This is a genomic window from Pseudomonas sp. ICBG1301 (genome assembly GCF_016918385.1).
Taxonomy (GTDB): Bacteria; Pseudomonadota; Gammaproteobacteria; order Pseudomonadales; family Pseudomonadaceae; genus Aquipseudomonas; species Aquipseudomonas palleroniana.
In genome coordinates this window covers 345,282-402,076 of sequence record NZ_JAEKGB010000006.1, presented here as the reverse complement: position 1 = coordinate 402,076, position 56,795 = coordinate 345,282, and the positions used below count along the sequence as shown (strand labels likewise).

56 protein-coding genes (2 of these 56 cut by a window edge) are annotated in these 56,795 nt (G+C 60.7%); 31 read left to right on the top strand and 25 right to left on the bottom strand.

Translation table 11 applies throughout. The features are described from left to right. A protein-coding gene (gene fadD2 / locus JBE38_RS17170) for a long-chain-fatty-acid--CoA ligase (RefSeq protein WP_205344723.1) crosses the window boundary here: on the bottom strand, positions 1–1,372 show its 5' portion. It extends 317 nt beyond the left edge of the window; 1,372 of the gene's 1,689 nt are visible here — the first part of the coding sequence; the start codon lies at positions 1,370–1,372; the stop codon falls past the left edge of the window. 234 nt (positions 1,373–1,606) lie between these two features. Here fadD2 and JBE38_RS17165 point away from each other — a divergent pair, with 234 nt between their 5' ends. Together JBE38_RS17165 and JBE38_RS17160 are read left to right on the top strand one after the other, a co-directional pair. Further along, positions 1,607–2,551 (top strand): alpha/beta hydrolase, encoded by a 945-nt coding sequence (locus JBE38_RS17165; protein WP_205344722.1) that lies wholly within the window; start codon positions 1,607–1,609, stop codon positions 2,549–2,551. 65 nt (positions 2,552–2,616) lie between these two features. Next, positions 2,617–3,087, top strand: coding sequence for a MaoC family dehydratase (locus JBE38_RS17160; protein ID WP_060754119.1), 471 nt, complete (start codon positions 2,617–2,619; stop codon positions 3,085–3,087). A gap of 101 nt (positions 3,088–3,188) precedes the next feature. On the opposite strand, the gene JBE38_RS17155 is transcribed toward JBE38_RS17160, so the two are convergent. Continuing rightward, positions 3,189–3,656 (bottom strand): ferritin-like domain-containing protein, encoded by a 468-nt coding sequence (locus JBE38_RS17155; protein WP_060754120.1) that lies wholly within the window; start codon positions 3,654–3,656, stop codon positions 3,189–3,191. Between the two features lie 218 nt (positions 3,657–3,874). On the opposite strand from JBE38_RS17155, the gene JBE38_RS17150 reads away from it, so the two are divergent. After that, positions 3,875–4,111 (top strand): DUF3820 family protein, encoded by a 237-nt coding sequence (locus JBE38_RS17150; RefSeq protein ID WP_060754121.1) that lies wholly within the window; start codon positions 3,875–3,877, stop codon positions 4,109–4,111. Between the two features lie 9 nt (positions 4,112–4,120). Further along, positions 4,121–5,296, top strand: a complete 1,176-nt coding sequence (locus JBE38_RS17145; protein WP_205344721.1) for an aminotransferase class V-fold PLP-dependent enzyme — start codon at positions 4,121–4,123, stop codon at positions 5,294–5,296. A 109-nt stretch (positions 5,297–5,405) separates the two neighbouring features. Here the strand turns inward: JBE38_RS17145 and JBE38_RS17140 are convergent, their stop codons facing one another. Genes JBE38_RS17140 through zwf form a run of 3 tightly spaced genes read right to left on the bottom strand, consistent with a single transcriptional unit; the run spans position 5,406 to position 8,255 of the window. Next, positions 5,406–6,071: a bifunctional 4-hydroxy-2-oxoglutarate aldolase/2-dehydro-3-deoxy-phosphogluconate aldolase gene (locus tag JBE38_RS17140; protein ID WP_060754123.1), complete on the bottom strand. Its 666-nt coding sequence runs from the start codon at positions 6,069–6,071 to the stop codon at positions 5,406–5,408. Positions 6,072–6,088: 17 nt separating this feature from the next. Beyond that, positions 6,089–6,802 (bottom strand): 6-phosphogluconolactonase, encoded by a 714-nt coding sequence (pgl, locus tag JBE38_RS17135; protein WP_205344720.1) that lies wholly within the window; start codon positions 6,800–6,802, stop codon positions 6,089–6,091. Next, entirely contained in the window at positions 6,789–8,255 is a 1,467-nt protein-coding gene (gene zwf, locus JBE38_RS17130) for a glucose-6-phosphate dehydrogenase (protein ID WP_161549357.1), read from the bottom strand. Before zwf ends, pgl begins: the two co-directional genes overlap by 14 nt. 221 nt (positions 8,256–8,476) lie before the next feature. On the opposite strand from zwf, the gene JBE38_RS17125 reads away from it, so the two are divergent. Next, complete coding sequence (locus tag JBE38_RS17125; RefSeq protein ID WP_174554056.1) at positions 8,477–9,337, top strand: MurR/RpiR family transcriptional regulator; 861 nt, start codon at positions 8,477–8,479, stop codon at positions 9,335–9,337. Positions 9,338–9,724: 387 nt separating this feature from the next. Here JBE38_RS17125 and JBE38_RS17120 read toward each other — a convergent pair whose 3' ends face one another. The 10 genes from JBE38_RS17120 to JBE38_RS17075 form a co-directional block, all read right to left on the bottom strand. Beyond that, complete coding sequence (locus JBE38_RS17120; protein WP_060754127.1) at positions 9,725–10,570, bottom strand: D-hexose-6-phosphate mutarotase; 846 nt, start codon at positions 10,568–10,570, stop codon at positions 9,725–9,727. 102 nt (positions 10,571–10,672) lie between these two features. After that, on the bottom strand, positions 10,673–12,019 hold the full coding sequence (locus JBE38_RS17115) for a carbohydrate porin (RefSeq protein ID WP_090368943.1): 1,347 nt from the start codon (positions 12,017–12,019) through the stop codon (positions 10,673–10,675). An 84-nt stretch (positions 12,020–12,103) separates the two neighbouring features. Continuing rightward, positions 12,104–13,264, bottom strand: coding sequence for an ABC transporter ATP-binding protein (locus tag JBE38_RS17110; RefSeq protein ID WP_090368940.1), 1,161 nt, complete (start codon positions 13,262–13,264; stop codon positions 12,104–12,106). 2 nt (positions 13,265–13,266) lie between these two features. Beyond that, on the bottom strand, positions 13,267–14,112 hold the full coding sequence (locus JBE38_RS17105) for a carbohydrate ABC transporter permease (RefSeq protein WP_205344719.1): 846 nt from the start codon (positions 14,110–14,112) through the stop codon (positions 13,267–13,269). Continuing rightward, positions 14,105–15,013 (bottom strand): carbohydrate ABC transporter permease, encoded by a 909-nt coding sequence (locus tag JBE38_RS17100; RefSeq protein ID WP_060754131.1) that lies wholly within the window; start codon positions 15,011–15,013, stop codon positions 14,105–14,107. The genes JBE38_RS17105 and JBE38_RS17100 overlap by 8 nt, the downstream gene beginning before the upstream one ends. 92 nt (positions 15,014–15,105) lie before the next feature. Beyond that, complete coding sequence (locus tag JBE38_RS17095; RefSeq protein WP_090368938.1) at positions 15,106–16,392, bottom strand: ABC transporter substrate-binding protein; 1,287 nt, start codon at positions 16,390–16,392, stop codon at positions 15,106–15,108. 104 nt (positions 16,393–16,496) lie between these two features. Then, positions 16,497–17,756: a D-mannose isomerase gene (locus JBE38_RS17090; RefSeq protein WP_090368936.1), complete on the bottom strand. Its 1,260-nt coding sequence runs from the start codon at positions 17,754–17,756 to the stop codon at positions 16,497–16,499. Positions 17,757–17,868: 112 nt separating this feature from the next. Continuing rightward, positions 17,869–18,693, bottom strand: coding sequence for an ATPase (locus JBE38_RS17085; RefSeq protein WP_090368934.1), 825 nt, complete (start codon positions 18,691–18,693; stop codon positions 17,869–17,871). 127 nt (positions 18,694–18,820) lie between these two features. Next, complete coding sequence (locus JBE38_RS17080; protein ID WP_090368932.1) at positions 18,821–19,819, bottom strand: NAD-dependent epimerase/dehydratase family protein; 999 nt, start codon at positions 19,817–19,819, stop codon at positions 18,821–18,823. 96 nt (positions 19,820–19,915) lie between these two features. Then, entirely contained in the window at positions 19,916–20,812 is an 897-nt protein-coding gene (locus JBE38_RS17075) for a LysR family transcriptional regulator ArgP (protein WP_205344718.1), read from the bottom strand. A gap of 116 nt (positions 20,813–20,928) precedes the next feature. Here JBE38_RS17075 and JBE38_RS17070 point away from each other — a divergent pair, with 116 nt between their 5' ends. The 7 genes from JBE38_RS17070 to JBE38_RS17040 all read left to right on the top strand — a co-directional run bounded on the left by JBE38_RS17070 (position 20,929) and on the right by JBE38_RS17040 (position 28,355). Then, entirely contained in the window at positions 20,929–21,330 is a 402-nt protein-coding gene (locus JBE38_RS17070; RefSeq protein ID WP_090368929.1) for an ACT domain-containing protein, read from the top strand. A 5-nt stretch (positions 21,331–21,335) separates the two neighbouring features. Continuing rightward, positions 21,336–21,935, top strand: coding sequence for a LysE/ArgO family amino acid transporter (locus JBE38_RS17065; protein WP_060754138.1), 600 nt, complete (start codon positions 21,336–21,338; stop codon positions 21,933–21,935). Between the two features lie 178 nt (positions 21,936–22,113). Beyond that, on the top strand, positions 22,114–22,710 hold the full coding sequence (locus JBE38_RS17060) for a superoxide dismutase (protein ID WP_003212997.1): 597 nt from the start codon (positions 22,114–22,116) through the stop codon (positions 22,708–22,710). 128 nt (positions 22,711–22,838) lie between these two features. Next, on the top strand, positions 22,839–23,042 hold the full coding sequence (locus JBE38_RS17055) for a hypothetical protein (protein ID WP_198760669.1): 204 nt from the start codon (positions 22,839–22,841) through the stop codon (positions 23,040–23,042). Between the two features lie 159 nt (positions 23,043–23,201). Further along, the gene (locus tag JBE38_RS17050) at positions 23,202–25,253 is read left to right on the top strand and encodes a putative bifunctional diguanylate cyclase/phosphodiesterase (protein WP_205344717.1); all 2,052 of its coding nucleotides are present in this window, start codon (positions 23,202–23,204) and stop codon (positions 25,251–25,253) included. A gap of 126 nt (positions 25,254–25,379) precedes the next feature. Next, complete coding sequence (locus tag JBE38_RS17045) at positions 25,380–26,717, top strand: imelysin family protein (protein WP_060754141.1); 1,338 nt, start codon at positions 25,380–25,382, stop codon at positions 26,715–26,717. Between the two features lie 183 nt (positions 26,718–26,900). After that, positions 26,901–28,355, top strand: coding sequence for a TrkH family potassium uptake protein (locus JBE38_RS17040; RefSeq protein ID WP_060754142.1), 1,455 nt, complete (start codon positions 26,901–26,903; stop codon positions 28,353–28,355). Here JBE38_RS17040 and JBE38_RS17035 read toward each other — a convergent pair. Beyond that, positions 28,312–29,370 (bottom strand): AraC family transcriptional regulator, encoded by a 1,059-nt coding sequence (locus JBE38_RS17035; RefSeq protein ID WP_205344716.1) that lies wholly within the window; start codon positions 29,368–29,370, stop codon positions 28,312–28,314. The two genes, JBE38_RS17040 and JBE38_RS17035, sit on opposite strands and share 44 nt — an antisense overlap. 161 nt (positions 29,371–29,531) lie before the next feature. On the opposite strand from JBE38_RS17035, the gene JBE38_RS17030 reads away from it, so the two are divergent. The 3 genes from JBE38_RS17030 (at position 29,532) to JBE38_RS17020 (ending at position 31,676) form a co-directional block, all read left to right on the top strand. Beyond that, positions 29,532–29,843 carry a DUF962 domain-containing protein gene (locus JBE38_RS17030; protein ID WP_060754144.1) on the top strand — a complete coding sequence of 104 codons (312 nt, stop codon included), beginning with the start codon at positions 29,532–29,534 and terminating at the stop codon, positions 29,841–29,843. A 349-nt stretch (positions 29,844–30,192) separates the two neighbouring features. After that, the gene (locus JBE38_RS17025) at positions 30,193–30,375 is read left to right on the top strand and encodes a hypothetical protein (protein ID WP_090368921.1); all 183 of its coding nucleotides are present in this window, start codon (positions 30,193–30,195) and stop codon (positions 30,373–30,375) included. 104 nt (positions 30,376–30,479) lie between these two features. Continuing rightward, positions 30,480–31,676, top strand: a complete 1,197-nt coding sequence (locus JBE38_RS17020; RefSeq protein ID WP_060754146.1) for an MFS transporter — start codon at positions 30,480–30,482, stop codon at positions 31,674–31,676. Here JBE38_RS17020 and arfB read toward each other — a convergent pair. After that, positions 31,673–32,086, bottom strand: coding sequence for an alternative ribosome rescue aminoacyl-tRNA hydrolase ArfB (arfB, locus tag JBE38_RS17015; protein ID WP_205344715.1), 414 nt, complete (start codon positions 32,084–32,086; stop codon positions 31,673–31,675). The genes JBE38_RS17020 and arfB overlap by 4 nt on opposite strands. Positions 32,087–32,352: 266 nt before the next feature. Between arfB and JBE38_RS17010 the strand changes: the two genes are divergently transcribed. Beyond that, positions 32,353–32,892: a GNAT family N-acetyltransferase gene (locus tag JBE38_RS17010; protein WP_205344714.1), complete on the top strand. Its 540-nt coding sequence runs from the start codon at positions 32,353–32,355 to the stop codon at positions 32,890–32,892. A gap of 74 nt (positions 32,893–32,966) precedes the next feature. On the opposite strand, the gene JBE38_RS17005 is transcribed toward JBE38_RS17010, so the two are convergent. Further along, the gene (locus JBE38_RS17005; RefSeq protein WP_060754149.1) at positions 32,967–34,394 is read right to left on the bottom strand and encodes an amino acid permease; all 1,428 of its coding nucleotides are present in this window, start codon (positions 34,392–34,394) and stop codon (positions 32,967–32,969) included. Positions 34,395–35,041: 647 nt separating this feature from the next. Between JBE38_RS17005 and JBE38_RS17000 the strand changes: the two genes are divergently transcribed. Together JBE38_RS17000 and JBE38_RS16995 are read left to right on the top strand one after the other, a co-directional pair. Next, positions 35,042–35,179 (top strand): hypothetical protein, encoded by a 138-nt coding sequence (locus JBE38_RS17000; protein ID WP_003175756.1) that lies wholly within the window; start codon positions 35,042–35,044, stop codon positions 35,177–35,179. 74 nt (positions 35,180–35,253) lie between these two features. Further along, positions 35,254–36,213 (top strand): hypothetical protein, encoded by a 960-nt coding sequence (locus JBE38_RS16995; RefSeq protein WP_060754150.1) that lies wholly within the window; start codon positions 35,254–35,256, stop codon positions 36,211–36,213. Positions 36,214–36,767: 554 nt separating this feature from the next. On the opposite strand, the gene rluB is transcribed toward JBE38_RS16995, so the two are convergent. From rluB to JBE38_RS16970, 5 genes are all read right to left on the bottom strand, one after another. Continuing rightward, the gene (rluB, locus tag JBE38_RS16990; RefSeq protein WP_060754151.1) at positions 36,768–37,979 is read right to left on the bottom strand and encodes a 23S rRNA pseudouridine(2605) synthase RluB; all 1,212 of its coding nucleotides are present in this window, start codon (positions 37,977–37,979) and stop codon (positions 36,768–36,770) included. Between the two features lie 276 nt (positions 37,980–38,255). Beyond that, the gene (gene scpB / locus JBE38_RS16985; protein WP_060754152.1) at positions 38,256–39,164 is read right to left on the bottom strand and encodes an SMC-Scp complex subunit ScpB; all 909 of its coding nucleotides are present in this window, start codon (positions 39,162–39,164) and stop codon (positions 38,256–38,258) included. A 12-nt stretch (positions 39,165–39,176) separates the two neighbouring features. After that, positions 39,177–39,875 carry a segregation and condensation protein A gene (locus tag JBE38_RS16980; RefSeq protein WP_174554055.1) on the bottom strand — a complete coding sequence of 233 codons (699 nt, stop codon included), beginning with the start codon at positions 39,873–39,875 and terminating at the stop codon, positions 39,177–39,179. 120 nt (positions 39,876–39,995) lie between these two features. Then, entirely contained in the window at positions 39,996–40,625 is a 630-nt protein-coding gene (locus JBE38_RS16975) for an L-threonylcarbamoyladenylate synthase (RefSeq protein ID WP_060754154.1), read from the bottom strand. 13 nt (positions 40,626–40,638) lie between these two features. Beyond that, positions 40,639–41,502 carry a PHP domain-containing protein gene (locus JBE38_RS16970; protein ID WP_060754155.1) on the bottom strand — a complete coding sequence of 288 codons (864 nt, stop codon included), beginning with the start codon at positions 41,500–41,502 and terminating at the stop codon, positions 40,639–40,641. An 87-nt stretch (positions 41,503–41,589) separates the two neighbouring features. On the opposite strand from JBE38_RS16970, the gene JBE38_RS16965 reads away from it, so the two are divergent. The 7 genes from JBE38_RS16965 (at position 41,590) to JBE38_RS16935 (ending at position 47,108) form a co-directional block, all read left to right on the top strand. Next, positions 41,590–42,186 carry a septation protein A gene (locus JBE38_RS16965; RefSeq protein ID WP_198760663.1) on the top strand — a complete coding sequence of 199 codons (597 nt, stop codon included), beginning with the start codon at positions 41,590–41,592 and terminating at the stop codon, positions 42,184–42,186. Position 42,187: 1 nt separating this feature from the next. Then, positions 42,188–42,487, top strand: a complete 300-nt coding sequence (locus tag JBE38_RS16960; RefSeq protein ID WP_090368912.1) for a YciI family protein — start codon at positions 42,188–42,190, stop codon at positions 42,485–42,487. 106 nt (positions 42,488–42,593) lie between these two features. Continuing rightward, complete coding sequence (locus JBE38_RS16955) at positions 42,594–43,001, top strand: hypothetical protein (protein WP_060754158.1); 408 nt, start codon at positions 42,594–42,596, stop codon at positions 42,999–43,001. Between the two features lie 7 nt (positions 43,002–43,008). Next, positions 43,009–43,686: a response regulator transcription factor gene (locus JBE38_RS16950; protein ID WP_090368910.1), complete on the top strand. Its 678-nt coding sequence runs from the start codon at positions 43,009–43,011 to the stop codon at positions 43,684–43,686. Between the two features lie 150 nt (positions 43,687–43,836). Then, positions 43,837–44,307, top strand: a complete 471-nt coding sequence (locus tag JBE38_RS16945) for an LTXXQ domain protein (protein ID WP_060754160.1) — start codon at positions 43,837–43,839, stop codon at positions 44,305–44,307. 67 nt (positions 44,308–44,374) lie between these two features. After that, a complete protein-coding gene (locus tag JBE38_RS16940; RefSeq protein ID WP_104994674.1) occupies positions 44,375–45,718 on the top strand; it encodes a sensor histidine kinase in 1,344 nt (447 codons plus the stop codon). A gap of 40 nt (positions 45,719–45,758) precedes the next feature. Then, positions 45,759–47,108 carry a CoA transferase gene (locus JBE38_RS16935; protein WP_205344713.1) on the top strand — a complete coding sequence of 450 codons (1,350 nt, stop codon included), beginning with the start codon at positions 45,759–45,761 and terminating at the stop codon, positions 47,106–47,108. 102 nt (positions 47,109–47,210) lie between these two features. Here the strand turns inward: JBE38_RS16935 and JBE38_RS16930 are convergent, their stop codons facing one another. Together JBE38_RS16930 and arcD (JBE38_RS16925) are read right to left on the bottom strand one after the other, a co-directional pair. Next, the gene (locus tag JBE38_RS16930; protein ID WP_205344712.1) at positions 47,211–48,074 is read right to left on the bottom strand and encodes a DNA-3-methyladenine glycosylase 2 family protein; all 864 of its coding nucleotides are present in this window, start codon (positions 48,072–48,074) and stop codon (positions 47,211–47,213) included. Next, positions 48,071–49,498: an arginine-ornithine antiporter gene (gene arcD, locus JBE38_RS16925; RefSeq protein ID WP_205344711.1), complete on the bottom strand. Its 1,428-nt coding sequence runs from the start codon at positions 49,496–49,498 to the stop codon at positions 48,071–48,073. The genes JBE38_RS16930 and arcD (JBE38_RS16925) overlap by 4 nt, the downstream gene beginning before the upstream one ends. Positions 49,499–49,930: 432 nt before the next feature. Between arcD (JBE38_RS16925) and arcD (JBE38_RS16920) the strand changes: the two genes are divergently transcribed. The 6 genes from arcD (JBE38_RS16920) to JBE38_RS16895 all read left to right on the top strand — a co-directional run. Further along, positions 49,931–51,358, top strand: coding sequence for an arginine-ornithine antiporter (gene arcD / locus JBE38_RS16920; RefSeq protein WP_090368897.1), 1,428 nt, complete (start codon positions 49,931–49,933; stop codon positions 51,356–51,358). 40 nt (positions 51,359–51,398) lie between these two features. Continuing rightward, positions 51,399–52,655 (top strand): arginine deiminase, encoded by a 1,257-nt coding sequence (arcA, locus tag JBE38_RS16915; RefSeq protein ID WP_060754166.1) that lies wholly within the window; start codon positions 51,399–51,401, stop codon positions 52,653–52,655. 69 nt (positions 52,656–52,724) lie between these two features. After that, entirely contained in the window at positions 52,725–53,735 is a 1,011-nt protein-coding gene (locus JBE38_RS16910) for an ornithine carbamoyltransferase (protein WP_060754167.1), read from the top strand. A 152-nt stretch (positions 53,736–53,887) separates the two neighbouring features. Next, positions 53,888–54,817, top strand: coding sequence for a carbamate kinase (arcC, locus tag JBE38_RS16905; RefSeq protein WP_090368895.1), 930 nt, complete (start codon positions 53,888–53,890; stop codon positions 54,815–54,817). An 18-nt stretch (positions 54,818–54,835) separates the two neighbouring features. After that, on the top strand, positions 54,836–55,198 hold the full coding sequence (locus JBE38_RS16900; RefSeq protein WP_060754169.1) for a DUF5064 family protein: 363 nt from the start codon (positions 54,836–54,838) through the stop codon (positions 55,196–55,198). 229 nt (positions 55,199–55,427) lie between these two features. Beyond that, positions 55,428–56,795, top strand: the 5' portion of a protein-coding gene (locus JBE38_RS16895; RefSeq protein WP_060754170.1) for a sigma-54-dependent transcriptional regulator. The gene runs 141 nt beyond the window's last position; 1,368 of the gene's 1,509 nt are visible here — the first part of the coding sequence; the start codon lies at positions 55,428–55,430; its stop codon lies beyond the right edge, outside the window.

The window sequence follows — 56,795 nt, the reverse complement described above, 5'->3', positions numbered from 1 at the left end:
TGACGAAACCATCGGTGTCGATCACCGCAATGTCGCCGGTCTTGAGCCAGCCCTCGGCGTCCAGGGTCTCGGCGGTAGCTACCGGCTGTTGCCAGTAGCCTTTCATGACCTGCGGGCCCTTGATGCACAACTCGCCCCGCTCGCCCAATGGCAACTCATGGCCGTCATCGTCTATGACCTTCATGGCGGTGCCCGGCACCGGGATCCCCACGGTGCCCAGCCGCGAAAGGCTGCCGTAAGGGTTGGTGCTCGCCACGGGTGAGGTTTCGGTCAGGCCGTAACCTTCGCCGATGGAGCACCCGGTGAGCGCCTTCCAGCGCTCGGCCGTGGCCTTGACCAGGGCGGTGCCGCCGGAGTTGGTGATCTTCAGGTGGGAGAAGTCCAGGGTCTTGAAATCCGGGTGGTCCATCAACGCGACAAACAGCGTGTTGAGCCCCAGCAGGCAGGAGAATCGCCATTTCTTCAATTCTTTGATGAAGCCGCCGATATCCCGCGGGTTGGTGATCAACACGTTGTGGTTGCCGGTCACCATCATGCACATGCAGTTCGCCGTGAAGGCATAGATATGGTAGAGCGGCAGCGGCGCGATCATCACTTCCTGCCCTTCCTTCACCAGCGGCTGCCCGTCATCGGTGACCTGGGACATGCAGGCCCGCACCTGTTGCATGTTCGCCACCAGGTTGCCGTGGGTGAGCATCGCGCCCTTGGCCAGGCCGGTGGTGCCGCCGGTGTATTGCAGCACCGCGATATCATCCAGGCTCACCGGGTGGCGCGTCACGCCCAGGCCCGCGCCCATGCGCAAAGCGCGCTTGAAGGACACGGCCCGAGGCAGGTTGTAGGCCGGGACCATCTTCTTGACCTTATCGACCACGGTATTGACCAGCCAGCCTTTGGCGGCGGACATGAAGTCGCCCATTTTGGCTTCAATCAGGTAATCGATCTCGGTGTCGCTGCACACCTCCTGCACGCGCGAGCCGAACAGGTTGAGGTAGACCAGCGCACGCACGCCGGCATCCTTGAACTGGTGGCGCATCTCGCGTGGGGTGTACAACGGGTTGGTGTTGACCACGATCAGCCCGGCGCGCAATGCACCGAACACAGCGATGGGGTAATGCAGCACGTTGGGCATCTGCACCGCGATGCGCTCGCCCGGCTTGAGGTCGGTATGCTGCTGCAGGTAACCGGCGAACGCCGCGCTCTGGCGCTCAAGCTCGGCGTAGGTCAGGGTAATGCCCATGTTGCTGAACGCCGGACGGTCGGCAAAGGCCTTGCAGGAACGCTCGAAGACTTCGATCACCGACTTGTAGCTGGTGAGGTCGATGCCAGTGGGAACGCCCGCCGCGCGTTTGTCATTCCAGAAATCAGGTTGCATTATTCTTGTCCCCTTACCTGAGTATGTCCGGCCGCTGTAGCGATCACTGCAGTGATGAAAAAGCAGGCTGCTATAAAAAGCGGAGCTTTGGGGACGTTAGCAGCTATGGCCAACCAGGCAAATACGCCAAACCGTTTCATTGATTGTATGAATCTTGTCTCTGAGGCGTAGGCAGATGTCCGGCCCTCGGCGAATGAGCTATACATTGCATCGACCCCGAGCAAAGGAAGCGCCATGAACCACAGCACCTTCTGGCTGACCGCGAATGACCACAGCCGCCTGTACGTCAATCAATGGCTGCCGGACGGCCCTGCCCGGGCCATCATCATGCTGTCCCATGGCATGGCCGAGCACAGTGGTCGCTACGCACGCCTGGCCCAGGCCCTGTGCGCAGCCGGTTACGGGGTGTATGCGCCGGACCAGCGCGGCCATGGCCGTACGGCGGATGAAGGCACCCTGGGGTTGTACGCCGAGCATGACGGCTGGAACAAAGTCGTCGGCGATCTGGCCAGCCTCAACCAGCACATCGCCCTTCAAGAGCCGGGGCTGCCGATCATTCTGCTGGGTCACAGCATGGGCAGCTATATCGCCCAGGCCTACCTGTTGCACCACAGCGCCAGCCTGGATGGGGCGATTCTCAGCGGGTCGAATTTCCAGCCCGTGGCGTTGTACCGTGCCGCCAGGGTGATCGCACGCATCGAGCGCGCGCGCCAGGGTTTGCGCGGGCGCAGCGCACTGATCGACTTTTTATCGTTCGGCTCATTCAACAAGGCATTCAAGCCCAACCGTACGGCGTTTGACTGGCTCAGCCGTGATCCGGATGAAGTGGACAAGTACGTCAACGACCCGCTGTGCGGTTTCCGTTGCACCAACCAATTGTGGGTCGACCTGCTGGGCGGCTTGCAGCAAATCAGCAAAGCGTCCAATCTCGCCCAGATCGATCCGGGCCTGCCGATTCTGGTAATAGGTGGCGAATGTGATCCGGTGAGCGAGGGCAAGCGTCTCAAAAGCCTGGCCCATGCCCTGCGTGAGGCCGGCTGCCAGCACCTGCAATTGAATATCTACCCGCAGGCGCGTCACGAAGTATTCAATGAAACCAACCGCGATGAAGTCACTGCGGATGTGCTGACGTGGCTCGAACAGGCGCTGACTTTACGCCGGCCGACCCGCTGCGAGTAACTTCTTGATAAGTCGTTTAAAATCAGCCAATTAATTTACCGATTAGCCACAGGATGCACCCCTAGATGACCCAGGTTACCAACACCCCGTACGAAGCCCTCGAAGTCGGCCAGACCGCCAGCTACAGCAAGACCGTCGAAGAGCGGGATATCCAGTTGTTCGCCGCGATGTCCGGCGATCACAACCCGGTGCACCTGGATGCCGAGTACGCCAAGGCCACCATGTTCAAGGAGCGCATTGCCCACGGCATGTTCAGCGGCGCCCTGATCAGCGCGGCGGTGGCCTGTGAGTTGCCTGGGCCGGGCACCATCTATATCGGCCAGCAGATGAGCTTCCAGAAACCGGTGAAAATCGGCGATACCCTGACCGTGCGCCTGGAAATCCTCGAGAAACTGCCGAAATTTCGTGTACGTATCGCCACCCGCGTGTTCAACCAGAACGATGAGTTGGTAGTGGACGGCGAGGCGGAAATTCTTGCACCGCGCAAGCAACAGGTCGTGACCCTGACAGCGCTGCCGCCGATCAGCATCGGCTGACAAGCCCGCCCTTACACAGGCTTGCTCCCAATAAAAAAGGGTCAGTCACCCGATAAAGTGACTGACCCTCTTTTATTGGGGGAGCAAGCCCCCAGCAGCACTTACGACTGGGCGCGAGCCTGGTTACGCAGGGCTTTTACCTGGTCGTGGTTGCGCTGTACGCCGTGGTACTGACGCTCAACCAGATCACGAATACCCAGCAGGTTGTGCTTGTTGATCTTCTCGATCGCTTCCCGGTAAGCCTTGAGGGCATGGTCTTCACCGCGCTCGGCTTCATTGAGGACCGCTTCCTCATCTTTACCGGTCACCATCGACTTCACGTCGACCCAACCACGGTGCAGTGCACCGGCTACGCTGCCGGAGTTTTCCGGATCGCCGCCCAGCGCACGTACGGCGGTTTTCAGTTCTTCAGCGGCTGTACCGCAATCGACGGAACGCTTGGCGAACAGGGCCTTGAGTTCTGGGTGCTTGATGTCTTCAGCGCACTCCTTGAAACCTTTTTGACCGTCGATGCTGGTTTCGATCAGGTCATTGAGTACGGAGATCGATTCTTTATTGATGTCAGTCATTTTTCAATTCCTTGGGCAGGTTTAAAGAAGCTTGTTTAAAGCTTGCATGAGGTATTGCAGCGCCCGTGCCAAGTTTTTCAATAAAAAATTCTTTTTAATTTTCAGTTAGTTACGAAATATTGAACCATCTGTATGGACGTTATTTGCATGATCTGTCATTTGGCCTTCATGCAAAATACCTGTATTTTTCAGGCTCTGCCCTCAATCGCTTGATGCTCATGAACCCGGAAAAACTCGAACTGCTGATCACCCGCGAAATGCCTTTTGGCAAATACAAGGGACGGATCATTGCCGACCTGCCGGGGCCCTACCTCAACTGGTTCGCCCGCGAAGGTTTCCCCCATGGCGAGCTGGGTGGCTTACTGGCATTGATGCAGGAAATCGACCACAACGGTCTGTCCGACCTACTCGAACCGCTACGCGTGAAACACGGTAAACCCGCCCCTCGCCATTAGAGCCTCGCCATGCCACGGAATGCACAGAACGAACACCACTGGCACACCATCGCCCAGCGCTATGAGCTGGAACCCGGTCCGATCAATCTGGAAAACGGTTACTTCGGGCGCATGAGCCGTGCGGTGCGTACGCAATACCTGGAGCACGTGGCCTTTATCAATCGCAGTAACTCGGTGCACGTACGCCAGCAGTTCGAACAAGGCGAAAACGTCGAGATACGCCGCCAACTGGCCGGGCTGATCGATGCCGAACCTGAATACATCGCCTTCACGCGCAACGCCACCGAGGCCTTGCAGTCGCTGATCCGCAACTACAATCGCCTGCAGCCGGGCGATCAGGTGCTGATCAGCGACCTGGAGTACGACACGGTCAAGGGGGCCATGCGGTGGTTGGCAGGTTATCGCGGCGTGGACGTGATCGAGGTGTCCCACACCCACCCGGCCAGTTTCGACAGCCTGCTACAGACCTATCGCGAGACCTTCAGCCGGTACCCGCGTTTAAAGCTGATGGCGCTGACCCACGTTACCCACCGCACCGGCCTGGTCATGCCCGTTGCGGCGATCGCCAAGGCTGCACGCGAGCAGGGCATCGACGTGATCCTCGACGGGGCCCACGCCCTGGGCCAGATCGAGTTCAACCTGGCCGAGCTGGGCATCCAGTTCGCCGGCTTCAACCTGCACAAATGGATCGGCGCACCGCTGACGCTGGGTTTTCTCTACATCGCTCCCGAGCGCCTGGCGGATATCGACCCGGACATGGGCGAATTCCACTACCCCAGCACGGATGTACGCGCACGCACGCCCTACAGCACGCCGAACTTTCCGGCACTGATGACGCTGCCGCTGGTGCTTGAAGAACATCGCGACGTGGGTGGCGCCGCGGCCAAAGGTGCGCGGGTGAATTACCTGCGGGATCTGTGGGTGAGCCTGGTGCGGCCACTGCCGGGGATTGAGGTACTCACGCCGGATGATCCTCGGCTGTATTGCGGGATCACGGCATTCAAGTTCATAGGGCGGGACCAGCAGGTGATGGCGGAGCGCTTGCTCAAGGATTACGGCCTGTTCACCACGACCCGCGTCGGCGCTGCGTTTGGCACCTGCATACGCGTGACGCCCGGCCTGGCTACCTCGGCGGCGGACATCGATGCCCTGGTCGGCGCCATTACCGAACTGAGCACAGATTAAAAACATGCAGTTGGCAGCAGGTTTTTTCAGGCAAAAAAAAGCGGTACACCGACCAAGTGCACCGCAAAAATGCCGTTAAGCACAGCAACAACGATTCAGTAAAAGCGGATCAATCCAGCAGCGCCAGCGCTTGCGCGGTAACTTCCTGGATGCGGGCCCAGTCGCCGTTCTTGACCCACTCAGGGTCCAGCATCCAGCTACCGCCCACGCACATCACGTTTTTCAACGCCATGTAGTTTTTGATATTGGCCGGGCCAACACCGCCGGTCGGGCAGAATTTCACTTCGCCGAACGGGCCACCGAGGGCCTTGATCGCGGCAACGCCACCGCTGACTTCGGCGGGGAACAGCTTGAAGCGACGATAGCCCAGGCCATAGCCTTCCATGATGCCGGAGGCGTTGCTGATGCCTGGCAGCAGCGGGATCGGGCTGTGCACCGAGGCTTCCAGCAGGTCACGGGTAATGCCGGGGGTGACGATAAATTGCGAACCGGCCACCTCGGCCGCTTCGAGCATATGACGGTCGAGCACGGTGCCGGCACCGGTGCACAGTTCCGGGCGTTGCTCGCGCAAGACCTGAATGGCCTTGAGGCCGAACTCGGAGCGCAAGGTCACTTCCAATGCGGTCAAACCACCGGCTGCCAGGGCATCGGCCAGCGGCAGGATGTCCTGTTCGCGGGCGATGGTGATCACCGGCAGAATCCGCGCCTTGGCGCAGAGGCTGTCGATCAGGGCAACTTTATCCGCCATGGATACGGTCGGTTGAGGGCTGTTCATAGCGGCTGATCCTTGGCTCATGGGCACCAGTAAATCTCTAGAGAAGGTTGCAAAAACGCGCGAATCGGCATGGCAGCAATGTCATCACTGGCCAGCGCGGCGCTCAAGGTGGTCAATTTCGAACTGCCGGCAATCGACAGTACGGTGTAGTTCGCCGTGGACAGCAAGGCGCGACTCATGGTCAGGCGCTGGTGCGGCACGGTCGGCGCCAACATCGGCCAGCAACGGCGGGTACCGTTGGGTTGCAGGGCGTCGCTCAGGTTCGGGCTGTTGGGAAACAGCGACGCGGTGTGGCCGTCATCGCCCATGCCCAGCACCAGCACATCAATGGCTGGCAACTCGCCCAGCAAGCGATCGGCCTGCAAGGCTGCGTCTTCAAGATTGGCCGCGGCGCTGTACAGGCTCAGGAACCTGGCCTTGGCCGCCGGGCCTTGCAGCAAGTGCTGCTTCAACAGGCCGGCGTTGCTGTCGGCATGCTCCACCGGCACCCAGCGCTCATCGGCCAGGGTGACGGTGACCTTCGACCAGTCCAGGCCCTGCTTGGCCAGGCTCTGGAAGAACGCCACGGGGCTGCGGCCGCCGGACACGACCAGGGTCGCATCACCACGGGCACTGATGGCCGCGCGCAGCTGTTCGGCCACGTCGTTGGCCAGGCCATCCGCCAGCAAGGCGGCTGTGCGGTACTCATGGGCCGTCACGCCCTGAGGCAGTTTCAGTTCAGATATCGCCATACCACGACCTCCCATCCCGCGTGATCAGTGCAATCGAGCTCATCGGCCCCCAGGACCCCGCCGCATACGGCTTGGGCGCATCACCGGACTTCTTCCACCCGGCGATCAACTGGTCACACCACTTCCACGCGGCTTCGATTTCATCTTTGCGGACAAACAGGTTCTGATTGCCGCGCATCACTTCCAGCAACAACCGCTCGTAGGCATCGGGAATGCGTGCGCTGCGATAGGTGTCGGAAAAATTCAATTGCAGCGGGCCACTGCGCAGTTGCATGCCCTTGTCCAGGCCCTGCTCCTTGGTCATCACACGCAAGGAAATACCTTCGTCCGGCTGCAGGCGGATGATCAGTTTGTTGCTGATCTGAAGGCGCTGCTCGGGAGCGAAGATGTAGTGCGACGGTTCCTTGAAGTGGATGACGATCTGCGACAGCTTTTGCGGCATGCGCTTGCCGGTACGCAGGTAGAACGGCACGCCGGCCCAACGCCAGTTACGGATATCGGCCCGCAGGGCGACGAAGGTCTCGGTGTCGCTCTGGGTGTTGGAATTCTCTTCTTCCAGGTAACCCGGCACCGGCTTGCCGGCGCTGTAGCCGGCGATGTACTGGCCGCGCACCACTTGGGTGGTCAAGCCATCCGGGCTGATCGGTGCCAGCGCCTTGAGCACCTTGACCTTCTCGTCTCGAATACTGTCGGCGGACAGGTCGGCCGGTGGGTCCATGGCGATCAGGCAAAGCAGCTGCAGCAAGTGATTCTGAATCATGTCCCGCAGTTGGCCGGCCTTGTCGAAGTAACCCCAACGGCCTTCGATACCAACCTGCTCGGCCACGGTGATTTCCACGTGGGAAATGTAGTTCTGGTTCCACTGGGTTTCGAACAGGCTGTTGGCAAACCGCAGTGCGATCAGGTTCTGGACGGTTTCCTTGCCCAGGTAGTGGTCGATGCGATACGTGCGGTTTTCCGGGAAAAACTGCGCCACGGCGTCGTTGACCTTGCGCGAGGATTCCAGGTCGGAGCCGATGGGCTTTTCCAGGACCACCCGGGTATTTTCAGCCAGGCCGACCTTGGCCAGGTTTTCGCAGATAGCGCCATATACCGCCGCCGGTGTGGCGAAGTAGGCGATCAGTCGTTGCTCGCCTCCGACTTTTTCAGCGAGGGCGACGTAGTCGTCAGCCTGCATGAAATCGACATGCACATAGACCAGGCGCGCCAGGAAGCGCTGGGCCACGGTCTCGTCCATTTCCTTGCCGACGTAGTTGCGCAGTTCTTTTTCGATGTGGGCCAGGTGCTGTTGCTCGGACCCGGCTTCACGGGCCAGGGCCAGGATGCGCGTGTCGTCGTGCAAGAGCCCGGCGCCATCGAGTTGATAGAGGGCAGGAAATAACTTGCGCAGCGCCAGATCACCCAAGGCGCCAAACAGGGCAAAGGTGCAGGGTTCTACGGTTATCGAAGGCATGATGTTTGTTCTTTTATCAAGTTAAGCTACAAATACCTTTTTTCAAGGCATCACTCAAGGAAAAATGTAGTAATAACCACAACATTTTCCCAAAATACGCATTCCGAGTGGTGGTGTTCAGCTACCCTCAGTAGGATAGGCCACCTCAAAGGGCCGCTCGTCGATTGGTTGCTGCCCTTAATATTTGCATCGTAGCCCGAAGGAAAGACTGAATGGACCGCGTGCGAAATCTTCTGGAACAGATCCAGAACCGCCTCGAAGAATTAAACAAGGCCGAGCGCAAAGTCGCTGAAGTCATCCTGCTTAACCCGCAGCAGGCCACCCGCTTCTCGATCGCCGCCCTCGCCCAGGCCGCCTCGGTCAGTGAGCCGACGGTCAACCGTTTCTGCCGTTCGTTCGGTGTCAGCGGTTACCCTGAACTGAAATTGCAGTTGGCGCAAAGCTTGGCCAGTGGCGCGGCCTATGTCAGCCGCGCAGTGGAGGCCGATGATAACCCTGAGGCGTATACCCAGAAGATCTTCGGCAGCGCCATTGCCTCCCTAGACAGCGCCTGCCAGGCCCTGGACCCGGCCCTGATCAGCAAGGCCGTGGACTTGCTGATCCAGGCGCGGCAGATCCACTTCTTCGGCCTGGGCGCCTCGGCTCCGGTGGCCATGGACGCGCTGCACAAGTTTTTCCGCTTCAACCTGGCGGTGACCGCGCATGCCGACGTGCTGATGCAGCGCATGATCGCTTCGGTGGCCCATACGGGCGAACTGTTCGTAATCATTTCCTACACCGGGCGTACCCGCGAGCTGGTGGAAGTGGCGCGTATCGCACGCAGCAATGGTGCTTCGGTGCTGGGCGTGACTGCCGAAAACTCACCGTTGGCCAAGGCCAGCACCGTGAGTCTGAACATTCCGCTGCCGGAAGACACCGACATCTACATGCCGATGACGTCGCGGATCATCCAACTGACGGTACTGGATGTGCTGGCGACCGGCATGACCTTGCGTCGCGGGGTGGATTTCCAGCCGCATCTGCGCAAGATCAAAGAGAGCTTGAATGACAGCCGGTATCCGGTGGGCGACGAATTCAACTAACCACTGATCGTTCCCACGCTCCGCGTGGGAACGCCGCTCTGGACGCTCTGCGTCCGCTGCTGAAAGTCGTGACGCGGAGCGTCACTGGATGCATTCCCACGCGGAGCGTGGGAACGATCTAAAGCCCACACATGACATCTGATCGTTCCCACGCTCTGCGTGGGAACGCCGCCCTGGACGCTCTGCGTCCGCTGCTGGAAGTCGTGACGCGGAGCGTCACTGGATGCATTCCCACGCGGAGCGTGGGTACGATCTAAAGCCCACACAGACATCTGATCGTTCCCACGCTCTGCGTGGGTACGCCGCCCTGGACGCTCTGCGTCCGCTGCTGGAAGTCGTGACGCGCAGCATCACTGGATGCATTCCCACGCGGAGCGTGGGAACGATCTAAGCTCCGGCCCTGGCCTGCAAGCTCAGATGCGCCCTCTCCCCCGGCGCCAGGCTGGCTCCGGCCATTGCCGACTCCACGCACACAAAGCCCGACGCCTCATTGAAACTCACGCCCAGCAAGGGCCGGCTCCCCGGATGCCACACCACGGTGTCCGCGCTGTCGCCGGTGTCGATACACAGTTCCCGCTGCCAGGCATGGTCTTTGAGATGCAATTCGCCCTCATGCTGGAACACCCGCTGGCATCCACCGTCTACTCGCAACTCACCTTCCTGCTGGCAGACCTGACGGTTGAGCTGGTCATAACCTTGCGCCCCGTCGAGTCCAGACAGCGCTACCTCATCAACGTGACCAATACGCCAGTAAGCGTGCAAAGCATGGCTCAACTGGCAAGGGAGTTCGTCCTGATGTTCAGTGCTCAGGCGCAATTCCAGGGTTTCGCCCAGGTGCGCATGCAGGTCGACCTGCCAGTCGCAGAGGCGTAACTGCCAGTGCAGACGCACACCATCGTCGTCGCTGCTGCTGTCGAGCAGCTTCCAGTCGATCAGCCGCGCCCAGCCATGGGACGGCCATGCGTTTTCACTCGGATGGCGGCCATACCAGGGCCAGCACACCGGCACACCACCACGGATGGCCCCCACCTGTGGCCACTTGGCTGCACACCACAACCAGGGTTTCTGGCCGTGCGGTTGGAAATGCAACAGTTGCGCGCCCTGACGACTGAACACCGCCTGGCACAGCGGATGGTCGATCACCAATACGTCGCGCATCTGAAAGCGCTCCCAGGCGAATACCGGACGCTCGCGCAGGGATTTGAAAAAGCGTTGCAGCGGATGCTCATGCATGTGCCACGGTCCTGAAGATCATCACAGTGCGCCCCAAAAAAAGCGGGTAGCCATGGCTACCCGCAAAATGCGCACAGAGAGAAGGAGCTTATCGCAACAGCGTTAGAACGTAGACTGAATTTTCAGGCCCGCTACCAACGCGTTGTCGACTTGGTCGACGCCACCTGGGTTCTTGATGTATTGCAGGTTAGGACGCACGGTCAGCCAGTTGGTGACGTGAATGCCATAGTTGAGCTCGACGTTGTACTCGGTGTTACGCAGAGGCGCGTAACCCGCCTGGCTGTAATCGGTGAAACCACCCGCCTCATTGAGCAACTCGGAGTTTTTCTTCACATCACTGTTGGCGTGGATACGGGAAATACCAATACCGACGTCATCTTTGGCACGGGCATCAAATGGCCCTTTGTACACCAGCATCAGCGACTGGTAGTTATCGACCAGGTTGGTGTCTTTATCGTGGAAGGTCGCGTTGGCGGCAATGTTCAAGCCGCGCGAAGCATCACCGTTATGCGTGGTGAGTTGCTGTTGCGCAACGAACCAGTAACCGGTTTTGCTGCTGCGCAGACGGTAGGCTGCGCCGGTGGTGGCCGCATCGTTACCATTGACGTCTTCACGTACATCGCTGGCGTCGGCCGCGCTCTTGTAGTAACCCACACGGTATTCGCCCGGCAGGTTGTTAACCTTCGGCGACCAGACCAATTCCACCGGAATCACAGTACCCTTGGTACCGCTGCCGCTGAGCTTGAAGCCGTTACCGTGCTCCAGCTGCGACGGGTTCTGGTTGTACGCACCGATTTGCGCATACAGCTCTGGCGTGATGTTGTACTTCAAGCGGATAGCGGCCTGGGCCACCGGCCAGTTGTACCAGGTGTTGACGTAGTTACCCACTTGCGAGCCGCAGAACGACAGGTTCTGGAAGTCGCATGGGAAGGTGTTGAAGTCTTCGCCTTCGCCGAAGTAGCCGAGTTTCACGTCCAGCTTGTTGTCGAACATCTGGTGCTGGATCCAGAACTGGGTCAGACGCACCATGTGGCCACGGCCGTAGACTTCCATGGACGAGCTCAGCGTGCCGGCACGCGGGTCGCCGATACGGTCGTTGGAGATGTTCTGGCCGTTACGGTTGGTCAACTGGATCTTGGCCTGGGTGTTGTCCCAGCCCCACAGTTTCTGCAGGTCCAGCGCCACGCCCAGACCGAACTGGTCGGAGTAACGGCCAGTCTTGTCGTCGTTGTAGCCGCCATGCAGGTTGGCGCCCATTTCACCCACGTAGTCAGCCTTGATGTCGATACCTTGCTCGATCAGCTTGGTCCGCTCGCCGCCCCAATCACCGGTCATCCACTTGGAGTCGGCACTGAATGCATCGGCCGCCATCGCATTGGCGGACAGTACAAGGGCTGCTGCTGCTGACAGTTGGCAGATCAGCCGGGTGTTGTTGTGTTGCTTTTTCATCCCTACATCCTCGTCTTTATTGTTATTAAACTGTTTTTATCTAACGCGGGTTACATTTTTTATCTAAAACAACAAGTTATAGACTCAACGACCTTTGAATTGGGCCACGTTGCCGGTGTGCCCGAGCGCAGGCGATGCGGCAGCAGTGCCCAGACGCTCGCCAGTGTTGGCGTCGAACAACAGGACCTTGGCCGGATCGAATTGCAGAGTCAGGGTCTCACCGACCTGGGGCGCCACATCGGGTGCCAGGCGGCAGCAGACCTTGGTGTCGTTGAGTTGCACGAACACCAAGGTGTCCGGGCCGGTCGGTTCGGTGACCTGGACTTCGGCACGAATGCTCGATGCGCTGTCGCCCTCGCCGTTGGCCAACATGATTTGCTCCGGGCGCAGGCCCAGGATCACGTCGCGGTCTTCAAGGCCGGCATCCGACACATTGAGCGCCAACTCGCAGCGGGCCTGGCCGCTATCGAGCAGCGCCACCAGGCGACCGTCCTTGCGCTGCAAGCGCAGCGGTACGAAGTTCATCGGCGGCGAACCGATAAAGCTCGCGACGAACTGGTTGGCCGGGTCGTTATAGATCTCTTTCGGCGTACCGAACTGCTGGATGATGCCGTCCTTCATCACCGCCACTTTGTCGCCCAGGGTCATCGCTTCGATCTGGTCGTGGGTCACGTAGACCGTGGTGGTTTTCAGGCGCTGGTGCATCAGTTTCATTTCGGTGCGCATCTCGACCCGCAGCTTGGCGTCGAGGTTGGACAGCGGTTCGTCGAACAGGTAGATCTTCGGCCGACGCGCCAGGGCACGGCCCATGGCCACGCGCTGTTGCTGGCCACCGGACAACTGGCCCGGCTTGCGATTGAGCAGGTGTTCGATCTGCAGCAGCTTGGCCACGCGCGCCACTTCGGCATCGATATCGGCCTGGGGCATCTTGCGGATTTTCAAGCCGAACTCGATGTTCTCGCGCACGCTCATGGTCGGGTACAGCGCGTAGGACTGGAACACCATGGCGATGTCACGGTCCTTGGGGCTCATGCCGCTGACGTCCTGATCGCCGATCATGATCGCGCCGCCGGTGATGGTCTCAAGCCCGGCGATGCAGTTCATCAGCGTGGATTTACCGCAACCCGAAGGGCCGACCAGGATCAGGAACTCACCTTCCTTGATCGACAGTTCGATGTTCTTCAAGGTGTCGGGCAAGCCGGCGCCATAGGTCTTGTTTACATTGCGAAGTTCAAGCGTAGCCATGATTACCCCTTGACCGCGCCAGCCGTGAGGCCGCGCACGAAATACTTGCCTGCGATCACATAGACCAGCAGGGTCGGCAGCCCGGCGATCATCGCCGCCGCCATATCCACGTTATATTCCTTGGCCCCGGTGCTGGTGTTGACCAGGTTGTTCAGCGCCACCGTGATGGGCTGGGAGTCGCCGCTGGAGAACACCACACCGAACAGGAAGTCGTTCCAGATCTGGGTGAACTGCCAGATCAGGCAGACCATGATGATCGGCGTCGACATCGGCAGAATGATCTGACGGAAGATGGTGAAGAAACCTGCACCGTCCAGCCGTGCGGCCTTGATCAGCGCGTCAGGAATGCTCACGTAGTAGTTACGGAAAAACAGTGTAGTAAACGCCAGCCCGTAGACCACGTGTACAAACACCAGGCCGGTGGTGGTGCTGGCCAGGCCCATCTTGCCGAGGGTGAACGACGCGGGCAGCAGTACGGTCTGGAACGGCAGGAAGCAGCCGAACAGCAGCAAGCCGAAGAACAGCTGCGAGCCTTTGAAGCGCCAGAACGACAGCACATAGCCGTTCAGTGCGCCAATGGCGGTGGAAATCAGTACGGCCGGAACGGTGATCTTGATCGAGTTCCAGAAGTAGCCGTCCACGGTACCCCAGGCCTTGACCCAGCCGATACCGCTGACCACGGTCGGCCAGCTCAGCAGGTTGCCGGTGCTGATATCTTCCGGGGTCTTGAAGCTGGTCAGCAGCATCACTACCAGCGGCACCAGGTACAGCAGCACCGCGAGGATCAGCACCGCATAGATCGCGATGCGGCTCAGGCTGATGGCAGGTTTGGAAGCGAGACTAGTCATGACGCTTGGTCCTCAGCTCGGAATACAGGTAAGGCACGATGATCGCGAGGATCGCGCCGAGCATCAGGATTGCACTCGCCGAGCCCATGCCCATCTGGCCACGACTGAAGGTGAACGAGTACATGAACATGGCGGGCAGGTCGGACGAGTAGCCCGGACCACCGGCCGTCATGGCGGCGACCAGGTCGAAGCTCTTGATCGCAATGTGCGCCAGGATCATCACCGCACTGAAGAAAACCGGGCGCAGGCTGGGCAGCACCACGCTCCAGTAGATGCGCGGCAGGCTGGCGCCGTCGATCTGCGCGGCACGGATGATCGACTGATCAACACCACGCAGGCCCGCGAGGAACATCGCCATGATGAAGCCGGAGGCTTGCCAAACGGCGGCAATTACCAGGCAGTAAACGACGCGATCAGGGTCGATCAGCCAGTCGAGACGGAAGCCTTCCCAGCCCCAGTCCCGCAGGAGTTTGTCCAGGCCCATGCCCGGGTTGAGCAGCCATTTCCAGGCCGTACCGGTGACGATCATCGAAAGCGCCATCGGGTACAGGTAAATGGTGCGGATAAAGCCTTCACGACGGATCTTCTGGTCGAGGAAAATCGCCAGTGTCACGCCGATCACCAAGGTGATACCGATAAACATCCCGCCGAAAACCGCCAGGTTCTTGCTCGCCACCCACCAGCGGTCGTTGTCGAACAAGCGCGCGTATTGCGCAAGGCCGGCCCAGGTGTAGTTAGGCAGGAACGTGGAGGTGGTGAACGACAGCACGAACGTCCACAGGATGTAGCCGTAGAAGCCCACCAGAACGATGAACATGCTGGGCGCCAGCACCAGTTTGGGGAGCCAGCGCTGCAGTGCATCGAACGGCGAGGCCTTGCTGAACACAGCAACAGAACTCATGGGAAAATCCAGTACAGGGAAAAAGGACTACAAGAGCATGCCTTGTGAGGAGTCAGGGGGTTTCCCCTCACAAGGACCAGCCGTGCTAACCGTTACTTCGCAGACTTGATCGCAGCGCCAAGTTTCTTGGCGGTGTCGGCCGGGTCGGCTTTCGGGTCGTTGATGTAGTTGGTCACGACATCAAAGAACGCACCTTGCACGGCCAGGGTGGTGGCCATGTTGTGCGCCATGCTTGGTTGCAAGCCGCCGGTCTGGGCGTCAGCCAGGAAGTCCTTGGCCGCAGTCTGAGCGCAGGAGTCGAAGCCAAGCTTGTCCATTTCATGGAGCATGTCGTTGCGCACAGGGATCGAGCCCTTGTTGATGCTGAACACTTTCTGGAAGTTTTCACCCAGCACCACTTTGGCGATGTCTTGCTGACCGGCCTGAGTGCCCTTGTCTTTGACCTTGAACACCGCCAGGGAGTCGATGTTGTAAGTAAAGGCTTTGTCGGTGCCCGGGAAGGCTACGCACTCGTAGTCTTTGCCGGCGACTTTCTTGGCGGCAGTCCATTCGGACTTGGCCCAGTCACCCATGATCTGCATGCCGGCCTTGCCGTTGATGACCTTGCCCGCTTCTAGGTTCCAGTCCTGGCCTTTACCGTCGACGTCCATGTAGGTCGCGACTTTCTTCAGTTCAGTCAGGGCCTTGACCATTTCCGGGCCGGTCAGCGCGGCGTTGTCCAGGTCAACCAGGGCTTTCTTGTAGCCATCAGCCCCCATCACCGACAACACCACCGCTTCGAATACGGTGCTGTCCTGCCAAGGCTGGCCACCGTGGGCGAGCGGAATGAAGCCCGCGGCCTTGAGCTTGTCACCGGCAGCGTAGAATTCTTCGAGGGTGGTCGGGTTCTTGGTGATACCGGCTTTCTTGAAGACTTCCGGGTTGATCCACAGCCAGTTCACGCGGTGGATGTTGACCGGCACGGCAACGTAGTTGCCCTCGTACTTCACGGTATCGGAGACTTTCTTGTCGAGCAGGGAGTCCCACTTTTCTTCTTTGGCGACGTCTTTGAGCACGTCAGTGTCGAGCAGGCCGGTGGATGCCCATTCCTGGATGTCCGGACCTTTGATCTGAGCAACGCCTGGTGGGTTGCCGGCGACTGCACGGCTTTTCAGCACGGTCATGGCAGTGGCGCCACCGCCACCTGCAACAGCGCCGTCCTTCCAGGTGAAGCCGTCTTTCTCAACTTGGGCCTTCAGGACATCTACGGCCGCTTTTTCACCGCCGGAGGTCCACCAATGCACAACTTCAACCGTGCCTTTCGAGTCGGCGGCAAATGCACTGAGGGGAAACAACGAGGCAATGGAAATAGCGACGGCGAGGCGATTAATCGCGTTCATCTGAGTACCTTTTCTTGTTGTTATGCATGCAAGTCTAGAGCTTGCGCTGCACGGAGTTTAAACAGGGATGTTCAGGGCGCAGGTAACAAAGGGACGCTCAAATGTCACCACCTTGTGACATACAAGCCCCGACCTAAAGCACTGGTCATACTGGGTGACAAAGGGAGTGCGGGCAGCACCACCGCTTGCCAGGCATGGTACAGGTCCGGCTTGCCACCCCAAATGTTGCTGCTGGGTTGGTTGTGCGGGTCGAGTTCGTGGTGCCAACTGCCGTGGGTCCTGTCGATAAAGTGGGTTTCGCAGAACTCCCAGAAGCGTCGGTACCACATCTCGTAATGCGCATCAGCGGTACGTTTGAGCAGTGCCTGGGCAGCGGCACTGGCTTCGGCATGGGTCCAATGCAAGCGTTCGCGTACCACCGGGCGCTGGTTCCAATCCAGGGTGTAGACGATGCCGGGGGCGCCATCCACGGCCCAGGCGTGCTCGCAGGCACTGGCGAACAGGCCTTGAGCATCGCTCACCAGCCAGTCCGGCGTGACCAGCCCGGCTTGCAGACGCGCAGCCTCCAGGTGCAGCACCAGCCGCGCCCACTCAAAACCGTGACCGGGGGTGATGCCGTAAGGGCGAAAGCCGTCGGCCGGGTTGTCTTCGTTGTAACCGGGCAGCGGTTGCCAACGAGTGTCGAAATGCTCGATCACCATGAACCGATTAGCCGCCGCGTGGGTGTGGATAACCCGCTCGACGATACGCAGCGCCCGGTCCAACCAGCGTCGATCACCGGTGACATCGGCCAGGGCCAGGAATGCTTCGGTGGCGTGCATGTTGCTGTTGGCACCGCGATAGGCTTCGACACCCGTCCAGTCCCGGGCAAAGGATTCGAGCATCACGCCCTCCTCCTCGCTCCAGAAGAACTGGTCGATGACATGGATGGCGTCGTTCAACAGGTCCTGTGCACCCGGCGCGCCGGCCACCACCGCCGAGCTGGCGGCCAGGGCGACAAAGGCATGCAAGTAAGCCGCTTTACCGTGGTTGCCATCGCGGGCATTGGGGGTGGCGAACCAGCCGGCGTGCTCACTGTCGCGCAGTGGCCCTCTGAGCGCCGCGACGCCGTGGGCGACCAGGTCGGCGTAACCCGGCAGCCCCATGACCTGGGCCATGGCGAAACTATGGGTCATGCGCGCGGTGTTCATGGTTTCGGCGTAGGCATCGGCCGGCAGCTGGCCTTTGTCATCGAGATTGCCGAAGCCGTCAGGCAGTCGAGAGGCTTTGGCAAATGCCAACAGGCGCTGTCCTTCGCCGGCAAGCCAGGCGTGATGGGCAGGTGCATTCAGCCAACTGCTGGCAGGCAGTGGTTGGGTGGTCATGGGTGGCCCTTGTTTTTTTTATGGGATGACCGAGTCTAAACAAGGGCGAAAGAGGGGCAAGTAACGAAACTGATGGTAAATGTCACCAAGCGGTGACATTTACCGACAAGCTTTACTGACCGAGCGGCGTAGCGGCCGCTGGCGCGTTGAGACGTTGATTCAAGTTCTGCACCTGGCTCTGCAAGGTGGTGATGTTGCGCGTGGTCTGGATGCGGAACACGTCGAACTCTTTATTGGTGGGTGCGTCGCTGTTGGCGGGCTGGTTTTCCTGTGCGCTCTTGAGTACCAGCAGGTCCTGCTCGAGGCGGGCGATGGCCGCGCTCGGATTGCCCTGTTTTTTCAAGGCCGCCACGTCGTTCGCCAGCTCCTTGGTCTCACCCTGCGCCGCCTTGAGGCTGGCGACGGCATCGGTCAACGCCTGGACCTGGCCCTGCAGCTTGGCATTGGCATTCGCAAGCTCGGTGGCATTGGTGGTCATTTGCGCCAGGCGCTGGTCCAGTTCGCTCGCCTGACCGGCCACGCCCACTTGTTGCTTGCCCTGCTCCAGCAATTGGGTTTCCAGCTGCTTGATCTGCAACTTCAGCGCTTCGCTGCCGTTGTTGACGTTGGCCTCACTGGCCACGACCTTGCCGGAAATATCCTGCAGGCGCCCCGCCGCTTCCTCGCTGATGCGCGCGAAACTCTCCTGGGTGGCGACCAACTGCTGGCCCATCAGGGAAATCTGCTGGAAGCTCCACCAGGCCAGGCCGGCAAAGGCGATCAGCAGCGCGCCGACCAAGGCCCACAACGGGCCGGTGCTGGCTCTTTTGACATTGACCACCTTGGTGTTGCGCGAGCGCACGGAGGTGGCGGGAGTCGGCACGAAATCATCGTCATCCCCTTGATCGGCCCGCAGGGTGGGAACGTTGTCGAATTCGTCGTTGGCATCGTTACGCATGAATCTACCTTGAATCAATGAGATGGCTAGCTGGAAGGCCGAGCGCCGGGATTATAAACCGCGTTCCCCGCGCACTGGTCGACCCGGAACCACGAATTCGGTTCCCGATGTGTCGCTGCTGGTGAAACTACTTGAGGCCGGGGTCCTGGGCCTTCCACCAAGCGCAGAACTCGTCGAGCGCGGTCCACAGGCTGACCTTGGGCTCGTAGTCCAGATAATGCCTCGCCTGACTGATGTCGAGGGTGAAATCTTTGTTCATCACCTGCATGCCCAGGCGTGACAGCGCCGGCTCCGGACGACCCGGCCACATCGCGCAAAACGCTTCGTTCAACGCCGCCACGCTGTAGGACAAGCCGTAAGACCGATAACGGGTGACCTGCGGCAGGTCCATCTGGCGCATCACGTAGTTCACCACGTCCCACACCGGCACCGGCGTGCCGTTGCTGATGTTGTAGGCCCGGCCCAACGCCGAACCTGGGGCCAGCAAGCTGCTGAGGAGAGCTTCGTTGAGGTTGTGCACGCTGGTGAAGTCGACCTTGTTCAGCCCGTCGCCGACAATGGCCAGGCGATTCTTGCGCTGCATCTTCAGCAAACGCGGGAAGATGCTCATATCGCCGGCGCCGGTCACAAATCGAGGGCGCAAAGCCAGCACTTCCAGGCCGAACTCCTGGGCGCCGAAGACTTTCTGTTCCGCCAGGTATTTGGTGGCGGCATAGGGGTGCTTGAAACGCTTGGGCACCTGTTCTTCGGTCAACCCCAGATGATCGCGCCCGTCAAAGTAGATCGACGGTGACGACAAGTGCACCAGGCGCCCGACCCGTTGCTTGAGGCAGGCTTCAACGACATTTTCGGTGACCAGCACATTACCCTGATGAAAATCCTGGTACTTGCCCCACAGCCCGACAGCGCCGGCGCAGTGCACCACGGCTTCGACGTCACGGCATAGCTCGCGCACCAGGTCGGCATCATTCAAATCACCCTGGATAAACTCGGCACCGCGCCTGACAAGGTGCTCGACCCCCTCGGCACGTCGCCCGTTGACCCGCACGTCCAGGCCCTGCTCCAGGGCGAAACGCGCAAAACGCCCGCCGATGAAGCCGCTTGCGCCGGTGACCAGAATTTTCATGAAGCCTCCTACGGATGCAGCTGCCAGCGTCAAGCCTCAAGCTACAAGTTAAAAACGATCCGCAAGCTTTTCTTGCAGCTTGCAGCTTGACGCTTGTTACTGCTGATAGGGCACCAACCATTGGCCACAGGCCTGGGCCAGATGGTCGGTCAACAGCCCCAACAACTGCCCGCCACTGCGCCAATGATGCCAGTACAGCGGCACATCGATGGGCTTATCTGGCAACAACTCGACCAGTACGCCTTTCTCCAATTGATCACGCACCTGCAATTCGGGCACCAGGCCCCAGCCCAGGCCGGCCTCTGTCAGGCGAATAAAACCTTCGGACGAGGGGCACAAATGGTGCTCAAAACCACCGTCCACGCCGAGGGATGCCAGGTAACGGTGTTGCAGGAAATCATCCGGGCCGAACACCAAAGCCGGCGTACGCACCAGTTGTTCGGCCCGCACGCCCTCGGGAAAGTGCCTGGCAATAAAGGCCGGGCTGGCCAGCGCGCGATAACGCATGGCGCCGAGCAACAGGCTGCGCGCTCCCGCCACAGGGCGTTCGCTGGCGCAGATACAGGCCGCCACTTCGCCGGCCCGCATGCGCTTGAGGCCCACGGTCTGGTCCTCCACCACCAAGTCCAGCAACAAATGCTGCTCGGCGCAGAAATCGCTGACCGCCTGCGCCCACCATGTGGCGAGGCTGTCGGCATTCAGGGCGATGCGCAGCCGCTCAGGCATGCCTTCCTCGTCCAGTGCGGGCACCTGGCTTTGCAGGTCACGCTCCAGCAACCGCACTTGTTGGACGTGGTTGAGCAGCCGCCGGCCGATATCCGTAGGCGTCGGCGGCGTAGCCCGCACCAGTACCGGTTGGCCGATGCGCGCCTCAAGCAACTTGATGCGCTGGGAAATCGCCGACTGCGACAACCCCAACACCTGCGCACCGCGCTCAAAGCCCGCCTGTTCCACCACCGCCGCCAGGGCGGAGAGCAATTTATAGTCGAACATCAGTTTCTCTAATGAGCGATCAGCAATATTGGTTTTTCTTATACAGCCTACCCGATGAAAATGACCAGCATTGCTTCGTCGTATTTCACCTCTTCACGTTCGAAAGGAACCTTCACATGGCTGGCGAAACCGCCCTGGCAACCTTGCTGCGCAGCATGAGCCCGCAGTTGCATGAGGGTGACTACGTGTTCTGCACCCTGCCCGACCGACGTATTCCCGAAGGCTGCGAGATCATCGGCAGCTTTCGCGAGCAGGAAGGCCTGACCCTGATCCTCGAGCGCCAACAAGCGCAACAAGCCGGCTTGGCTTTCGAGTATGTCGCGGCCTGGATCACCTTGAACGTGCATTCGGCCCTGGAAGCCGTGGGCCTGACCGCCGCTTTCGCCAGTGCGCTGGGCAAGGCCGGCATCAGTTGCAACGTGATCGCCGGCTACTACCACGACCACCTGTTTGTCGGCCGCGCCGACGCCGAGCGCGCGCTGGGGGTTTTACGGCAATTGGCAGCGGACGCGGAGTGAACCTTATGTGGCAAAGTTATGTGAACGGACTGCTGGTGGCGCTTGGCCTGATCATGGCGATCGGCACGCAGAACGCCTTTGTATTGGCGCAAAGCCTGCGCCGTGAGCATCACCTGCCGGTGGCGGCCCTGTGCATCGTGTGCGATGCCATCCTGGTGGCCGCCGGGGTGTTCGGCCTGGCCACGGTGCTGGCCCAGAACCCGCTGCTGCTGGCGATTGCCCGCTGGGGCGGCGCGGCGTTCCTGTTGTGGTATGGCACCTCGGCGTTACGTCGGGCGTTTTCAAAGCAAAGCCTGGAACACGGCGACGCCTTCAAGGCGCGCTCACTGCGCGCTGTATTGCTCAGTGCCTTGGCGGTAACGCTGCTCAACCCCCATGTGTACCTGGACACCGTGCTGTTGATAGGCTCCCTGGGCGCTCAGCAAACCGAACCGGGCGCCTATGTGGCCGGTGCGGCCAGCGCCTCGTTCCTGTGGTTCGCCAGCCTGGCGCTGGGCGCGGCGTGGCTGGCGCCCTGGTTGGCACGCCCGGCAACCTGGCGCCTGCTGGATCTTTTGGTCGCGGTGATGATGTTCAGCGTGGCCTATCAATTGATCAGCGCCTGACGAATATTCCAAAACGCTCTGGAACCTCTATCCCACACAGTTGTTGCGTGGTTTTGCCACACCCCCGGTGCTATGATCCGGACCCTGCGCCGCAAAGAGTTCAAACTCCCCGGCGCTTGTTTGGCCGCCCGTGATCGGCCTTGCGCTCACCGCAACTGACCTGATTAGGAGAATCATCATGGCTTTCGAATTGCCGCCGCTGCCGTACGCACACGATGCCCTGCAGCCGCACATTTCCAAGGAAACCTTGGAATACCACCACGACAAGCACCACAACACCTATGTCGTGAACCTGAACAACCTGGTGCCTGGCACCGAGTTCGAAGGCAAGACCCTGGAAGAGATCGTCAAATCCTCTTCGGGCGGCATCTTCAACAACGCCGCTCAGGTCTGGAACCACACCTTCTACTGGAACTGCCTGGCGCCAAACGCCGGCGGCCAACCGACCGGCGCCCTGGCTGAAGCCATCAACGCTGCGTTCGGTTCGTTCGACAAGTTCAAGGAAGAGTTCACCAAGACTTCCGTCGGCACCTTCGGTTCCGGTTGGGGCTGGCTGGTGAAAAAGGCTGACGGTTCCCTGGCCCTGGCCAGCACCATCGGCGCCGGCAACCCGCTGACCAGCGGCGACACCCCGCTGCTGACCTGCGACGTGTGGGAACACGCTTACTACATCGACTACCGCAACGTGCGTCCAAAGTATGTGGAAGCGTTCTGGAACCTGGTCAACTGGAAGTTCGTGGCTGAGCAGTTCGAAGGCAAGACCTTCACTGCCTAAGCAACACTTGCAGTAGAAAAAGCCCGGCGAATGCCGGGCTTTTTCATGGGCGACGGAACTGAGCGAACCGGCAACGCCACCCAGGCATGCAGAGGAATTCGCCTCTCATACCTGTCGGAGAATTAACTATGTCTATTGGAGCACTCGCCGCGCTGCCCCTCATCGGCGACGTCGCCAAAGCCGCTGGAGATATCACCAGCGCCGTCACCCCGCTTGTCCAACCCTTCGCCGATGTACTGGCCAAGGCGCTGGGCAACGCGCTGGAGCCTCAAAACAAAACCCTGGATTTTTCGAGCCTTCAAGAAACGACAAAGCGCACGTTGACCTTCTGATACCGACTGCGACCCTTGCAGGCGGATGCAAATCCGCCCTGCATCACCTGATGACCGACTTCAAACCTGCTTTGCCCCAATGTTCCTTTGACTGCCACCCCGAGATTGCCAATACTCATGGCATATTGAGGCTACCCGCATGGAACAAGGAATGACCCTTTGAAGCTGGAACTCAAAAACAGCTTGTCGGTGAAGTTGCTACGGGTTGTGCTGTTGTCGGCATTGATCGTGGGCGTGGCGTTGAGCGTGGCGCAGATCGTTTTCGATGCCTACAAGACACACCAGGCCGTGGCGGGCGATGCCCAACGCATTCTCGACATGTTTCGCGACCCCTCGACCCAGGCCGTCTACAGCCTGGATCGCGAGATGGGTATGCAGGTCATCGAGGGTCTGTTTCAGGACGACGCCGTGCGCATGGCCTCCATTGGCCATCCCAACGAAACCATGCTCGCGGAAAAAAGCCGTGCCTTGCAGCAATCGCCCACCCGCTGGCTGACCGACCTGATTCTGGGCCAGGAACGCACCTTCACCACCGCATTGGTCGGCAAAGGCCCCTACAGCGAATATTACGGCGACCTGAGCATCACCCTGGACACGGCCACCTACGGCAAAGGCTTTATTGTCAGCTCGGTGATCATCTTTGTGTCCGGCGTCCTGCGCGCCTTGGCCATGGGCCTGGTGCTGTACCTGGTGTATCACTGGCTGCTGACCAAACCGCTGTCGCGGATTATCGAACATCTGACATCAATCAACCCGGACCGGCCCAGCGAACACAAAATCCCCCAACTCAAGGGCCATGAACGCAATGAGCTGGGGTTGTGGATCAACACGGCCAACCAGCTGCTCGAATCCATCGAGCGCAATACCCACCTGCGCCATGAGGCCGAATCCAGCCTGTTGCGCATGGCCCAGTACGACTTTCTCACCGGCCTGCCGAATCGGCAGAAGCTGCAGGAGCAGTTGGACAAGATCCTGATCGACGCCGGCCGCCGACAACGCCGTGTGGCAGTGCTGTGCGTCGGGCTGGACGACTTCAAGAGCGTCAACGAACAGTTTACCTACCAGGCCGGCGACAAATTGCTGCTGGCACTGGCCGACCGTCTGCGTGCCCACAGCGGCCGCCTCGGCGCCCTGGCCCGCCTGGGGGGCGACCAGTTCGCGCTGGTTCAGGCCGATATCGAGCAGCCTTACGAGGCCGCCGAGCTGGCACAAAGCATCCTGGATGACCTGGAGGAGGCATTCGCCCTCGACCAGGATCAGATCCGCCTGCGCGCTACCATCGGCATCACGCTGTTTCCGGAAGACGGCGACAGCACTGAGAAGCTGCTGCAAAAAGCCGAACAAACGATGACCCTGGCCAAGAGCCGCTCGCGCAACCGCTATCAGTTCTACATCGCCAGCGTCGACAGCGAGATGCGCCGCCGCCGCGAACTGGAAAAAGACCTGCGCGATGCCCTGAGCCGGGACCAATTCCACTTGGTGTACCAACCCCAGATCAGTTACCGCGACCACCGCGTGGTCGGCGTCGAAGCGCTGATCCGCTGGCAGCATCCGGAACACGGCCTGGTACCACCCGACCTGTTTATCCCCTTGGCGGAACAGAACGGTACGATTATTCCGATTGGCGAGTGGGTACTCGACCAGGCATGCCGACAGTTGCGCGAATGGCACGACCTGGGTTTCACCGAGCTGCGCATGGCGGTCAACCTGTCCACCGTGCAGTTGCACCACACCGAATTGCCGCGGGTGGTCAACAACCTGATGCAGATCTACCGCTTGCCGCCCCGTAGCCTGGAGCTGGAAGTCACCGAGACCGGCCTGATGGAAGACATCAGCACCGCCGCCCAGCACTTATTGAGCCTGCGACGCTCCGGCGCGCTGATCGCCATCGATGACTTCGGTACCGGCTATTCGTCGCTGAGCTACCTGAAAAGCCTGCCCTTGGACAAAATGAAGATCGACAAGAGCTTCGTCCAGGACCTGCTCGATGATGACGACGATGCCACCATCGTGCGCGCCATCATCCAGTTGGGCAAAAGCCTGGGCATGCAGGTAATTGCCGAGGGCGTTGAAACTGCCGAGCAAGAGGCCTACATCATCGCCGAGGGCTGCCATGAGGGACAGGGTTACTACTACAGCAAACCCCTGCAGGCCCGTGAGTTGGCGGTGTACTTGAAACAATCCGAGCGCAATAACGCGGCGATTCTTTGACCGTGCAAAGCAATACCAAATATTTCCCGCGTATAACGCTTTACACAAAATGCAAATCTTTCGCATTATGTCGCAGTTTTGCGCGCCCTCGCGTGCCCCAACCCCAACCGAAGCAGGATGTTCGCCATGATTCGTATGCCCCTGGCCACCGCCAGTCTGCTGGCCCTTGCCATTTCTCTCGCCGGTTGCGGCGAAGGTAAAGACAAGGCGGCCGCGCCTCAAGCACCCGCAGCCGCCAGCAGCACCGCACCTGCGGCGGCCCCGGCTGGCCAGGTCGACGAGGCAGCCGCCAAGGCCGTGGTCGCGCATTACGCCGACATGGTGTTCGCGGTGTACAGCGACGCCGAATCCACCGCGAAAACCCTGCAGACCGCAATCGACACCTTCCTCGCCAACCCGAACGACGAAACCCTGAAAGCCGCCCGCGCCGCTTGGGTTGCCGCCCGTGTGCCGTACCTGCAGAGCGAAGTGTTCCGTTTCGGCAACACCATCATCGACGACTGGGAAGGCCAAGTGAACGCCTGGCCTCTCGATGAAGGACTGATCGACTACGTCGACAAATCCTACGAGCACGCCCTGGGCAACCCGGGCGCCAACGCCAACATCATCGCCAACACCCAGATCCAGGTGGGCGAAGACAAGGTCGACGTGAAGGACATCACCCCGGAAAAACTCGCCAGCCTCAATGAACTGGGGGGGTCCGAAGCCAACGTCGCCACCGGCTACCACGCGATCGAATTCCTGCTCTGGGGCCAGGACCTCAACGGCACCGGCCCAGGCGCGGGCAACCGCCCGGCGTCGGACTACATGACCGGCGACGGCGCCACCGGCGGCCACAACGAGCGTCGTCGCACCTACCTGCGCGCCGTGACCCAATTGCTGGTCAGCGACCTGGAAGAAATGGTCGGCAACTGGAAGCCCAACGTCGAAGACAACTACCGCGCCACCCTGGAGTCGGAACCTGCCACCGACGGCCTGCGTAAAATGTTGTTCGGCATGGGCAGCCTGTCCTTGGGTGAGCTGGCCGGTGAGCGCATGAAAGTCTCCCTGGAAGCCAACTCGCCGGAAGACGAGCAGGATTGCTTCAGCGACAACACCCACAACTCGCACTTCTACGACGCCAAAGGCATCCGCAACGTCTACCTGGGCGAGTACACCCGCACCGACGGCACCCAAATGACCGGCGCCAGCCTGTCGTCGCTGGTGGCCAAGGTTGACCCGGCGGCCGACGCTGCGCTGAAGGCTGACCTGGCTGCCACTGAAGCGAAGATCCAAGTCATGGTCGATCACGCCAACAACGGTGAGCACTACGACCAACTGATCGCCGCCGGCAATGACAAAGGCAACCAGATCGTGCGTGACGCGATTGCCGCGCTGGTCAAGCAGACCGGCGCGATCGAAACCGCCGCCGGCAAGCTGGGCATCAGCGACCTGAACCCGGATAACGCGGATCACGAGTTCTGATCCGAGCCGCATTGAACAAGGCGACCTTCGGGTCGCCTTTTTCATACGCCCTATCTACCACCACAAATCCCTTGTGGGAGGGGGCTTGCTCCCACATTTTGACCCGGGTCGCCCTGGCCCCCTCGGTTTACAAGACTCGCACCATGGGTAGAATGGCGCCACTCCCACATCCGAGCTTTCTTCATGGCGTTGCCGACCCTACGCATCATCGGTTTCATCATCGGCATCTTCCTGATCACCCTTGCGATCGCCATGGTCGTCCCGATGGCGACCCTGGTGATCTTCGAACGCACCAGCGACCTGCCCTCGTTCCTGTGGGCCAGCCTGATCACATTTCTCGCGGGCCTGGCCCTGGTCATCCCTGGCCGCCCCGAACACGTCCACCTGCGCCCTCGGGACATGTACCTGCTGACGGTCAGCAGCTGGCTGGTGGTGTGCATCTTCGCCGCGTTGCCGTTTCTGCTGACCCAGCACATCAGTTACACCGACTCGTTTTTTGAAAGCATGTCCGGCATCACCGCCACCGGTTCCACCGTGCTGAGCGGCCTGGACAGCATGTCCCCAGGCATATTGATGTGGCGCTCGCTGCTGCACTGGCTGGGCGGCATCGGCTTTATCGGCATGGCGGTGGCGATTCTGCCGCTGCTGCGCATTGGTGGCATGCGCCTGTTCCAGACCGAATCCTCTGACCGCTCGGAGAAGGTCATGCCGCGCTCGCACATGGTGGCGCGGCTCATCGTGGCCACTTACGTCGGGATCACCATCCTCGGCAGCCTGGCGTTCTGGTGGGCGGGAATGGGCTTGTTCGACGCGATCAACCATGCGATGTCGGCGATTTCGACCGGTGGGTTCTCCACCTCCGACGAATCCCTGGCGCACTGGAAACAACCGGCGGTGCACTGGGTTGCCGTGGCGGTAATGATCCTCGGCAGCTTGCCGTTCACCCTGTACGTGGCCACCTTGCGTGGCAACCGGCGAGCGCTGATCAAGGACCAGCAGGTGCAGGGCTTGCTGGCGTTGCTGGTCGTGACATGGCTGGTGCTGGGTACCTGGTATTGGTGGACCACCGATTTACATTGGTTGGATGCACTGCGCCATGTGGCGGTGAACGTCACCTCGGTGGTCACCACCACCGGCTTTGCGTTGGGGGACTACAGCATCTGGGGCAACTTCTCACTGATGTTGTTCTTCTACCTGGGTTTTATCGGCGGCTGCTCGGGCTCCACGGCCGGCGGGATCAAGATCTTCCGTTTCCAGGTCGCCTACATCCTGCTCAAGGCCAACTTGAACCAACTGATTCACCCGCGGGCGGTGATCAAGCAGAAGTACAACGGCCATCGCCTCGACGAAGAAATCGTGCGTTCGATTCTGACGTTCTCGTTTTTCTTCGCCATTACCATCTGTGCCATCGCCCTGGCCCTGTCGCTGCTGGGCCTGGACTGGATGACCGCATTGACCGGCGCGGCGAGCACGGTATCGGGCGTCGGCCCGGGCCTGGGTGAAACCATCGGCCCGGCCGGCAACTTCGCCAGCTTGCCCGATGCGGCCAAGTGGATCCTGTCGTTCGGCATGCTGCTGGGACGGCTGGAGATTATTACGGTGTTTGTATTGTGTATCCCGGCGTTCTGGCGTCACTGACCTGTGACGTCTGCAGCAGACGCGTACGGTATTCGCCGGGCGTGGCGTCGAACCAGCGCCGGAATGCGCGAAAGAAATTGCTCGGGTCGGCAAACCCCAGCAGGTAGGCAATTTCCAACAGGGTCATGCTGGGCTGCGCCAGGTATTGCTCGGCCAGTTCACGACGGGTGTCGTCGAGCAACGTCTGGAAACTGGTGCCCTCCTCCTGCAGACGGCGCTGCAAGGTGCGTTGCGAGAGGTGCAGGGTCTGGGCCACCGCTTCACGCTTGGGCTCGCCCTGGGGCAACAGGCGGCACAGCACCTGGCGGGCATTATGGGTCACGCGGCTCTCGGAAAAGCGCGCCAGGTACTCACCGGCAAACCGATCGTGCAGCAGCGCCATCGCCTCGTTGGCCGTAGGCAACGGTGCATCCATATCGGCACGCTCGAAAATCAGCGCGTCGTAGGGCGCATTGAACTCCAAGGGCGCATGAAACGCTTGCTTGTAGGGCGCCAGGTCCACTGGCTGGTCGCCTTGCAACATGACTTTGCGCGGTTGCAGGGTGCGGCCGCTCAGCCAGCCGCACAGCGCCAACGCACAGGCCAGCGAAGCTTCGGCGCTCTGCCGGGTGGGCGGCAGATGATCACCGTGCACGGTCAGAATCAGTGCATAACCTTCGGACAACAGCCGAAAGCTCAGGTCGGCGCTTTCGGCGATGATGCGCTGGTAACGCACCAGGCGCATGAAGCCTTCAGCCAGCGTGTTGCTGGACATCAGCGCATAACCGGCCACATGAAACGACGCCGGGCGCACCACCTTGCCCATATTCAGGCCGATGGCCGGGTTGCCCGACAACTCCACGGCCCGCTGCCAGAGGCGGGTCATGGAGTCTTGCGTAAAGCGTGCATCAGGGTCACTGAGAGCGCTGTAATCCAGGCCCAACTGCTTGAATAACGCACGGCAATCCAGGCCGTCCATTTCCAACGCCTTGACTATACCCATCGCCCAGCTTGCAGAAGTGGTTCGTTCACTCATGGCGTCGTCTTCTAGAAAGCAGGCTTATCCGGCAACCAGCAAGCCAAGGATACTAAAGTGGCATCTATTGTCACTGGCTGTTACCACTGATCACTCTAGACTCAAATAAGCTACCCACCGAACATCTGCCGAGCGGCATCACCGTCAAAGGCCCGACCAGCATGGAAAACGTCAAGCAATTCAACAGTTTTGCCGAGTTCTACCCTTACTACCTGCGCGAGCACGGCAACAGCACCTGCCGTCGCCTGCATTTTATCGGCACCACCCTGGTGATCGGGATTCTGGCCTATGCCATCGGCCGCGGTTCGCTGGGCCTGCTGCTGGCCTTGCCCGTCGCCGGCTACAGCTTTGCGTGGATCGGCCACTTCTTCTTCGAAAAGAACCGCCCGGCAACCTTTCAACACCCGTTTTACAGCCTGTTGGGCGACTTCGTCATGTACCGCGACATGATTCTGGGCAAGGTGCCGTTCTGACCACGCGACCGTCTGGACGATGAAAGTTCATGCATCCAACGACATTAAAATCTTTTTGTCATTTTCAGTGCTGTATCCTGCCAAGGCTTTTTGAGAGCGCGCAATTACCTGCGATTGAAAACAGACCTTGCGAGGAGCGACCCACATGCACGAGATCCCTAATCTCCCCTTCCCAAGCCTGCACCCGACTGAGCAGCCAACACCGCAGCAGGCCAGCAACAAACAGCCTGAGACCCAACAAGCAAAACCAGCCGACAGCAAACGCCAAGGCTGAAGCCGTACCAGACCGTATGGAAAGCGCAACGTTGAAGCGCTTTCCACACGGCCTGCATCACCCGAGATACCCGCTATGACCGATACCCTCCCTGCTTCCCCCGACGCCGCCGTACTCGACGCTGCCTTGCAGATGGTCGAAGTCTGGAACCGCCTCAGCCCCGAAAAACAAGCCGTGCTGCTCAAGCGTTTCGGCACCCAGGAAAACGCCTTGGCGGCCCTGGTCACCACGCAGTTACTGGCGCCCGCTAAATCCTGATGGGGGCTTGATCCAGCCTTTTTGAGATTAGCCGCCCTGCCCGCCCCCAGCGACAGGTATCATTAGCAGCCTATCTTTACCTGCTGCGACAGTGGATCCCTCTCATGCCAGATACCCAGCGCCCCATGGCGGTCACGCTGCAAGTCGTTTCCATCGTGCTGTTCACCTTTATCGGTTACCTGAATATCGGCATCCCCCTGGCCGTGTTGCCGGGCTATGTGCATAGTCAGTTGGGCTATGGCGCGGTCATCGCTGGTTTGGTGATCAGCGTGCAATACCTAGCCACCCTGTTGAGCCGCCCGTACGCCGGCAAGATCATCGACAACCTGGGCAGCAAGCGCGCCGTGCTGATCGGCCTGGTCGGCTGCGGGCTGAGCGGCGTGTTCATGTTGCTGGCCGCCTGGTTCTCCAGCCTGCCGGCCGTGAGCCTGGGCAGCCTGCTGATCGGCCGACTGGTGCTGGGCAGCGCGGAAAGCCTGGTCGGGTCGGGTGCGATCGGCTGGGGCATCGGCCGGGTCGGCGCCGCAAATACGGCCAAGGTCATTTCATGGAACGGCATCGCCAGTTACGGCGCGCTGGCCGTCGGCGCGCCGCTGGGGGTGTTGCTGGTCAGCCAGTTCGGGCTGTGGAGCATGGGTGTCAGCATCGTGTTGCTGGCGGTGCTGGGCGTGCTGCTGGCCTGGAACAAGGAAGCCGCACCGATCGTGGCCGGTGTGCGCCTGCCGTTCATGAATGTGCTGGGCCGCGTACTACCTCACGGCTGCGCATTAGCGTTGGGCTCGATCGGCTTTGGCACCATCGCCACCTTCATCACCCTGTATTACACCACGCAGCACTGGGATAACGCGGTGTGGGCCTTGAGCCTGTTCGGCGCCAGCTTTATCGGAGCTCGCCTGCTGTTCGGTAACCTGATCAACCGTATCGGCGGTTTTCGCGTGGCGATTGCCTGCCTGTCGGTGGAAGTCCTCGGCCTGCTGTTACTGTGGCTCGCACCGAATGCCCACCTGGCCCTGGCGGGGGCGGCGTTGAGCGGCTTCGGCTTTTCCCTGGTGTTTCCGGCGTTGGGTGTGGAGGCCGTCAACTTGGTGCCCGCGTCCAGCCGCGGCGCGGCGGTGGGGGCGTATTCGCTGTTTATCGACTTGTCGCTGGGCATCACCGGCCCGCTCGCCGGGGCGGTGGCATCAGGCTTCGGCTTTGCGTCGATCTTCCTGTTCGCCGCCCTCGCAGCCGCAGGTGGCTTGCTGCTGAGTGTGTACCTGTACCGCCAGGCGCCCAAGGCCCGCGAGACACGGGACGCCTAGAAGTCGACCTTGCCGCGCCCGGCCTTGATACTGCCGCGCTTGGTCTTGGATTCCAGCCTGCGCTTCTTGGAGCCCAGCGTAGGCTTGGTCGGACGGCGCTTCTTCTCGACCTTGGTGGCGCTGAGAATCAGCTCCACCAGACGCTCCAGCGCATCCGCGCGGTTCTGTTCCTGAGTCCGGTATTGCTGGGCCTTGAGCACCAGTACACCTTCGCTGGTGATGCGGCTGTCACGCAGCGCCAGCAAGCGCTCCTTGTAAAACTCCGGCAAGGACGAGGCCGGAATATCAAAGCGCAGGTGCACCGCGCTCGACACCTTGTTGACGTTCTGCCCGCCGGCGCCTTGGGCGCGAATGGCAGTCAGCTCGATCTCGGAGTCGGGCAGGTGGACGGTGTTGGAAACCTTCAGCATTGCATTCTCATGATTGCGAAAACTCTCGATCGCCATAAACCCTGTTTGATCATTTGGGCTCAGGCGTTCTTTGATTGTCTCAGTATTTCACTCCACAACGTGGTTTTTCAGGCAAAACGGGAAAGCCGCCCGAACAATTGGCCTGGCGCTTAAACTCTGTTTTGATGTCGACAGCGCCAAATACAGGCGGGCCGTTGGCATCCAAGGAAAACTGGGACGCAAGGAGCATCAATGTGGCGCTCCGTGCGAATCAATCAGGGAGACGCATGATCAACATTCGTGAAGCAACTAAAGCCGACCTCGACGCGCTACGGGAAGTCGGCTGTGCGACCTACCGAGAGCATTTTTCAAGCATCTGGTCGCCTGCCGGCATGCAGGATTTTCTCAATCAAGACTTCTCACCGAGCGCACTCGGCCAATCACTCGAATCCGGCGCGAGTCATTTGTGGCTTATTGCCTCAGACGACAGCGGTAAGGTCGTAGGCTTTTCCAAAGTCAACTGGTCAACACCTGCGCCGTTGACTGGCGAGGTGGGCGCAGAACTGCAAAAAATCTACTTCCTCCAATCCGAAGCAGGACGAGGGTATGGGAAACAGCTGCTGAGCTTTATTTGCAACCGAGCGATAGAGCGCGGCGCACGCTTGCTCTGGCTCGACGTACTCAAGACCAACTCGAATGCGCGCCGCTTCTATGAAGGTTCCGGTTTCCAGGAAATCGGTGAAATCCCTTTCAAAACCGATCTGGCTGAAATCGGCATGGTTGTCATGGGCCGTCGCCTGACAAGCCCCACGGTCAGCCTGGGCTAACGCGCTGATTGTCAGTCACCCCCTTAAACAACAAACCCGGCACATGGCCGGGTTTGCTTGATCACACCTTGCGCTTACTTCGCCACGGACACCGATACTGTCGCGTCCAGCGCCTGCTGTGCACTGCGTTTGTGCTTGATGGCGTAGCACGCCGCCATGAACGCCACCCATACCGGGATCGCATACACCGACACCTGGATGCCGGGAGTCATCAACATGATCACCAGGATAAACGCCACAAACGCCAGGCAGAGGTAGTTGCCGTACGGGTACCACAGCGCCTTGAACAATGGCACCTGGCCGGTGCGGTTCATGTGTTGGCGGAACTTGAAGTGGGAGTAACTGATCATCGCCCAGTTGATCACCAAGGTGGCCACTACCAGGGACATCAGCAGTTCCAGCGCATGTTGCGGGATCAGGTAGTTCATCAGTACCGCCACCAGGGTGATCGCCGCTGAAGCGAGGATCGAACGCACCGGCACGCCGCGCTTGTCGATCTTCGCCAAAGCCCGTGGCGCATCGCCCTGCTCGGCCATGCCTAGCAGCATGCGGCTGTTGCAGTAGGTGCCGCTGTTGTACACCGACAGCGCTGCGGTCAACACCACGAAGTTGAGGATGTGCGCGGCGGTATTGCTGCCCAGCATCGAGAACACTTGCACGAATGGGCTGCCGCTGTAGGCATCGCCGGAGGCATTGAGGGTCGCCAGCAGGCTGTCCCAGGGCGTCAGCGACAACAGCACCACCAAGGCACCGATGTAGAAAATCAGGATGCGGTAGATCACCTGGTTGATCGCCTTGGGGATCACCGTGCGTGGTTTGTCGGCTTCGGCGGCGGTAAAGCCGAGCATTTCCAGGCCGCCGAACGAGAACATGATGATCGCCATGGCCATCACCAGGCCGCTCACGCCGCTGGGGAAAAAGCCACCGTGATCCCACAGGTTGCTGACCGAGGCTTGCGGGCCGCCGTTGCCGCTGACCAGCAGGTAGCTGCCCAGGGCGATCATGCCGACAATGGCCACGACCTTGATGATGGCGAACCAGAACTCCGCTTCACCAAAGACTTTGACGTTCGCCAGGTTGATCAGGTTGATCAGCACAAAAAACACCGCCGCCGAGACCCAGGTCGGGATCTCCGGCCACCAGTAGTGCACGTATTTGCCGACAGCGGTCAGCTCCGACATGCCCACCAGAATGTACAGAATCCAGCAGTTCCAGCCCGACAGGAAGCCGGCGAAACCGCCCCAGTACTTGTGGGCGAAGTGGCTGAAGGAGCCGGCAACCGGCTCTTCGACGATCATTTCGCCGAGCTGGCGCATGATCATGAAGGCGATGAAGCCACAGATGGCATAACCCAGGATCATCGATGGGCCGGCGGACTTGAGCACCCCGGCCGAGCCCAGGAACAGGCCGGTGCCGATGGCGCCCCCGAGGGCGATCAACTGGATATGCCGATTTTTCAGGCCGCGTTTCAGCTCGCCTGAAGAAGAATGGGGTCCACTCATGAAAAGGGTCTCACGCAAGGTTTGATGATGTTGAATGCACGTTGCTGTCTTGAATCTCGACTCAAGCAGCGCCGCTCAAACCCCAGCGCAGGCACCAGGAGTACAGCGTCTTTCTAACGGTCATGCGTCACCTGTTTGTTTTTATCTGTGACGAAATCGAACCCGTCCGGCTCGTGGCCGGGCGGAGTGATCAGGGGTGATAACCCTGAGGTCTTGGCCTTTGGCGTGGGTACGCAAGGGAGTCACAGTAAAACGCGGCGCATTGTACACCGCTCGACAGCTTGAGGCCGACCTCTGCAAGCGACCGCGACAATCTGTCAGAGATTCCTTACGGCCAGCCCATGCCCCCCAATACCCGGCATAACCTGTAAATATGTCGTTACAACCCGTAAAACCAGCGTTACAGGCAGCTCAATCTGTCATCTAACGGAAAATTGTCGGTAGGAAAAACCTGATCAATCGGTTCAGCCAGCCTGCTGTTTTTTCAGAAAAAAAATCAACGCCGAAAAAACAGAACAAAAAATTCAAATGAGACCGTGTCAATAAATTTTTTGCATTCTGAAACGCTCTCGCCTAGGTTCTTGAACTTGCCCAGCGAAGCCCGCTGGCATGCCCGTTCTCAAACAACGTCCTCTAGGAGATACACCATGCAAGCACTGGAAAACGACCTGGAAACCGAACTGCAACTCGACGATTGGTTTGAAGCGCCGACCCATGAGGCCGCCGTTGAAATGATGCAAGCCGATGCCGTGGTGCCGTTCGGCACTGCGATGTGGCCTTTCTAAGAAACGGCAGGCATCCGGCAGGTGCTGTGCACGGCACCTGCCCCCCTTACCCAAGGCATCAAAGGACGTACGTCATGGACAAGGCCCGCGCCGTCGAACACTTTCTCTACTACCTCGCTCATCATCCGGCCCTGAACGGCCTGAACCGCCCGACCGTGCTGCTCGGCCATACCGACCGCTACGACGCCATCGCCCAGGCAATCATCCAAGGCAGCGCCGCGCGCTTCAACTTCCAGGTACAGCGCCTGGACCTGGCGCCCAGCGAAGCCCTGGCCCAAGCCATCGAGGCCTGTGACCTCTACCTGTTTCTCTACGACTCTTCGACTCTGCCTAACCCACGCGCCGAAGGCCCGGACTTTATCCGCGCCCTGCAAGGCGTGATGGCCGAGCACTGGAAGAAATCCCTGTTGTTCAAGGATTATGGCGACTACTTCTACGACACTTTCAGCGTCGAGCCCCAGCGCATCGCCGACCTCAACGCCACGCTGATCCGGCGCATGTCCGATGCCCGCGTGTTGAGCTTTACCGACAAACACGGCTCACGCCTGGAGGCGCCGCTGAGCAGCATCAAGAAGTGGACCAATATCAACGGCGTGGGCAACCACGACCTGGCCCCCGGCGAAATCGCCACCCACAGCGAGGCCATCAATGGCCAGGTGCGCTTTGTCGGCACCTTCCTCAGCACCATCCCCTTTGCGCGCAAATATGGCGTTCTGCAATCGCCGTTGGAGCTATGGATCGAAAACTCGACCGTTTGCAGCGTGGCCAGTGACGTGCCCGGGCTGGCGGATGACTTCAACAAATACCTGAACGCCAACCCGTCCAACCGCCGTGTGGAGGAGCTGGGAATTGGCACCAATGAAGGGGTCAAGGATCTGTATGCGCGCAACGCCGGCTTCGAAGAGCGCCATTGCGGCTTGCACCTGGGCTTGGGCGGCGGGCAGAAAGGCAGCCATCACCTGGATCTGATCTTCGCCAGCGGGGTGCTGGCGCTGGATGACAAGCCGGTGTTTGACGGCGCCTTCGCCTTCTGAACACTGACTTCAACCTCCACAGAGATCAACTGTGGAAGGGGGCTTGCTCCCGATGGCAGTGGGTCAGTTTATGGGGGTGGTGCCTGGCACACCGCTATCGGGAGCAAGCCCCCTCCCACACTTTTTGACCTGATTCCAAGGCAAGAAGGTAGCCATCAGTTGACGGCGCTTTTGCCTTCTGAACACTGACTTCAACCTCCACAGAGATCAACTGTGGGAGGGGGCTTGCTCCCGATGGCAGTGGGTCTGCTTATGAAGATGGTGCCTGGCACACCGCTATCGGGAGCAAGCCCCCTCCCACACTTTTTGACCTGATTCCAAGGCAAAAAGGTAGCCATCACTTGACGGCGCTTTTGCCTTCTGAACACCGACTTCAACCTCCACAGAGATCAACTGTGGGAGGGGGCTTGCTCCCGATGGCAGTGGGTCTGCTTATGAAGATGGTGCCTGGCGCACCGCTATCGGGAGCAAGCCCCCTCCCACACTTTTTGACCTGATTCCAAGGCAAAAAAAACGCCAACCCCTAGGGTTGGCGTTTTTGTGCAGCACTTACCTTACTGCGGCTTCTTGCGACCAAAACCCGGGCGCTGACCCGAACCGGCCGGTGCGCCACGGCGCTTGCCCGACGGCTCGTCGGCAACCAGTTTAGGGCCGGGGCGCTTGTTTGCCGCCGGCTTGGACGGACGCTTGGTGTTGGCGCTGTCAGCGGGGCGATCCGCTTCACCACGGTTGCTGCGACCACCGGCCGGAGCCGGACGCGGCGCGCGTGGTGCACGTTCACCTTCCTGACGCGATGGCGCGGTTGGGCGACGCTCGCCTTCGATGTGCGGCTCACGGGAAATACGACCACCGGTTGCCGGCGCATTGAGTGCCGGGCGCAGGGTCCGGGCCACGCGTTCGGTACGGGCCACAGGGCGCGACGATTTACGCTGCATGCGCTCGAGCTTGTCTTTGCTCTTGGCGTTCATCTGTGGCATCGCCACTGGCGTCAGGCCGACTTCGGCACTGAGGATGTCGACTTCGTACTGGCTCATTTCACGCCAGCGCCCCATCGGCAGGTCGGAGTTCAAGAACACCGGGCCGAAGCGCACGCGCTTCAGGCGACTGACCACCAGGCCCTGGGATTCCCACAGGCGACGCACTTCACGGTTACGACCTTCCATCACCACGCAGTGGTACCAGTGGTTGAAACCTTCGCCACCTGGCGCCTGCTTGATGTCGGTGAACTTGGCCGGACCGTCTTCCAGCACCACGCCCGCCTTGAGACGTTCAATCATCTCGTCATCGACTTCACCGCGTACACGCACCGCGTATTCACGATCCATCTCGTAGGACGGGTGCATCAGGCGGTTGGCCAGCTCACCGTCGGTGGTGAACATCAGCAAACCGGTGGTGTTGATGTCCAGGCGACCGATGTTGATCCAACGGCCTTCCTTCGGCTTGGGCATCTTGTCGAACACAGTCGGACGGCCTTCCGGGTCGTCACGGGTGCAGATCTCGCCATCGGGCTTGTTGTACATGATCACGCGGCGCACCGACTCGGCGGCCTCTTCACGCTTGATGACCTTGCCATCAATGGTGATTGCATCGTGCAGATCCACGCGCTGGCCGAGAGTGGCCTCGACGCCGTTGACCTTGATGCGCTTCTGGGTGATCCAGGCTTCAACGTCGCGGCGCGAGCCCACGCCGATACGCGCCAGCACCTTTTGCAGTTTTTCGCCTGCTGGGCCGATTTCCTGGCTGTCGTTCTGGTCTTTGTCGTTCATCTTAAGCACCTCCCGGTGGGTCGATTCAGGCGCGGCCTGAAGAGTGTTGAAAGCGGGGCTTTGGCCGAATAGGTCGGCAAAGGGTCGCGAATCATACGCGCATGGCGCGTGTTGCGCACCACAGAGTAGTCGATTAGCGCCAAGTCATTCACTTTTCCGCCGACCGGTGAGGATTGTGGGAGGGGGCTTGCTCCCGATTGCGATGTGTCAGTCTCAATCTCCTTGACTGAGCCACCGCTATCGGGAGCAAGCCCCCTCCCACATAAGGTTTTTGAGTCAGTCTTCGAACTGGCGTCGCTCGGCCTCGATGGCTTCGGCCAGGGCTCGGGCTTCGTCCTCTTCGTCGCTCAGCGGCGGTTGTTCGAGGGCAGCGACGGCGGCCAGGAGTTTTTCCCGGGCCTGGGCAACGCCGAGGATGTCTTCCTCAGGCATGGGTTCCGGCTCTGGCTCAACCTGTTCCTGGACGGCATCCTCGCGCAGCAAATCGTCGAAGTCCGTCTTGATGCCCTGTTCCATGTCGTCCAGTTCCAGCAACAACGTATGGAAACTGGTTTCGTCCTTCGGCTCTTCCGGCTCGGCCGTGGCGTCCGCCAACTCCTGCAGGCCGGCGGGAACCGGGGCGTCGTCGAAGTCGAGCACCGGCTCGGCCTCCATCTCGCGCAGTTCGGCCAAGGGCGGCAAGTCGTCGAGATTTTTCAGGTTGAAGTGGTCGAGAAACATCTTGGTGGTCGCGAACATCGCCGGCTTACCGGGTACGTCCCGGTAACCGACGATGCGAATCCACTCGCGCTCAAGCAACGTCTTGACGATATGGCTGTTGACCGCCACGCCCCGCACATCCTCGATCTCGCCCCGCGTGATCGGCTGGCGATAGGCGATCAGTGCCATGGTCTCCAGCATGGCCCGCGAATACCGCTGCGGGCGTTCCTCCCACAAGCGGCCGACCCATGGGGAAAATTTCTCACGGATCTGCAGGCGATAACCCGAAGCCACTTCCAGCAGCTCAAAGGCACGGCCCTCGCAGGACTTGCGCAGAATCTCCAGCGCCTTCTTGAATACGGGCGGCTCGGGGCGCTCGGCTTCTTCAAACAATTCGAACAGACGTTCCAGGGATTGCGGCTTGCCCGAGGCCAGGAGAAAGGCTTCCAGCAGCGGCGCCAGTTCGCGGGGTTCAGTCAGATTCATCGATTCAGCTCTTTATTCGGCTCGCGCCCGCACGTGGATAGCCGCAAAAGGCTCATTCTGGACCAGCTCGACCAACGATTCCTTGACCAGTTCGAGGATCGCCATAAAGGTCACCACGACGCCCAGGCGCCCTTCTTCAGCGGTGAACAGTTCGACAAAGGGCACAAAGCCACCGCCTTTCAGGCGCTCAAGCACATCGCTCATGCGTTCGCGCGTCGACAGCGCCTCGCGACTGACCTGGTGGCTTTCAAACATGTCGCCACGGCGCAGGACCTCGGCCATGGACATCAACAGTTCTTCCAGGCTCACGTCCGGTAACAGCTTGCGCGCCCGGGCCTGGGGGGCATCCAGCTTGGGTACCACCACATCACGACCGACCCGGCTCAAGCCATCAATGCCTTCGGCGGCGGCCTTGAAGCGTTCGTACTCTTGCAGACGGCGGATCAGCTCGGCACGCGGGTCGTCCTCTTCGGCCTCCACCGTCTCCGAGCGCGGCAACAGCATGCGCGACTTGATCTCGGCGAGCATGGCCGCCATCACCAGGTATTCGGCGGCCAGTTCCAGCCGCACCGATTGCATCAGCTCGACATAGCCCATGTATTGGCGGGTGATTTCCGCCACCGGAATATCGAGGATGTTGATGTTCTGCTTGCGGATCAGGTACAGCAGCAAGTCGAGCGGGCCTTCGAAGGCTTCAAGAAAGACTTCCAGGGCGTCCGGCGGGATGTACAGGTCCAGCGGCATTTCCATGACCGCCTGGCCATACACCATGGCGAACGGCAGTTCCTGCTGGGCGCCCGCCTGGGGGTCAACGGTTTCCACGACCGACATTCAGGCCTCGACCATGAACGGCGCCGGGTCGCCACAGCCCACGCGGACCACTTCGGGCTCGCCGTCGGCCAGGTTGATCACGGTGGAGGCCTTGTTGCCGCCGTAGCCGCCGTCGATGATCAGGTCGACATGTTTTTCCAGCAAACGGCGCATCTCGTAGGGGTCATACAAGGGCTCTTCTTCACCCGGCAGGATCAGCGACACACTCATCAATGGCTCGCCCAGCTCAGCCAACAGCGCCAGGGCAATCGGATGCTCCGGCACCCGCAGGCCGATGGTGCGTTTTTTCGGGTGCAGCAACAGGCGCGGCACTTCGCGGGTGGCGTTGAGGATAAAGGTGTAGGGCCCCGGCGTGTGTGCCTTGAGCAGGCGGAAAGTGCCGGTGTCGACCTTGGCGAACAGCCCCAGTTGGGACAGGTCGCTGCAGATCAGTGCAAAGTTGTGGTTCTTGTCCAGATCCCGCAGGCGTCTGACCCGCTCGACCGCACTTTTGTCACCGATCTGGCAACCGATGGCGTAGGACGAGTCCGTGGGGTAGATCACCACACCGCCGGCGCGAATGATCTCCACGGCCTGTTTTATCAGGCGCGCTTGCGGGTTTTCCGGATGAATCTGGAAGAATTGGCTCACGTGTTCTACCTGTTCAGACGGTGGCAGTAATGGGGTCATGCTTGAATCGCCCCCACAGGAGCGGCAGGTCTTCCGGGACTTGGCGATACTCGCCGATCTCGGACCAGCCGCCTGGGCCATGAAAATCACTGCCGGCGCTGACCAGCAGACCAAATTCGCGGGCAAGGATCGCCAGGCTGCCGACTTGTTCGGCGGGCTGATGCCCATTGACCACTTCGATTGCGTGGCCACCCGCTCCAATATAGTCGCCAATCAGCTTGCGGCGCTTGCTGCGGGTGAAATCGTAATGCCAGGGGTGCGCCAGGCTGACCCAGGCACCGGAGGCGCGCAATGTCTCGACGGTGTCTTCCAGGGTCGGCCAATGCAGCTTCACATCGCCCAGCTTGCCGGCGCCCAGCCATTTGCGGAAGGCCTCGGCACGGTCTTTGACAAACCCTTCACGCACCATCCAGTCGGCAAAATGCGGCCGGGCCGGCGCGTTGCCGCTGTCACCCAGCTCCTGCTGGATGGCGCGGGCACCGTCGAGGGCATTGGGCATGCCTTTGAGGCTGAGTTTGCGGCTTATTTCTTCGGACCGCAGCCAGCGGCCGTCGTGCAATTGGGCGATGGCTTTCACCAATGGCGGGGCTGCCTGGTCGAAACCGTAGCCCAGCACATGAATAGTGGCACCGCCCCAGGTGCAGGACAATTCCACACCGTTGACCAGTTGCATGCCCAGGGCATGGGCAGCTGCGCGGGCTTCATCCAGCCCCTCGAGAGTGTCATGGTCGGTCAACGACAAGACTCGCACGCCTTTTTCAAACGCTCGCGCAACCAGTGCCGCGGGCGCCAGGGCGCCGTCGGAGGCTGTGCTGTGGCAGTGCAAATCAACATTCACGGGACTGTGTAACCTCAAGTCAGCTGGCGCTTTCGCTACCAAGGATGTTTGTTATTATGCCGCCACATCCAGCTTCTGGCTCTTACTGTGAAACAATTCATCGACTTCATCCCGCTGTTGCTGTTTTTCATCGTTTACAAACTCGACCCCAGGGTCATCGATCTAGCGGGCCACGAGCTGACCGTCGGAGGCATCTACAGCGCCACTGCCGTGCTGATCATCAGCTCAGTGGTGGTCTACGGCGCGATCTTCATTTCCCAGCGCAAACTGGAAAAAAGCCAATGGCTGACCCTGGTCGCCTGCCTGGTCTTCGGCAGCCTGACCCTGGCCTTCCACAGCGAAACCTTCCTCAAGTGGAAAGCCCCGGTGGTGAACTGGCTGTTCGCCCTGGCGTTCATCGGCAGCCACTTCATCGGCGACCGCCTGTTGATCAAGCGGATCATGGGCCATGCACTGACCCTGCCGGAGCCGGTCTGGACACGCCTGAACGTGGCCTGGATCGTGTTTTTCCTGTTCTGCGGCGCCGCCAACCTGTTCGTGGCCTTTACCTTCCAGGACTACTGGGTGGACTTCAAGGTGTTCGGCAGCCTGGCCATGACCGTGCTGTTCCTGGTCGGCCAGGGTATCTACCTGTCCCGTCACCTGCATGACACCGACCCTACCACGCCGAAAACCGAGGACTGACATGCTCTACGCAATCATTGCCACCGACGTCGCCAACTCCCTGGAAAAACGCCTGAGTGTGCGCCCAGCCCACCTGGAGCGTCTGCATGTGCTGCAAGCCGAAGGCCGCTTGGTGCTGGCAGGCCCGCACCCTGCGGTCGACAGCAACGACCCGGGCGCGGCCGGCTTCATTGGCAGCCTGATCGTCGCCGAGTTTGCGTCCCTGGCCGATGCCCAGGCGTGGGCGAAAGCTGATCCGTATGTCGCGGCCGGCGTCTACGCCGATGTGCTGATCAAGCCGTTCAAGCAAGTCCTGCCGTAATGCAAGGAGCGTCGAACCTAATCGGTTCGGCGTACTCCTAATGGCTCATTATTCCCGGTAACCTGCCGACAACGTTCTGAATATTCGTGTGGAATCAGGAGTTCCGATGCGCTTACGTCAGTTGTGTCTGTTGGCAGTGTTAACGATCGGGGCTACGGCCCACGCTGAAGAAACCTCGAGCACCGGCAGTTCCACGCCCCTGTCCTTGAGTGCCGGCAGCCAGATCACCGAGTTGCAGCAACGCTTGCAAGAAAGCGAACGACAACGGGAAGAACTGAGCAAACAACTGCAAAGCGCGGATGCCGCCCGCGAAAGCGCCCAACTGAATCGCTTGCGCCAGGAGAACCAACGCCTGGCCCAGCAACTCAAAGAAACACAGGGTGGCGCCTTGACGCGCTGGCTGACCGAACAACAACAGTGGTTCGTCACGGGTGCGGCCGTCGCGCTGATCGCCTTGCTGTGCGGGATCTTCGCCAGCGGTGGGCACCGTCGCCGTCGACAATGGCTAAATTGAGTAAGTCATGAGCGAGCTGTTACTGATAGATGATGACCAGGAGCTCTGTGAGCTGCTGAGCAGTTGGCTGAGCCAGGAAGGCTTTCACGTACGCGCCTGCCACGATGGTTTGAGCGCCCGCAAAGCCTTGGCCGACGCTGCCCCGGCGGCGGTGGTGCTTGACGTGATGCTGCCCGACGGCAGCGGCCTGGAATTGCTCAAGCAGTTGCGCACCGACCATCCGGAGCTACCGGTACTGATGCTTTCGGCCCGTGGCGAACCGCTGGACCGTATCCTCGGCCTGGAACTGGGCGCCGACGACTACCTGGCCAAACCCTGCGACCCTCGGGAACTCACCGCCCGCCTGCGCGCCGTGCTGCGCCGCAGCCACCCTGCGGCCGTATCCACGCAGATGGAACTGGGCGACCTGTGCTTCAGCCCGGTGCGCGGCGTGGTCAGCATCGATGAACAGGAATTCTCTCTCACCGTCTCCGAAAGCCGTCTGCTGGAAGCCTTGCTGCGCCAGCCCGGCGAACCGCTGGACAAGCAGGAACTGGCGCAGATCGCCCTGGGCCGCAAGCTGACGCTCTACGACCGCAGCCTGGACATGCACGTCAGCAACCTGCGCAAGAAGATCGGCCCGCACCCGGACGGTCGGCCACGGATCGTGGCATTGCGTAGCCGCGGTTACTACTACAGCCTCTGACTACAGATCGTTCCCGTGCGGGAACGGCCTGTGTAAGGCCAGCTTCGAAACCTCTTTACCCAAGCTTTACCCTCAGCTGACCGCCGCTGACCTTGATCTCCTTAATCTACCCACATCCGGACTCACCGGAATAGATACAGGAGAATCACCATGCGCAAGACCCTTATCGCTCTGATGTTCGCCGCTGCCCTGCCGACCGTTGCCATGGCCGCCATGCCGGAAGGCCCAGGCCCAGGCCCGATGGGCGGCCCTGAAGGTCACATGATGGGTGGCCCGGGCCACGGCGGTGAACACGGTCCACGCGGCAGAGGCGGCCCATTCCGCGAGCTGGACCTGAGCAAGGAACAACGCCAGCAAATCGGCAAGTTGATGGGTGAGCAATGGCACGCTCGCAAAGACCTGGTCAAAAAGTACCTGGACAAACTCCCGGCCGCCGACCAGAAAGCCATGCAGGATGAAATCGAGGCGGGCAAGCTGAAAACCCAGGCCGACATCCGCGCCGTGCTGAAACCCGATCAGCAGAAGAAATTCGACGAGATCGTCAAGAAACAAGCCGAGCGCCGTGCCGAATGGAAGGAATTCCAAGCCTGGAAAGCCCAACAGCCGCAAAAAGCGCAATAATGCTCTAGCTTTACTTCCCCCAGCCCAGCGGCGCACCCGCTGGGCTTTTCCTGTTTGAGGGTTTCCTGTGCGCTCATTGTTCTGGCGGATCCTGGCAAGTTTCTGGCTGGCCATCGCCTTGGTTGCCGGGTTATCGATCCTGCTTGGGCACATGCTTAATCAAGATGCCTGGATTCTCAGCCGCCACCCCGGCCTGCGCAATCTGGCGCAGGAATGGACCCAGCTCTATGAAGCCCAAGGCGAGGACGCCGCGCAGGACTTGCTGCAGCAGCGCAAACGCCAGTACCACATCGACGTGCAGGTGCTGAACGAAAGCGGCGATCCAGTGGTGCGCGGCACCTTCCCGCGCCGCGCCGCCGCTTTCGAAGCCAAACAGAACGACAGCAAGGACGGCCACCTGCCGTGGCGGCGCCTGACCGCCGAGTACACCAGCGAAAAAACCGGTGACACTTACCTGCTGATCTACCGCATCCCCCACCCGGAACTGGACGCCTGGCATCGGGGCAGCCTGATGTGGCCGCTGAGCGCCTTGGCGATTGCCCTGGTGGTGCTGACCCTGTTCAGCCTGCTGGTGACGTTGTCCATCACCCGCCCGCTCAGCCGTCTGCGCGGGGCTGTGCACGATCTTGGCCAGACCACCTACCAGCAGAACAGCCTGGCGAAACTGGCCAACCGCCGCGATGAGTTCGGCGTACTGGCCAACGACTTCAACCGCATGGGCGCACGCCTGCAAAGCCTGATCGGCAGCCAACGCCAGTTGCTGCGCGATGTGTCCCACGAACTGCGTTCACCGTTGGCCCGCCTGCGCATCGCCCTGGCCCTGGCCGAACGCGCCAGCCCCGAAGAGCGCGAGCGCCTGTGGCCGCGCCTGACCCGCGAATGCGACCGCCTGGAAGCGCTGATCAGCGAAATCCTGGTGCTTGCCCGCGTCGATGCCGACAACGCCAGTGCCGAAGAAATGGACCTGGTCCCGCTGCTCAAAACCCTGCAAAAGGACGCCCAGCTCGGTGCACCGGAGCAGGTAGTCGCGCTGAACGCCGACGCCGACCTGCACCTCAAAGGCTGGCCGACCATGATCGAACGGGCGGTGGATAACCTGTTGCGCAATGCCCAACGCTTCAACCCACCGGGGCAGCCTATCGAGTTGCAAGCCCAACGCCAGGGTGAGCGCATTCTGATCAGCGTGCGTGACCATGGCCCCGGCGTCGAAGCCGAGCACCTGAGCCAGCTGGGCGAACCGTTTTACCGCGCCCCCGGCCAGACCGCCCAGGGCCACGGTCTTGGCCTGGCCATTGCGCGCCGCGCCGCCGAACGCCATGGCGGCAGCCTGCTCCTGAGCAACCATCCCGACGGCGGTTTTATCGCCAGTATCGACCTGCCGTTGCAACCTGGGGTTGTCACGCCGGTGTGATGATCTTCTATAGTGGCCCTTCTCTTACGGAGGGCCTTTGATGATTGACTTGCTGACACCCATCCAAGCCGCACTCGATTTACCGCCGACCCCACTGGCCAGAACCTCGGCCGGTGCCCTGCCCTCGACCTTCGCCGTCACCGAACTGGCCGTTGCCAGCATCGGCGCCGCCGGCCAGGCCGTCGCGCAACTGGTCCAGCAACAGACCGGACGCTTGCCTGCGGTCACGGTGGACCAGCGCCTGGCATCCTTCTGGTTCTCGTCGTCGATTCGCCCGGTTGGCTGGCAGGTACCGCCGCTGTGGGACCCGGTAGCCGGTGACTATGCCAGTGCCGACGGCTGGATTCGTTTACACACCAACGCACCCCATCACCGCGCGGCCGCCGAAAGCATACTGGGCAAAGTCACCGACCGAACCGACATGGCCGGCAAAGTGGCAACCTGGAACGCTGCAAACCTGGAGCAGGCGATCGTCGATGCGGGCGGTTGCGCCGCGCAGATGCGTAGCTGGCAGGCCTGGCAAACCCACCCCCAAGGGTTGGCGGTGAATGCCGAGGCGTTGGTACAGCGACGTACCTTCGACACGGTGACTGAACAACCCTGGCTCGGCTCCGTCGCGCGCCCACTGGCGGGGATCAAGGTGCTTGACCTCACCCGGGTTTTGGCCGGCCCCGTGGCCAGCCGCTTCCTGGCTGGCCTCGGCGCCGATGTGCTGCGTATCGATTCACCCAGCTGGAACGAACCGGGCGTGGTGCCGGAGATGACCCTGGGTAAACGCTGCGCCCGTCTGGACCTGAAAAGCGCCGAAGGCCGGCAGATCTTCGAGACGCTGCTCAAAGATGCGGACATCCTGTTCCACGGCTATCGCGCCGACGCCCTGGAGCACCTGGGCTACAACGCCGAGGAACGGCAACGACTCGCCCCCGGCCTGATCGACGCGAGTCTCAACGCTTACGGCTGGAGCGGGCCGTGGCGCAATCGGCGCGGTTTCGACAGCCTGGTGCAGATGAGCAGCGGGATTGCCGAAGCCGGCATGGCCTGGCAACAGGCGGACAGACCGGTGCCGCTACCGGTACAGGCGCTGGATCATGCTACCGGGTATCTGCTGGCGGCCGGTGCGATTCAAGCCTTGAGTGAGCGCTTGAAAACCGGGCGTGGCGGTTCGGCGCGGTTGTCATTGGCCCGCACGGCGAAGTTGCTGGTGGACGCCGGGCCAGTGCCCGCGCAACCGGCGCTACGCGCTGAAGGGCCGGATGATCAAGGCTTGGTGGTGGAACCGACGGCCTGGGGCCCGGCGCACCGGTTGCTGGCGCCGTTGAGCATCAGCGGGACGCCATTGCAGTGGGAGTTGCCGGCTGGGGAACTGGGTTCGCATCGACCGCAGTGGTGACCTTAAGACTGCTATCGGGAGCAAGCCCCCTCCCACACTCGACTGCATTGCAAATCAAGTGTGGGAAGGGGCTTGCTCCCGATGAGGCCAGTACTGCCACAATCAATCCCCCCGGTTCAGCGACGTCCACAAATGCTGCGCCGCATAGGCCCTCAAAGGCCGCCATGCCTCGGCTCGGGCCAGCAATTGTCGCGCCGAAACCGGCCCGCCCTCTAACGCTGCCAACGCATTGATCAAGCCGATATCGCCGGAGGCAAACGCGTCCGGCTCGCGCATCTGACGCATGGCGATGTAGTGCGCGGTCCAGTCGCCGATGCCCGGCAAGGCCACCAGCCGCGCCACGCCCTCCTTGAGAGTGGCCTTGGGCTCGAATACATGCGGATCATCCAGCCACGCCTGGGCCACTCCCGACAAGGTCCGTCCCCGCGCCTTGGGCATGCCCAGGCTCGCCAGGTCCGCTGCGGCGAGGACCTGGGCCGTGGGGAACGCATGGGTAATGCCCGGGTGCGGTGTTTGCAGCGGCCGCCCATAATGCGCCACCAACTTGCCTGCCAGGCGGATAGCCGCAACCACTGTGATCTGCTGCCCCAGCACCGCGCGAATCGCCAGCTCCAGCCCATCCCAAGTGCCTGGAACCCGAAGCCCCGGGCGAGCGGCGACCAATGCGGCCATCAGCGGATCGGCAGCCAATTGCGCGCCGATCAACTCGGGCTGTGCGTCCAGATCAAACATTGCCCTCAAGCGTCGCTCGATCTCGGGCAGGGCCTGCGCGTCGGGAAACGCCACCTCAACCTCCAACCAATCGCCCGAACCCGGCGCCACACAGATCCAACCCAACTGCCCATTCACACTGATGCTGCGCCGATACACGCCGTCGACCAGGGTTTCCAGGCCGGTAATTGCACGCATCGTCAGAAAATCCACCATCGCCGCCCAATCATAGGGCGGCTGATACACCAGTCTCACAACGACAACACCCCGCTGTACAAGCCATACGCCGCCAGGCCTGCGCCGGCGATCACGCCGCTGAAAATGCCTTTTTCCATCAGCGTGAACAAGGGGCGGCCCTGTTCGCGCTTGGCCTGGGCGAACAGAATCACCCCCGGTGCGTAAAGCAGTGCTGACAACAACAGGTATTTCAGGCCCGCGGCGTAGAGCAGCCAGAGGGCATAACCGACGGCGATCAGCCCGACCAGTAAATCCTGCCGGCGTCGGCGCTGGGCGCCTTCATAGGTTTCGCCGCGCCCGCTCAGCAACACGGCATAGGCCGCCGACCAGAGATAGGGCACCAGAATCATCGAAGACGCGAGGTAAATCAGGGTGGTGTAGGTGCTTTGGGAAAACAGCGTCACCACCAGAAAAGCCTGGATCATCACGTTGGTCAGCCACAAGGCGTTGACCGGCACCTGATTGGCGTTTTCCTTTTTCAGGAAGGCCGGCATGGTCTTGTCCTGCGCCGTGGAGTAGAGGATCTCGGCGCAGAGCAACGCCCACGAGAGCAAGGCCCCCAGCAATGACACCGCCAGGCCGAGGCTGATCAGCATCGCGCCCCACGGGCCAACGATATGTTCCAGCACGCCGGCCAGGGACGGGTTTTGCAATTGCGCCAACTCCGGCCGGCTCATGATGCCCAGGGACAACACATTCACCAGCACCAGCAGCGCCAGCACGCCAAGAAAGCCGATCACCGTGGCGCGCCCCACATCCACGCGTTTCTCGGCCCGCGCCGAATACACGCTGGCCCCCTCGATGCCGATGAACACAAACACGGTGACCAGCATCATGTGGCGCACCTGGTCGACCACGCTGCCGATCTTCGGGTTGCCCAGGCCCCAGATATCCCGGGTGAAGATATCCGCCTTGAACGCCACGGCGGCGATCACGATAAACATCAGCAGCGGCACGATCTTCGCCACGGTAGTGATCTGGTTGATGAACGCCGCCTCCTTGATCCCGCGCAGTACCAGAAAATGCACCGCCCACAGCAACAGCGACGCACAGCCGATGGCGACCGGCGTATTCCCCTGGCCGAACACCGGAAAAAAGTAGCCGAGGGTGCTGAACAGCAAGACGAAGTAGCCGACGTTGCCCATCCAGGCACTGATCCAATAGCCCCACGCCGATGAGAAGCCCATGTAGTCGCCAAACCCGGCCTTGGCATAGGCATACACTCCGGAATCCAGCTCGGGCTTGCGATTGGCCAGGGTCTGGAACACGAACGCGAGGGTCAGCATGCCGACGGCGGTGATGGCCCAACCAATCAATACGGCACCCACCTCGGCGCGGGCAGCCATGTTTTGCGGCAGAGAAAAGATCCCGCCGCCAATCATCGATCCCACCACCAAGGCAATCAGGGCACTGAGTCGCAGTTTCTGCGGCGATTGGGACATGAACACTCCTGATGAACAACAACTTGAGCTGAAAACTGTGCACTTCGCTCATTGACTCGGCGAGCGCAACGTTTATTAGAAACCGCGATAAAACTTACTTATTCATAACGTAGCGGCATTTCAATTAATCCGATTCGGGTTTATTTAGAATTTAAATACTGCAATCTATGGCCTATCGCCATCTTTCTGTCAAAAGTTTGCACAATCGAGAATACAGACTAGTTTAAAACATCCATACCGCTGCCCACTGATTAACCACAAAGAAGAGAGCGCTCTAGAAAGCGTTTCTCCGAGGATTTTTATCGCCCGCGAATCGCCATCCTAAGTCATTAATTCACAATGGAATGTGCCAATGAAGTGATCTGAGTCAGCTGTTTGATTAGCGCACAGAATTATTCTGTGGTCTCTCTTCTCCTGCATTGGAGTCATGCAATGTCTGAAACTCCCGGAAAACTTAGGCTGGGTGCACTGGTTGCACTTGTCGTGGGTTCGATGATTGGCGGCGGGATCTTTTCTTTGCCGCAAAACATGGCCGCCAGCGCCGACGTCGGCGCCGTATTGATTGGCTGGTTCATCACCGCCATCGGCATGCTGACCCTCGCATTTGTGTTTCAGACCCTGGCCAACCGCAAGCCCGACCTCGACGGCGGGGTGTATGCCTACGCCAAAGCCGGGTTCGGCGACTACATGGGCTTCTCATCGGCGTGGGGCTATTGGATCAGCGCCTGGCTGGGCAACGTCGGCTACTTCGTCTTGCTGTTCAGCACCCTCGGTTACTTCTTCCCGATCTTCGGCGAGGGCAACACGCCGGCAGCCGTGATCGGCGCCTCGGTGCTGCTGTGGGCCGTGCATTTCCTGGTGCTGCGTGGCATCAAGGAAGCGGCGTTCATCAACCTGGTGACTACCGTCGCCAAGGTGGTGCCGCTGCTGCTGTTCGTGTTGATCGCCCTGTTCGCGTTCAAGCTGGACATCTTCACCGCTGATATCTGGGGCGTGAAAAACCCCGACTTGGGCAGCGTGGCGAACCAGGTGCGCAACATGATGCTGGTCACCGTGTGGGTGTTCATCGGCATCGAAGGCGCGAGCATCTTCTCGTCCCGTGCGCAAAAGCGCAGTGACGTGGGCAAGGCCACCGTGATCGGCTTTATTACCGTGCTGCTGTTCTTGATGCTGGTGAACGTGCTGTCCCTGGGGATCATGACCCAGCCGGAACTGGCCAAGCTGCAGAACCCGTCGATGGCCGCCGTGCTGGAACATGTGGTGGGCCACTGGGGCGCGATACTGATCAGCGTCGGCTTGATCATCTCGCTGCTGGGAGCACTGCTGTCGTGGGTGCTGCTGTGTGCGGAGATCATGTTCGCCGCAGCCAAGGACCACACCATGCCGGAGTTTTTGCGCCGCGAAAACGCCAACCACGTGCCGGTCAACGCGCTGTGGTTGACCAACGCGATGGTGCAGCTGTTCCTGGTGATCACGCTGTTTTCCGCCAGCACCTACCTGTCGCTGATCTACCTCGCCACCTCGATGATCCTGGTGCCTTACCTGTGGTCGGCGGCCTACGCCCTGTTGCTGGCGGTACGCGGCGAGACCTACGAAAACGCCCTGCGCGAACGCAGGAAAGACCTGTGCATCGGCGCCATCGCCCTGATCTACGCGATCTGGCTGCTCTACGCCGGCGGCACCAAATACCTGTTGCTCTCCGCCCTGCTCTACGCCCCCGGCGCGATCCTGTTCGCCAAGGCCAAGCATGAACTGGGCAAACCGATTTTCACCAACGTCGAGAAGCTGATTTTCGCCGCTGTGGTCATAGGCGCCCTGCTGGCTGCCTACGGCCTCTACGACGGCTTCCTGACCCTATAGCGCTTTATCCAAAAGAAGTGTTTCTACTGGAGGATCTGTAATGACCACCGAAAAAGTGAAGTACGGCGTACATTCCGAAGCCGGCAAACTGCGCAAAGTCATGGTGTGCTCCCCAGGCTTGGCCCACCAGCGGCTGACCCCCAACAACTGCGATGAACTGCTGTTCGATGACGTACTGTGGGTCGCCCAGGCCAAGCGCGACCATTTTGATTTCGTCACCAAAATGCGCGAGCGGGACGTTGATGTGCTGGAAATGCACAACCTGCTCACCGATATCGTCGCGATCCCTGAAGCCCTGGATTGGATCCTGGAACGCAAGATCACCGCCAATACCGTGGGCCTGGGCCTGGTCGATGAAGTCGGCTCGTGGCTGCGCAGCCTTGAGCCGCGCAAGATCAGCGAATTCCTGATTGGCGGCGTGTCGGCCGATGACCTGCCGAGCAGCTTCGGTGGCAGGACCCTCGAGATGTTCCGCGACTTCCTCGGGCATTCGAGCTTCATCCTGCCGCCGCTGCCCAACACCCAGTTCACCCGCGACACCACCTGCTGGATCTACGGCGGTGTGACGCTGAACCCCATGTACTGGCCGGCGCGACGCCAAGAGACGCTGCTGACCACCGCCATCTACAAATTCCACCCTGAATTCACCAACGCGGACTTCCAGATCTGGTACGGCGACCCCGACCAGGAGCACGGTGCCTCCACCCTGGAAGGCGGCGACGTGATGCCTATCGGCAACGGCGTGGTGTTGATCGGCATGGGCGAGCGTTCGTCCCACCAGGCGATCGGCCAACTGGCGCGCAACCTGTTCAAGAACAAGGCGGTGGAGAAAGTGATCGTTGCCGGCCTGCCGAAATCCCGTGCGGCGATGCACCTGGACACCGTGTTCAGCTTCTGCGACCGCGACCTGGTCACCATCTTCCCCGAAGTGGTCAACCAGATCGTGCCCTTCACCCTGCGCCCTGACGAGAGCAAGCCCCACGGTATCGATATTCACCGGGAGAAAACCAACTTCCTCGACACCGTCGCCGCCGCCCTTGGCCTCAAGGCCCTGCGCGTGGTGGAAACCGGCGGCAACAGCTTCGCCGCCGAACGCGAGCAGTGGGACGACGGCAACAACGTCGTCGCCCTGGAGCCGGGCGTCGTGATCGGCTACGACCGCAACACCTCCACCAACACCCTGCTGCGCAAGGCCGGTGTGGAAGTCATCACCATCAGCGCCGGTGAACTGGGCCGTGGCCGTGGCGGCGGCCACTGCATGACCTGCCCGATCATCCGCGACCCTATCGACTACTAAACGACCATCTTCCCGGCGGCGTCCACCCGAAGCCGACCGGGCCGATTACCGAATCCAAGGAGAATCATCATGGCGTTCAACATCCACAACCGTAACCTGCTCAGCCTGGAACACCACACCCCGCGCGAGCTGCGCTACCTGCTGGACCTGTCCCGCGACCTCAAGCGCGCCAAGTACACCGGCACCGAACAGCAGCACTTGAAGGGCAACAACATTGCGCTGATCTTCGAAAAAACCTCGACACGCACCCGCTGCGCTTTCGAAGTGGCAGCCTATGACCAGGGCGCCAATGTCACCTACATCGACCCGAACTCCTCGCAGATCGGCCACAAAGAGAGCATGAAGGACACCGCCCGCGTGCTCGGGCGCATGTATGACGCCATCGAATACCGCGGTTTCAAGCAGGAAATCGTCGAGGAGCTGGCCAAGTTCGCCGGCGTGCCGGTGTTCAACGGCCTGACCGATGAATACCACCCCACCCAGATGATCGCTGACGTGCTGACCATGCGTGAACACGCTGACAAGCCCATCCACGAGATCAGCTACGCCTACCTGGGTGACGCACGCAACAATATGGGCAACTCGCTGTTGCTGGTGGGCGCCAAGCTGGGTATGGACGTACGCATCTGCGCGCCCAAGGCTTTGTGGCCTCACGACGACCTGGTGGGCCGCTGCAAGCAATACGCGCAAGAAAGCGGCGCACGCATCACCCTCACCGATGACCCGAAAGCTGCGGTCAAAGGCGTGGACTTCATCCACACCGACGTATGGGTATCCATGGGCGAGCCCGTGGAAGCCTGGGCAGAGCGTATCGAGCAATTGCTGCCGTACCAGGTCAACAGCGAATTGATGAAAGCCACCGGCAACCCGCGCACCAAGTTCATGCACTGCCTGCCGGCGTTCCATAACAGCGATACCAAGGTCGGCAAGCAGATCGCCGAGCAGTACCCGCACCTGGCCAACGGCATTGAAGTGACCGATGACGTGTTCGAATCGCCGGCCTGCATCGCCTTCGAACAGGCGGAGAACCGCATGCACACCATCAAGGCGATCCTGGTCTCGACCCTGGCTGATTTGTAAACCATTGAAGGAACACGGATAAAACTGTGGGAGGGGGGTTGCTCCCGATGGCGGTGGGTCAGTTAACAGATTTGCTGAATGACACACCGCTATCGGGAGCAAGCCCCCTCCCACACTGTGTTCACAACGCAGAATTACAGAGGGACTTTTGTATGCGTATCGTCGTTGCACTGGGCGGTAACGCCCTGCTCCGCCGTGGCGAACCCATGACAGCGGACAATCAACGCGCCAATATCCGAATCGCCACCGAACAGATCGCCAAGATCCACCCCGGCAACGAGCTGGTGATCGCCCACGGCAATGGCCCGCAGGTCGGCCTGCTGTCGTTGCAGGCGGCGGCCTACACCCAGGTTTCGCCGTACCCGCTGGACGTGTTGGGTGCAGAGACCGAAGGCATGATCGGCTACATCATCGAACAGGAACTGGGCAACCTGCTGGACTTCGAAGTGCCGTTCGCCACCCTGCTCACCCAGGTGGAAGTCGACGCCAAGGACCCGGCCTTCCAGAACCCGAGCAAACCCATCGGCCCGGTGTACTCCAAGGCCGAAGCTGAAAAACTGGCGGGCGAAAAAGGCTGGGCCATTGCTCCGGACGGCGACAAGTATCGTCGTGTGGTCGCCAGCCCACGCCCCAAACGTATCTTCGAAATCCGCCCGATCAAATGGCTACTGGAAAAAAGCAGCATCGTGATCTGCGCCGGCGGCGGCGGTATCCCGACGATGTACGGCGAAGACGGCAAGCTGCGCGGCATTGAGGCAGTGATCGACAAAGACCTGTGTTCCTCGCTGCTGGCCTCGCAACTGGACGCCGATTTGCTGGTGATCGCCACCGACGTCAACGCCGCCTTTATCGACTACGGCAAGCCGACCCAGAAAGCGATCGCCCAGGCCCATCCGGACGACATCGAAAAACTCGGCTTCGCCGCCGGCTCCATGGGCCCCAAGGTCCAGGCGGCCTGCGAGTTCGCCCGCCGAACTGGCAAAACCGCGGTCATCGGTTCACTCTCGGACATCGAAGCCATTGTCCAGGGCCACGCCGGTACACGCATCAGCACGGCAAAACCTGGCATCACCTATCTGTGAAGTAGAGGAGAGACGCCTATGGCTACCTTTGAACCCGGTCACTTGCACGTTGAACGTCACGCACTCAACAAGGATGACTACAGCTACAACCTGTGCATCGACTATGAAGTCAGCCAGGATCCAAAGGAAGGCAAAGGAATGCTGTTCAAGCTGCACGGTTCGGTGCAGGGCAAGGAACTCAAGGAAGAGTTCTACCTGCCCAAGGACCAGGCTTTCGACTTTGCGCGCCATGCGATGAACATTGCGCAGAAGTACGGGATGCCGAAGATCGCCGTACTCAATGGCTCGATGCACAAGCAATACGACTTGATGTTCGAGGATGTACGGCATCAGCTAGATGTGAAATCCGGCGATCCGATCAAGCCAGAGCATCTGGCCTGACCGCCGCGACCAAGCTCTTGTAGTGAGCGGGCTTGCCCCGCGCCGGGTGGCGCAGCCGCCCCAAACCGAGGCACCTCGGTCTTTCTGAACCACCGCGGCGTCCTTGTTGGGGCGGCTACGCCACCCAGCGCGGGGCAAGCCCGCTCACTACAGATCGCCCGCAGTTTGAACTCGATCGTCTGCAAGGCATACTGGCCACCTTCCGCATCACAGAACCCAACACCACCCCATGCGTATCCACGTCAGCTTCATCGACCGCGTCGGCATTACCCAGGAAGTCCTGGCCCTGCTCGGTGGGCGCAATCTCAACCTGGATGCGGTGGAAATGGTACCGCCCAACGTCTACATCGACGCACCGACCCTCAGCGCCGAGGTGCTGGAAGAACTGCGCGATGCGCTGTTCAGCGTGCAGGGGGTGCAAGCGGTGACGGTGGTGGACATCCTCCCCGGCCAGCGTCGCCACCTGCAGCTCGACGCCCTGCTGGCCGCCATGACCGACCCGGTATTGGCCCTGGACAGTGCCGGCAAGATCCTGCTGGCCAACCCCGCACTGATCGCCTTGTATGGTCGCGAACCCGCCGGGGAAAGCATCAGCGAGCTGTTCAACGACCCGGCACTGCTGGAGACCTTGCTGGAACAGGGCTTTCGTTTGCCCCTGCGCGAGATCAGCGTCAACGGCCAGACCCTGCTGCTGGACGCCACGCCGATCACCGACGCCGGCGCCCTGCTGACCCTCTACCCACCCAACCGCATCGGTGAACAGCTGTCGGCCTTGCACCACGACCATGCCGAAGGTTTTGATGCACTGCTGGGCGAGTCCCCGGTGATCCGCACTCTCAAGGCGCGCGCGCAGCGGGTGGCCGCTCTGGATGCACCGCTGTTGATCCAGGGCGAAACCGGCACCGGCAAAGAGTTGGTGGCGCGGGCCTGCCATGCGAGCAGTGCGCGGCACAGTGCGCCGTTCTTGGCCTTGAACTGTGCGGCACTGCCGGAGAACCTCGCCGAGAGTGAGTTGTTCGGCTACGCCCCGGGCGCCTTCACCGGTGCCCAGCGCGGCGGCAAGCCGGGGCTGATGGAACTGGCCAACCAGGGCACAGTGTTCCTGGATGAGATCGGCGAGATGTCGCCGTATTTGCAGGCCAAGTTGCTGCGGTTTCTCAACGATGGCAGTTTCCGTCGTGTGGGCGGCGACCGTGAAGTGCGGGTCAACGTGCGCATCCTCAGCGCCACCCACCGTGACTTGGAGAAGATGGTCAGCGAAGGCACCTTTCGCGAAGACCTGTTTTATCGACTTAATGTGCTCAACGTCGAAGTGCCGCCATTGCGCGAACGCGGCCAGGACATCCTGCTGCTCGCCCGCTACTTCATGCAGCAGGCTTGCGCGCAGATCCAGCGCCCGGTGTGCCGCCTGGCGCCCGGCACCTACCCGGCACTGCTAGGCAACCGCTGGCCGGGCAATGTGCGCCAACTGCAAAACGTGATCTTCCGCGCCGCCGCCATCTGCGAAAGCAGCCTGGTGGACATCGGCGACCTGGACATCGCCGGCACGTCGGTAGCACGCCAGAGCGACGGCGAAGTCGACAGCCTGGAACAGGCC

Bases quoted from the DNA above. Each gene is read 5' to 3' on its own strand.
- JBE38_RS17165 (WP_205344722.1), top strand. From the start codon at position 1,607: ATGAACCACAGCACCTTCTGGCTGACCGCGAATGACCACAGCCGCCTG.
- JBE38_RS17160 (WP_060754119.1), top strand. From the start codon at position 2,617: ATGACCCAGGTTACCAACACCCCGTACGAAGCCCTCGAAGTCGGCCAG.
- JBE38_RS17155 (WP_060754120.1), bottom strand. From the start codon at position 3,656: ATGACTGACATCAATAAAGAATCGATCTCCGTACTCAATGACCTGATC.
- JBE38_RS17150 (WP_060754121.1), top strand. From the start codon at position 3,875: ATGAACCCGGAAAAACTCGAACTGCTGATCACCCGCGAAATGCCTTTT.
- JBE38_RS17145 (WP_205344721.1), top strand. From the start codon at position 4,121: ATGCCACGGAATGCACAGAACGAACACCACTGGCACACCATCGCCCAG.
- JBE38_RS17140 (WP_060754123.1), bottom strand. From the start codon at position 6,071: ATGAACAGCCCTCAACCGACCGTATCCATGGCGGATAAAGTTGCCCTG.
- pgl (WP_205344720.1), bottom strand. From the start codon at position 6,802: ATGGCGATATCTGAACTGAAACTGCCTCAGGGCGTGACGGCCCATGAG.
- zwf (WP_161549357.1), bottom strand. From the start codon at position 8,255: ATGCCTTCGATAACCGTAGAACCCTGCACCTTTGCCCTGTTTGGCGCC.
- JBE38_RS17120 (WP_060754127.1), bottom strand. From the start codon at position 10,570: ATGCATGAGCATCCGCTGCAACGCTTTTTCAAATCCCTGCGCGAGCGT.
- JBE38_RS17115 (WP_090368943.1), bottom strand. From the start codon at position 12,019: ATGAAAAAGCAACACAACAACACCCGGCTGATCTGCCAACTGTCAGCA.
- JBE38_RS17110 (WP_090368940.1), bottom strand. From the start codon at position 13,264: ATGGCTACGCTTGAACTTCGCAATGTAAACAAGACCTATGGCGCCGGC.
- JBE38_RS17105 (WP_205344719.1), bottom strand. From the start codon at position 14,112: ATGACTAGTCTCGCTTCCAAACCTGCCATCAGCCTGAGCCGCATCGCG.
- JBE38_RS17100 (WP_060754131.1), bottom strand. From the start codon at position 15,013: ATGAGTTCTGTTGCTGTGTTCAGCAAGGCCTCGCCGTTCGATGCACTG.
- JBE38_RS17095 (WP_090368938.1), bottom strand. From the start codon at position 16,392: ATGAACGCGATTAATCGCCTCGCCGTCGCTATTTCCATTGCCTCGTTG.
- JBE38_RS17090 (WP_090368936.1), bottom strand. From the start codon at position 17,756: ATGACCACCCAACCACTGCCTGCCAGCAGTTGGCTGAATGCACCTGCC.
- JBE38_RS17085 (WP_090368934.1), bottom strand. From the start codon at position 18,693: ATGCGTAACGATGCCAACGACGAATTCGACAACGTTCCCACCCTGCGG.
- JBE38_RS17080 (WP_090368932.1), bottom strand. From the start codon at position 19,819: ATGAAAATTCTGGTCACCGGCGCAAGCGGCTTCATCGGCGGGCGTTTT.
- JBE38_RS17075 (WP_205344718.1), bottom strand. From the start codon at position 20,812: ATGTTCGACTATAAATTGCTCTCCGCCCTGGCGGCGGTGGTGGAACAG.
- JBE38_RS17070 (WP_090368929.1), top strand. From the start codon at position 20,929: ATGGCTGGCGAAACCGCCCTGGCAACCTTGCTGCGCAGCATGAGCCCG.
- JBE38_RS17065 (WP_060754138.1), top strand. From the start codon at position 21,336: ATGTGGCAAAGTTATGTGAACGGACTGCTGGTGGCGCTTGGCCTGATC.
- JBE38_RS17060 (WP_003212997.1), top strand. From the start codon at position 22,114: ATGGCTTTCGAATTGCCGCCGCTGCCGTACGCACACGATGCCCTGCAG.
- JBE38_RS17055 (WP_198760669.1), top strand. From the start codon at position 22,839: ATGTCTATTGGAGCACTCGCCGCGCTGCCCCTCATCGGCGACGTCGCC.
- JBE38_RS17045 (WP_060754141.1), top strand. From the start codon at position 25,380: ATGATTCGTATGCCCCTGGCCACCGCCAGTCTGCTGGCCCTTGCCATT.
- JBE38_RS17040 (WP_060754142.1), top strand. From the start codon at position 26,901: ATGGCGTTGCCGACCCTACGCATCATCGGTTTCATCATCGGCATCTTC.
- JBE38_RS17035 (WP_205344716.1), bottom strand. From the start codon at position 29,370: ATGAGTGAACGAACCACTTCTGCAAGCTGGGCGATGGGTATAGTCAAG.
- JBE38_RS17030 (WP_060754144.1), top strand. From the start codon at position 29,532: ATGGAAAACGTCAAGCAATTCAACAGTTTTGCCGAGTTCTACCCTTAC.
- JBE38_RS17025 (WP_090368921.1), top strand. From the start codon at position 30,193: ATGACCGATACCCTCCCTGCTTCCCCCGACGCCGCCGTACTCGACGCT.
- JBE38_RS17020 (WP_060754146.1), top strand. From the start codon at position 30,480: ATGCCAGATACCCAGCGCCCCATGGCGGTCACGCTGCAAGTCGTTTCC.
- arfB (WP_205344715.1), bottom strand. From the start codon at position 32,086: ATGCTGAAGGTTTCCAACACCGTCCACCTGCCCGACTCCGAGATCGAG.
- JBE38_RS17010 (WP_205344714.1), top strand. From the start codon at position 32,353: ATGATCAACATTCGTGAAGCAACTAAAGCCGACCTCGACGCGCTACGG.
- JBE38_RS17005 (WP_060754149.1), bottom strand. From the start codon at position 34,394: ATGAGTGGACCCCATTCTTCTTCAGGCGAGCTGAAACGCGGCCTGAAA.
- JBE38_RS17000 (WP_003175756.1), top strand. From the start codon at position 35,042: ATGCAAGCACTGGAAAACGACCTGGAAACCGAACTGCAACTCGACGAT.
- JBE38_RS16995 (WP_060754150.1), top strand. From the start codon at position 35,254: ATGGACAAGGCCCGCGCCGTCGAACACTTTCTCTACTACCTCGCTCAT.
- rluB (WP_060754151.1), bottom strand. From the start codon at position 37,979: ATGAACGACAAAGACCAGAACGACAGCCAGGAAATCGGCCCAGCAGGC.
- scpB (WP_060754152.1), bottom strand. From the start codon at position 39,164: ATGAATCTGACTGAACCCCGCGAACTGGCGCCGCTGCTGGAAGCCTTT.
- JBE38_RS16960 (WP_090368912.1), top strand. From the start codon at position 42,188: ATGCTCTACGCAATCATTGCCACCGACGTCGCCAACTCCCTGGAAAAA.
- JBE38_RS16955 (WP_060754158.1), top strand. From the start codon at position 42,594: ATGCGCTTACGTCAGTTGTGTCTGTTGGCAGTGTTAACGATCGGGGCT.
- JBE38_RS16950 (WP_090368910.1), top strand. From the start codon at position 43,009: ATGAGCGAGCTGTTACTGATAGATGATGACCAGGAGCTCTGTGAGCTG.
- JBE38_RS16945 (WP_060754160.1), top strand. From the start codon at position 43,837: ATGCGCAAGACCCTTATCGCTCTGATGTTCGCCGCTGCCCTGCCGACC.
- JBE38_RS16935 (WP_205344713.1), top strand. From the start codon at position 45,759: ATGATTGACTTGCTGACACCCATCCAAGCCGCACTCGATTTACCGCCG.
- arcD (WP_205344711.1), bottom strand. From the start codon at position 49,498: ATGTCCCAATCGCCGCAGAAACTGCGACTCAGTGCCCTGATTGCCTTG.
- arcD (WP_090368897.1), top strand. From the start codon at position 49,931: ATGTCTGAAACTCCCGGAAAACTTAGGCTGGGTGCACTGGTTGCACTT.
- arcA (WP_060754166.1), top strand. From the start codon at position 51,399: ATGACCACCGAAAAAGTGAAGTACGGCGTACATTCCGAAGCCGGCAAA.
- JBE38_RS16910 (WP_060754167.1), top strand. From the start codon at position 52,725: ATGGCGTTCAACATCCACAACCGTAACCTGCTCAGCCTGGAACACCAC.
- arcC (WP_090368895.1), top strand. From the start codon at position 53,888: ATGCGTATCGTCGTTGCACTGGGCGGTAACGCCCTGCTCCGCCGTGGC.
- JBE38_RS16900 (WP_060754169.1), top strand. From the start codon at position 54,836: ATGGCTACCTTTGAACCCGGTCACTTGCACGTTGAACGTCACGCACTC.